We start from the raw sequence: 54,815 nt of genomic DNA on the forward strand, positions 1-54,815 counted from the left end.
CGGCGGGCAGCAGCTTGACCGGCTCGATCCCGAGCAGTTCGCGCAGCGCCGCCGCGTAGAAGCGGGCGGCGGGCTCGAAGTCGTCCACCAGCAGGCGCGGGTACAGCGCGTCCATGCGTCCCCCAAATCGTGGGTGTCCACCAATGATGGGTGGAACCCTACAATAACCGCATGGACGAGACCGCGGGACCGCTGCCGCCACGGCTGCTCGGCGTCACCACGTTCGCGCTGGCCCAGGTCGCGCGCGCGGGCCGGACGGCGATGGGCCGCATGATGGACGAGCACGGGCTCGGCCTCTGGCACTTCGCCGTCCTCGCCTCGCTGGACGACGCGGCCCCCGCCTCGCAGCGCGAGCTCGGCAGGCGGCTGCGCATCGACCCGAGCGACCTGGTCGAGGTCGTCGGGAGGCTGGCGGACGCGGGGCTCGTCCGGCGCGAGCGCGACCCGTCCGACCGCCGCCGCTACGTCGTGGAGCTGACCGCGGACGGCCGCGCCGAACTGGACGAGGTGACCCGCCGCGCCGCCGCGCTCGACGACCGCCTCCTCGAACCCCTGGGCGCGGACGACCGGGCGGCGTTCGAGCGGATCGTCCGCGTGCTGCTCGTCCACCACGACCCGCGGGCGCGCCCCGAGGACGCGCCGGAGCCGGACGGGACGCGGGCTACTCGAACAGGTCGGGCTGCTCGCGGGTGATCTGGTCGTAGAGGGGCTGGTAGTTGATCCAGCCGACCAGGTCGTTGCCGATCTGCTCGTGCGTCAGGACGGCGTTGTCGTGCTCGATCGGGACGACCGGCCCCGCGGCCTGGGCGAGGAGCTGCACCTGGCACGACCGCTCCATCGTGATGAACCACCAGGCGGCCGCGTCGACCGTGTCGCCGACGGTGAGCAGGCCGTGGTTGCGCAGGATGACCGCCTTGTGGCCGCCGAGCGCGGCGGCGATGCGCTTGCCCTCCTCCAGGTCGGTGACGACGCCCGTGTAGTCGTCGAAGAGGCCGTGGTCCTGGTAGAACGCGCAGACGTCCTGCGTGATCGGCTCCAGCCTCCGGCCGAGCGCGGACATCGCCCGCCCGTACGTGGAGTGGCTGTGCGCGGCGGCGACGACGCCCGGCCGCGCCTGGTGGATCTGCGAATGGATCGCGAACGCGGCCTCGTTGACCGGGTAGCGCCCCTCGACGACCTTGCCCTCGTGGTTCACCAGGATCAGGTCGCTGACCCTGATGTGCTTGAACGACATGCCGAACGGGTTGACCCAGAAGTGGTCCGTGCGCTCGGGGTCGCGGGCCGTGATGTGCCCGGCGACGCCCTCCTCGAACCCGAACCTGCCGAACAGGCGCAGCGCGGCGGTGAGGCGCTCCTTGCGGTGCCTGCGCTCGTCCGCGACGTCGTCGAACGACGGCGGCAGCCGGAAGATCAGGTCGGTCGGCAGCTTCTCCAGGAACTCGTCGTCATCGGACATGGCGTACTCCTCGGCTCGTCTACCGCCCACGGAACACCATGCCGGCGCGCCGCGGCTAGACCGGGGCGATCCAAGTGTCCCGTACCCGGTTGTCCAAGACGGACAAATCCGGGCGCACAATGGGGTGATGGAGCAGGTGACCGGCGACCGGTTCCTGCGGTTGCTGATCGAGAACGGCGCCGACGCGGCGCTGCTGGAGTCGGCCGTCCGCGCCGCCCGCGGCCGGTCGGACCTGGTCGCCGCGCTGCCCGAGGAGGAGACCAGGCGGCACACCCGCGCGCTGGTCCAGGGCGTGCTCGGCGCGCTGGCGGACGGCGGGCCGGGCCCGGACGTCCTCGCGGCGGCGGAGCGGCTCGGCTCGGACCGGGCCCGGCAGGGCGTCCCGGTCGCCGCGTTCCTGGACGGCTTCCAGGCGGGCCGCGCCCACCTCGTCCGGACGATCGTCGCCGAGGGCCGCCGCGCGGGCGTCCCGGACGGCGTCCTCCTCGACGGCGTCACCCGCATCGACGAGATCACCACGGCGCTCGTCCACCGGATGGTGCACGCGCACCGGGTCGCGGAGCTGGAGATGGCCCGGACGGTCCGGGAGGGGCGCGTGCAGATGCTGCGGCAGCTCCTGCACGGCGAGGCCGTCCCGGTGCGCGCGCCGCTGGAGGCGGCGGCGGCGTACCGGTGCGTGGTGTCCGACGTCAGCGACCCGGCGGTGGCGGCGCGGCTGGAGGCCGAGCTCACCGCGGCGGGTCCCGCGCTGGGCGGGCTGGTCGACGGGCGGTTCGCGGCCCTGGCCGCCCGCGTCCCCGACGCGCTCGGCGGCGAAGGCGAGGCGCTGCTGGTGGCCGCGCCGCCCGCCCGTCCCGCCGAGGTCGCGCCGCTGTACGAGCTGGCGCGGCGCTCGCTCCGGGCGGGCGCCGCAGCCGGGCTCACCGGCCCGCGCGACCTCACCGGCCTCGCGCTCCTCACCGTCACCGAGGCGGAGCCGGAACTCGGCCGCCTGCTCGCGGACGCGCTGCTCGCGGGCCTCGACCCGGACGACCCGTTCCACGTCGAGCTGGCCGCGACCGGGCTCGCCTACCTCGACCACGGCGGCCGGGTCGAGCCGACGGCGGCCGCGCTGCACGTCCACGGCAACACGGTCAAGTACCGGATCGGGCGGCTGCGGGAGCTGACCGGCCGCCCCCTGCCGGGCCCCGCGGGCGGGGCGGCGGTGGCGGAGGCCGCGACCCTGTGGTGGGCCCTGCGCCGGTGGCTGGCCGGGGCCGCGCCATGATCTGTCGGCCGTGATCGAACGGCCGTGATCCAACGGGGGCGTCCCGTCCGGGGGCGTCCGAGAACGAAGGGAAGGGGGACCGGTGACCGCACCGCGCATCGGCGCCGTGATCTGGCCCATGCAGTCCTGGCCGGAGGCGGGGGAGACGTGGCGGCGAGCCGAGGAGCTCGGTTTCCGGCACGCCTGGGTCTACGACCACATCGCCTGGCGGGGCACGACGCCCTGGTACGACGCCTACACGACGCTGGCCGCGGCGGCGGCGGCCACCTCCCGGATCCGCCTCGGCACGCTGGTGACCTCGCCGAACTTCCGGCATCCCGTCCCGACCGCGCACGCGGTGAAGACGATCGACCACGTCTGCGGCGGGCGGCTGGACCTCGGGATCGGGGCGGGCGGGACGCGGCGCGCGTCCGACGCCGGGATACTCGGCGGGGACGACTGGACCCCGCGCGAGCGCGCCGACCGCTTCGCCGACTGGGTCGGGCTGCTCGACCGGCTGCTGCGGCAGCCGGAGACGACGTTCGAGGGGACGCACTACACGGCGCGGGAGGTCGTCCAGGAGCCGGGATGCGTGCAGCGGCCCCGCGTCCCGTTCGTGATCGCCGGGGACGGCCCGCGCGGCATGCGGCTCGCCGCCCGGCACGGTGCGGGCTGGGTGACCAGCCCGCACGGCGACGGCCGGGAGGCGTGGGACACCGTCCGCGCCCGGATGGACGCCTTCGACGCCGCCTGCGCCGAGGAGGGCCGCGAGGTGGCCGAGCGCGTCCTGCTGACCGGGTTCAGCGAGGAGCCGTGGCTCGACTCGACCGCCGCGTTCGACGACCTCGCGGGACGCTACGCGGAACTCGGCGTCACCGAGATCGTGCTGCACTGGCCGCGTCCCGGGTCCGCGTTCGACGCCGACATGAAGGTGTTCGAGGCGGTCGCCGCCGAGCACGGCGAGCACACCAGGCGCACCGGGGGCCGCTGATGCCGTTCGTGCTGCTCGCGTTCGCGATCGCGTTCGAGGTCACGGCCACGCTCGCGATGCGCGGCTCGGAGGGGTTCACCAAGCTCGGGCCTTCGCTGATCGTCGTGGTGGGGTACCTGACCTCGTTCGTGTTCATGGCGAAGGCGCTGACGTCGCTGAACGTCGGCCCGGTGTACGCGATCTGGTCCGCGCTCGGGACGATCGGCGCCTTCGTCGGCGGCGTCCTGCTGTACGACGAGCAGGTGAAGCCGCTGACGATCATCGGCGCGGCGATCATCGTGCTGGGCGTGATCGTGATGAACCTCGGCGGCGGCGTCCACCAGGGCTGACCGCCCCGGGTTCAGCCGAGCGGCTCGGCGAGGCTGGTGGTGCGCTGCTGCTCGAGCTGCCCGCCGATCAGCTCGGACGGCGTGCACCCCGACAGCGCGCGGAACTCGCGGTTGAGGTGCGCCTGGTCGTAGTAGCCGCAGGCGGCCGCGGCCTCGGCGAACCCGGCGCCGCCGGCGAGCCGTCCGACCGCGCGCTGGAACCGCAGGACCCGCGCCATAACCTTCGGCGGCAGCCCGGCCTGCTCCCGGAACCGGTCGGTCAGGTGCCTCCGGCTCCAGCCGACGTCGGCGGCGATGCGGGCGACCGGCACGGCGGGGTCGGCGTCCAGCATCCGCCACGCGCGGCCGACCTCCGGGTCGGGGGCGGGGCCGACCTCCAGGCGGCGGAGCAGGAACTCGTCGAGGACATCGAACCGCGCGCCCCAGGACGGCGTGTCGCCGAGCCGCTCCACCAGCGTGCCCGCGGCGCGTCCGAGCAGGTCGGGCAGTTCGACCGCGGCGTTCGTCAGCCGGGCCATCGGCAGGCCGAGCAGGGTGTACGCGCCGAGCGGGGTCACGTCGAGCTGGATGCCGCGCTGCCCGCCGGGACTGAGGTACATGCCGTGCCCGTCGTGCATCCCGGCGACGAACGACGTGTACGCGCGGCCGGGGACGCCCGGGTCGGGCACCGCCAGGTACAGCGGCGGCCCCAGATTGATGATCATCACGGTGGTGCGGGTGGGCAGGGTCCGCATCCGCGTCGGGACGACGTCGGTCTCCCAGTAGCCGTCGTAGGAGCGCAGCAACGGGCGCAGCGCCGGATGCGGGCGGCTCCGCGCGCGCAGCCACCCTCCCCGGTCGCTGACCTCGACGTTCCGGTCGCTCATACGCCCAGTCCTACCACGCGGGCAGGACAGCGCCGCAGCGCGCGGGGATTACTCGTACACCTGGCCGCACACGGCGATGCGGGACAGGTCGTCCCAGGTCATGCTGGTGATCGTGCGGACGTAGGAGCGGGCGGGCGGCTCGCCGGGGCCGGTCGGCAGCGGGACGCGGGCGCCGTCCGCCGCGTCCCAGCCGCCGAGGCTGCCCGCGACCGCGCACTCCAGGTACGTCGCCGGGTCGAAGTTGTACCAGCGGGCCGGGGTGGCGCGGGCGCCGGAGCCGGGCGGGCGCGGGGCGTCCACGCCGAACCGGGCCTGCGGGCCCGGCGGGGCGGCGATGAAGTCCTCCAGGTCGGCGACCTGGGAGAGCAGGACGCGCTCCCAGTCGGCGTAGCCGTCCGGCTCGGCGCCGGGGAGGGCGAGGTCCTTGCCGCTCCACGCCGGGTCGAAGTCGGCGGGCGGGGTCGTGGACGCGGCGGCGAACATGGCCGCGACGTCGTCCGGCTCCAGCTTCGGCTGGTCGCTCAGCGGGGCGCTGACCTTCCACAGCGACCGCAGGAACGCCGACAGCGACCAGGACGCGGCCCGCGCCTCCTGCCCGAGCTGCAGGAACACGAGGTACAGGTCGCGGTTGGTGCGGACGGCGGGCCCGGGCGGCCCCTCCACCCAGTACGTCTGCTCGTGCCGGGGGCCGCTCTCGATGACCAGGACCTGGGCGAGCGCGGAGATCCGTGAATCGTGCGTGGACATGTGGAACTTGTTGCCGTTGTCGTCCTGGCGAATGACGTCCCAGGTCTGCATCCGGCTCCTCCACGGTCGGCAGTGCGGTCCACGGCCCCCCGCCCAGAAAGTGTCCCATTCCAACGGCCGACCACCAGTAGTGGCCATGTCACTTTCCGGCCTCGAACTCGTGACCCTCTGTACAGGGCCTTTATGATCATCTCCCGCCCGCCGCCTTGACGCGAGCCCGCGCGGGGAGATGATCGCCTCATGCGATCACGTATCCCTGCGGCGCTGGCGCTCACCCTCGCGCTCGCCGCGTCCGGCGGGGCCACGGCCGCCGCCGCGCCCCGGCTCCCGGCCCGGACGTCCCCGCAAGGCCCGTCCGCCGCGGGGTTAGCCGACCCGCGCGCCTGCCCGGGGCAGCCCGGGTTCACCTGCTCGTTCCTGACCGTCCCGCTCGACCACCGCCGTCCCGGCGGCGCGGACACCCTGCGCCTCCAGGTGGCGACGGCCGACAACGCGGACGCGCCGAAGGGCGTCCTGCTGTTCCTGACCGGCGGGCCGGGGCAGCCGGGCGTCCCGTTCATCGGCCGCATCTCCGGGCGGATGCCCGAGGTGGCGAAGCAGTACCGGATCGTCATGATCGACCAGCGGGGGACGGGCGCGTCCGGCGCCATCGACTGCCCGAAGCTCCAGGCCCAGGTGGACGGCAGCGACATCAAGCCGCCCGCGCCGGACGCCGTCTCCGAGTGCGCCGGGGTCCTCGGGAACCGGCGGCACTACTTCACGACCGAGCAGACCGTCGGCGACCTCGACCTGCTGCGAAAGGCGCTCGGCGTCCGGACGATGGCCGTCGACGGCGTCTCCTACGGCACCATGACCGGCGCCTCGTACGCCGCCCGGTATCCGCGGAACGTGAGCAGGCTCGTCCTCGACTCGGTGCTGCCGCACGTCGACCCGCAGCGCGACGACATGCTTTACCTGACCGGGCTGCGCGCCACCGCGCGGGTCCTGCGGGGCGCCTGCGCCACCGCGCCCGCGTGCGGCTTCGACCCGGCGGACGACCTCGCCTGGCTCGCCCGCCACCGCACGGACGCCGTCCTCGTCTGGGACGCGCTGGTCACCTACGAGTTCTTCGACCCGACCTACCGAGACCCGAACGCGCTCCCGGACGGCGCGGGCGACATCGTCTCGGCCATCCACCAGGCGCGGCACGGGGACCCGGCGCGGCTCGACCGGCAGCTGCGGCTCCTCGACTCCTCCGGCGGCGACGCCGCCGAGTACAGCTCGGGCCTGCACCTCGCCACGATCTGCGGCGACGGGTACTTCCCGTGGGGGACGTCCGAGACGCGGCCGTCCGTCCGCGCGGCGGCGCTGGAGCGCGTCCGGCGGCATCTGCCCGCGCGCGCCACCTGGCCGTTCACCGCGGACACGGCGGTCGGCGGCGGGTTCGTCCAGGGGTGCCTGTACTGGCCGTGGGCGCGGCACACCGCCGAGCCGCGGCACGCGAAGCTGTCCGTCCCGGTGCTGCTGCTGAACGGCGACCGCGACCTCTCGACGCCGCTGGAATGGGCGCGGGAGGAACTCGGCCGCGCGCCGCTCGGCGAACTCGTCGTCGTGAAGGGCGCCGCGCACTCGATCCAGAACCGCGAACGCGGCACGGCGGGACGCGCGGCCGTCACCGAGTTCCTCCTCGGGTGACGGCTCCGTGCCTCCTCAGCTCTTCGGCTTCACCAGGCAGACCAGCTTGTCGAAGCGGCGCTCGTCCTGGAACCCGGCCTCGCGCAGCAGCGCGCGGCCCCGGTGGTCGCGGCGGTACGCGCACGCCACGTCCACGCCGGTGCGGTCGAGCGCCGCGCGGACCTCGGCCGCGTCCGGCTTCGGCCCCCACCGGCGGCGGACGGCCTCGGTCAGCAGCCGCCGGTCCTCGATGAACCGCGGCGGGACCGGCAGCATGCCGAGGTAGTGGTCGTTCGGGTCGACCGCGTGCGTGCGGGTGGTGAGCAGCGGCACCACCCGCATGTACGTGGACGGCATCAGCACGAGCCCGCCGTCGCCCGCGAGCGCGATCGCACGCCGGGCGGGGCCGAGCGTCCCTTCCGGCACCTTCCAGGACGGGCGCGACTCCACGACGGAATGGCTCTCCTCCGACCACAGCGGGGCGCCGCCGACGATCAGCGCGGTCGCGAGCGCCGCCGCCGGGACGCCCGCCGCGAGGACGCGCGCGGACCCCGGCAGCCCGGCGGGCACGGCCGTCCCGGGCAGGCGCACCGACGCGAGCAGCCCGACCAGCGCGGGCGCGGGGACGAGCCACATCGTCCGCCACAGCACCTGCCCGGCGCCGGACGCGTCCGCCGCCGCCTCCAGCAGTCCGGGGACGATCAGCACCGACAGGCCCGCCGCCGTCCCGGCGCAGACCAGCGCGGGGACGCCGCGCCGGGCCGTCCAGGGCGACAGCCACAGCGCGCACCCGCCGAGCACGCCGAGCGTCGCCTCCAGCAGGACCCAGCGGAAGCTCTCGGGGGCGTCGTGGACCGCCCCGACGACGGTCGTCTCGCCGTGCAGGAACTTCACCGCCAGCCCGGACCCGATCGGGTACGCCAGCGCGACGCAGGCGGCGAGACCGGTCCGGACGCGCCCGGAGGCGACGAGCGGGACGGCCGCCGCGAGCACCACCAGCGGCGTGATGAACGCGGCCGACGAGGTGAGCCCGACCGCCGAGATCCCGGCGGCGGCGAGGAGCGCGAGGTCGCCGCGGGACCGCCGCTCGGCCCACCGGGTCAGGTAGCAGAACGTCAGCGGGATCAGCGCCGACACCAGCACGGCCTTGCCCTGCCACATGCGCAGCAGGTGGAACGACCCGAGCGACGCGGCGCTCGTCCCGCTCCAGAGCAGGTAGACGGCGCCGATCGCGAAGCAGAGGGTGGCGCGGCGCGGCGCCCACGTCCGGACGAGCCGCCACAGCGCCCACACCGCGCCGAACGTCACGACGGGCAGCAGCACGTACCACACGAACGACGAGGCGGGGACGCCGAGCAGCCGCGCGAGCGCCCCGGCGAGGACCTCGATCGACGCGACCGGCGGCTCGCCCGCGATCTCGTCCGCCGTGCCGGGGGTGAAGATGACGTCCCGGAGCGGGATCTCGCCGGTCGCGGCGGCGGCCACCGAGCGGGAGACGAAGTAGGCGTCGTCGCCGTCGGTGTTCACGATGAACAGGGACGCGATGGCGAACCCGGCGCCGGTGAGCAGCGCGAGCGGCGTCCCCCACCGGGTCTCGTCGGCCTCCGGCTCGTCGGCCTCCGGCTCGTCGCGGCCGCCCGCGTCGCCCGGGTTCGGCTGCCCGGGGCGGCGGAGGAGCAGGTAGGCGGCGGACGCGGCGGCGCTGACGAGCCCGGGTATCCACGCGCACCACCACGGGACGCCGGACGGGTGCAGGCCCGCGCACGTCCCCGCCGCGATCCCCGCCACCACGGCGACCGCGGCCAGCACGCGCGGGGGAGGGACGAACCGGGAGCGCCACGCGCGGGGGCGGTCCGGCCACAGGACGGCGGCCCACCAGCCGCGCCGCGTCCCGTACACCGCCGCGACGGCGGCCGCGGCCACCGCCCATACCAGGAGCAGCACCGACGTGGACGGCTTGAACAGCAGTCCGAGGTGGTAAACGACGGTCCACGCCGCGAACAGGAGCACCGCGGCGTCGACGGCGCCGTCCACGAACCGTGTGGTCCGCGTGTCCCCGGCCCGGCCGGGCCCGCTCCTGCCCGTGGTGCGCTCCAGCAACTGGATCACCTGGTCCCCCTGCGCGTGACTGTGCCCCGCGGTGAACGAGCACCGCATTCGTGTGCGCGCTGCCGACAACTCTGCCCGGCGGGGGAGACCGAGAGTGCTCGGACGGCGATTTGCCCTTATTGATCTTGTTATCTGTACGACGCCGGGACCTCGTCCCGAGTTGACATCTTCCCGCCACCTATGGAGTGGCGTGGCACGGGCCCCCGTTACCGGAAGATCGCCGATCGTCCGCGATCGCGACGGATTTGCTGCGGTTTGCCCGATGTGCATGTTCTGATTGAGGCGCCACGGAACCGCGCGCCCCCCGCGCGGCGGGCGTGCTCGATGGGATGTGATGCGCGGTGCGCCATGCGATCGGCTTCGTCCTCGGCGTCCTGCTGACACCCGGGATCCTGTACGGCGCGGCCTGGGGCTATGTCCAGGCGGGGCAGTCCTTCGACGGCACCGGGCAGGAGATCACCGACCGCACCCGGATCTACGGGGCGTTCGCCCTGCTCGCGGCGGTCGGCCTGGTGATGGGCGTGATCATCGTGGCGCGCTGGGCGTCGCCGCTGGTGTCGCTCGTCCCGGCGCTGGCCCTGCTCGGCCTCACCGCCTGGTTCCTGATCGACCCGGGCAACGCCCTCGACCTGCCGGGCCGGGTCCCGCCGTCCGGCGACATGGACTTCGGGCTCCGCATGCTGCTCGGCTCCGGCGTGTTCGGGATGATGGGGCTCGCGCTGCTCATGCCGGCGTGGGCGCCCCGCCGCTGGATTTCGGGACACGGCGAGGACGCCGCCGACATGAACTTCTACTCGGCGGCCGGCCGCTGACGGCGGGCCGCCGACCGTCCGGCTACTTCGCCCCGGCCGCGAACCGCGTCGTGTAGGTCCGGGACAGGTCGATCTCGTCCTTCTTCTCGCCCACCTCGGGGGAGAACTGCGCCAGCACCTTCAGGACGTTCTCCGCCGCCTCCGGCTTCATCACGCCGTCCCCGTTGAACATGCTGATCGAGTCGCCGACCGCCTTCTCGTACAGCTTCGGGTCGCCGCCCGCGTAGTCCGCGGGCATCTTCGCCGCGATCTCCGCGGGCTTGTGCTGCTTGATCCAGCGCAGCGTCTTCACGAAGGCGTTGGCGAGCTTCTGCACCGCCGCGCCGTGCGACTCCACGTAGGCGCAGTCCATGTAGAGGGAGCTGGACGGGTACAGCCCGCCGAGCGCCTTCCGCGTCCCCTCCTCGGTGCGCATCTCGACCAGGACCTTGGCCTTGCCGGTGCCGACCAGCTTCGCGATCGTCGGGTCGGTCGTCATCCCGGCGTCGATGCCGCCGTTGTCCATGGTGGAGATGAACGTCTGGCCCGCGCCCGCCTTGACCGTCGTGTAGTCGGACGTCTTCACCCCGTTCCGCACGGCGAGCGCCCGCGTCAGGAAGTCGGTGGACGATCCCGGGCTCGTGACGCCGAGCTTCTTCCCCTTGAACCCGGCGGGCGACGTCAGCGAACCCGCCTTCTTCTCGGCGACCATCTCGGCCTCGCCGGGGACGTCCGCCATCTGCACGACGCTCTGCACGCACTTGCCCTTGGTCTGCAGGTGGATGGCGTGGTCGTAGAACCCGACGACGCCCTGCACGTCCCCGGAGATGAGGACGTTCTCCGCCTGCGCCCCGGCGGGCTCGGTGAGCAACTGGACGTCGAGCCCCTGCTCCTCGAAGTACCCGAGCCGCTCGGTGAGCTTGGCGGGCAGGTAGATGACCTTGTCGATGCCGCCGACCATGATCTTGACGCGGCCGGACGTCCCGTCGCCCCCGCCGCCGGACCGGGAGTCCCGGCAGGACGCGAGCGGCAGCGCCAGGACGGTGACGGCGGCGAGCGCGGCGGCGCCCGCCCGGACGGAGGTTCTCGGCATGGCTGTGTTCCGCATTGGAGGTGCTCCTCGGGTGTCGGGCGTCAGATCTGGACGTCGTGGCCGGCCGCCGCGGGGCGCCAGCGCAGCAGCCGCCCCTCCAGCAGCGTGAGCAGCCATTCGGCGAGCAGCGCCAGCACCGTGATGATGATCATCCCGGCGTAGATCCCGGCCGCGTCGAAGGTGCCCTGGGAGTGGTTGATGAGCAGGCCGAGGCCCTTGTCGGCGCCGGTGTACTCGCCGACGATCGCGCCGATGATCGCGAACCCGAACGCCGAGTGCAGCGAGGCGAGGATCCAGGACGTGGCGGACGGCACGACGATCGTCCAGAGGACCTGGAGCCGTCCCGCGCCGAGGATCCGCGCGTTGTTCACGAGGTTCCGGTCCACCTCGCGGGCGCCCTGGAAGGCGTTGAAGAACACCGCGAAGAACACCAGCACGAACGCCGTCGCGATCTTGGACTGCATGCCGAGCCCGAACCAGATGATGAACAGCGACGCCAGGATGATGCGCGGGATCGCGTTGACGGCCTTGATGAACGGGGCGCACACGTCCGACAGGAAGCGGCCGCGGCCGAGCAGGACCCCGAGCACCACGCCGCCCGCCGCGCCGAGCGCGAACCCGGCGACCGCCTCCTGGAGGGTGTAGGAGATCTGCTCCCAGATCGAGCCCTGCGAGGTGCCGTCGGTGAACCACCCGGCCAGCCGGTCCCAGATCTTGGACGGCATCGAGTAGTAGAACGGGTCGATCCAGTGCCGGGCCGACACCTCCCACGACACGAGCCACGCCGCGACCAGCGCGGCCCGCACCCCGTGCACGCCGAGCGTCCGGCGCAGCGCGATGTCACGCCGCATCTCCGGCCCCCCTCTCGCGGGTGATCTGGACCTCGTCGCGCAGCGAGTCCCACACCTCGCGGTAGACGTCGAGGAACTCGCCGGTCAGCCGGATCTCCTCGGCGTCCCGCGGCCGGTCGAGCGGCACCGCGAACACGCTCTTGACCGTCGCGGGCCCGGCCGTCATCACCACGACCCGGTCGGCGAGGACGAGCGCCTCCTCCAGGTCGTGCGTCACGAACACGACGGCCGCGCCGGATCCGGACCACAGGCGGAGCAGCTCGTCCTGCATGAGGCCGCGGGTCTGGACGTCGAGCGCGGAGAACGGCTCGTCCATGAGCATCACGGACGGCTCGTTGACGAGCGTCTGCGCGAGCGCCGCGCGCTTGCGCATGCCGCCCGACAGCTGGTGCGGGTAGTAACTCTCGAACCCGGTGAGGCCGACCCGCGCGACCCAGCCGCGGGCGCGCTCGCGGGCGTCCCGCCGGGACGCGCCCCGGTAGCGGGGACCGGCGGCCACGTTGTCCAGGACGGTCCGCCACGGCATCACGGCGTCGTTCTGGAACATGTAGCCGACGCCGTCGGGGATGCCGTCCACCTCGCGGCCGTGGACGAGGACCCGCCCCTCGGACGCGGGCTCCAGGCCGGAGACGAGGGACAGCGTCGTCGACTTGCCGCAGCCGGTGGGCCCGACCAGGGCGACGAACTCGCCGGGCCCGACGCTCAGGTGCAGGTCCCGGACGGCGGTGTGGACGCCGCCCGCCGACCGGAAGCGCTTGGTGGCGCCGTCCAGCTCGATGACGGGCCCGGCGCCCGGTTCGGAGGGCGGCGGCTGGGATGGGGGTGATTGGGATGGGGGTGGCTTGGTCACGGCGGCACCGTACGAACGCGGCCCGGACGGCCGGAACCCTTGCCCGCGATGTGCTCGCAAGCCGCGAATCCCCACGTTGCGCGCGTTCTCCGGACTTCTGCGCGTTCTGCTCGCCGGGGGCTGGGCGACCGGGTCGCCATGGTTTACGGTGGCTCGTCATGGCGGTCCGGACCCGCATCCCGTTCGCCCGGCAAGTCCTGATCATGCAGGTGGGCGTGGTCGTCGTGGTGGCCTGCCTCGGCTACGGGCTGGTCGCGTGGATGCTCGACGGACGGCTCCGCGACCAGTACGGCCAGCGGGCGCTGACGGTCGCGCGCTCGGTGGCCGCCGACCCCGCCGTCGCCGACGCGGTCGCGGCGGGCGATCCGGAGGGCGCCGTCCAGCCGCGCGCCGAACGGGTCCGCGCCCGCACCGGGGCGCTGTTCGTCGTGGTGACCGACGACCGGGGCATCCGGCTCTCGCACCCGAACCCCGACCGGCTCGGACGGCGGGTGAGCACCGACCCGTCCGACGCGCTCGCGGGGCGGGAGGTCGTCCGGGTGGAGCGCGGCACCCTCGGGCTGTCCGCGCGCGGCAAGGTCCCGCTGTACGGGCGGGACGGCCGGATCCTCGGCGAGGTCAGCGTCGGGTTCGACGCCCGCGCGATCGACGCCGAACTCGGCCGCGTGCTGCGCGAGATGACGGTGTTCGTCGCCGGGGCCGTGCTGCTCGGCGTGCTGGCGTCGGTCGCGATCGGACGCCGGCTGAAGCGGCAGACGCTCGGCCTCGAACCGTACGAGCTGGTCGAGCTGGTCCACGAGCGGGAGGCGGTGCTGCACGGCGTCGGGGAGGGCGTCGTCGCCGTCGACACGCGGGGCCGGACCGCGGTGTGCAACGACGAGGCGTCCCGGCTGCTCGGCGTCGCGCCGGAGCGCGGCGCGCCGGCGGGCGACCTCGCCCCGGCGGGGACGCTCCGGGACGTCCTGACCGGCGCGCGGGAGGCGTCCAACCTGTTCGTCACGGCGGGCGAGCGGGTCCTCGTGGTGAACCGGCGCGAGGTCCGCCGGGACCGCCGCGACCTCGGCGCGGTCGTCACCCTGCGCGACCGCACCGACCTGGAGACGCTCGCCCGCGAGCTGGACTCGGTCAGGATCCTGTTCGACGCGCTCCGCGCGCAGCGCCACGAGTACGCCAACCGGCTGCACACCCTGTCCGGGCTCCTCCAGCTCGGGCACGGCGAGGAGGCCGCCGAGTACATCGGCGCCCTGATGGAGGACGCCTCGCGCCGCGCGCCCGCGCCGGAGAACCTCCCCGACCCGGTGTCGGACCCGTACCTGCGGGCGTTCCTGTCCGCGAAGGCGGCGGTCGCGGCGGAGAAGGGCGTCCGGCTGGACGTCGGGGCGGGCAGCTACGTCCCCGGCCGCGTCGCCGACCCGCTGGACGTGACGACCGTCGTCGGCAACCTCGTCGACAACGCGGTGGAGGCCGCGCGGCTCGGCCGCCGCAGGCCCGCCCGCGTCGAGGTCGAGCTGCTCGGCGACGGCCGCGACCTGCACGTCACCGTCGCGGACTCCGGCGACGGCCTCCCCGAGGACCTGCGCGACGCCGCCTTCGACGACGGCGTCTCCACCCGCGACGCCGCGCCCGGACGGCCCCGCGGCCTCGGGCTCGGCATCGCCCGCCGCACCGCCCGCGCCCGCGGCGGCGACGTCGCCTTCGTCGACGCGGACCGCCCCGCAGCAGGCGGCTGCGGCGCGGTCGCCGTGGCCCGGCTCCCCGATGTCCTCGGCGCGGAGGCGGCGCGATGACCGCGGCGAAGCGTGGATCTTCGGGCCCCCGACCCGGGGGTCCGGGGGACGTCCCCCGGAAAGGCAGGGCCCTGTGATCAGCGTGCTCGTGGTGGACGACGACTTCCGCGCGGCGCAGGTGCACGCCGGGTTCGTCGCGGGGCTGCGCGGATTCGCCGTCGCGGGGCTCGCGCACACCGCCGCGCAGGCCAGGGCGATGGCCGCCGGGCTGCGGCCCGCGCTCGTCCTGCTGGACGTCTACCTGCCGGACGAGTCCGGCCTCACCCTGCTGCCCGACCTCGACGCGGACGTGATCATGGCGACGGCGGCGGCCGACCCCGGCGCCGTCCGGGCCGCGCTGCGGGGCGGCGCCCTGCACTACCTGATCAAGCCGTTCACCGCCGCCGCGCTGGGCGAGCGGCTCGCCGCCTACGCCCGCTACCGGGACGCGCTGGGCGGCGAGGCCGAGGTGTCCCAGGCCGCGCTGGACGGCGCCGTCCGCGCCCTGTACGCGCCGCTGCGCGGCCAGCCGCCCCCGCCGAAGGGCCAGTCGCCGGTGACCGCCCGGCTCGTCGGCGACGCGCTGCGGCGCGCGGACGCGCCCCGCTCCGCCGCCGAGATCGCCGACCAGGTCGGCGTGTCCCGCGCCACCGCGCAGCGCTACCTCGCCGCGCTCGCCCAGGCCGGGCGCGTCGTCGTCACGCTCCGCTACGGCGCGACGGGACGCCCCGAGCACCAGTACTCGTGGTCGCCCCGGTAGAGCCCGGCGAGCACGTCCTCGATGCCGGGCTCGCGCAGCGAGAAGTCGCGGACGTCGTGGCCGCGCGCCAGCTCCGCGACGACCGCCGCCGCGTTCGCCGAGCGCGGCAGCCGCAGCCACTGCCGGGGGCCCTCCACCCGGACGTTCTCGATGCCATCCAGGGTGATCGGCGCGGCGGGGCTGGCCAACTCGACGACCAGGACCCGGTCGGCGGGGACGGTGCGGCGCAGCTCGTCCAGGCCGCCGTCGTAGGCGAGCCGGCCGCGATCGATGATCATGACGCGGCGGCAGAGCCGCTCGATGTCGCCGAGGTCGTGCGTGGTCAGCAGGATCGTGGTGCCGCGCTCGGCGTTGACGCGGGCCAGGAAGTCCCGGACGGTCGCCTTGCTGACCACGTCGAGGCCGATCGTCGGCTCGTCCAGGACGAGCAGCTCCGGGTCGTGCAGCAGCGCGGCGGCGAGGTCGCCGCGCATCCGCTGGCCGAGGCTGAGCTGCCGGACCGGCGTGTCGAGGAACGGCTCCAGCTCCAGCAGCGCGGTCAGCTCGGCGAGCCGGGCCCGGTGCGCGCCCGACTCGACCCGGTACAGCCGCCGGACGAGCGTCAGGCTGTCGCGCAGCGGCAGGTCCCACCACAGCGTGGTGCGCTGCCCGAACACCACGCCGATCCGGCGGGCGAGGGACGTCCGCCGCCGGGACGGGTCGAGCCCGCACACCCGCAGCGTCCCGGCCGTCGCGGTGAGGATCCCGGTCAGCATCTTGATCGTGGTCGACTTCCCAGCGCCGTTCGGGCCGAGGTAGCCGACGAACTCGCCCGGCTCGACGGCGAACGACACGCCGTCCACCGCGCGGAGCGGCGTGCGCGCCCGCCGCAGGAGGCCGGACCGCGTCCGGACGGTGAACGCCTTGACGACGTCCACGGCCTCGATCATCGCCACCGGCATCAGCTCCCCGTCGATCGGTAGTGCCGCAGCCCCGCCCGCCACGCCAGCGCCGCCGCCGCGCACAGCACGGCGGCGACCAGCGGGGACGCGAACCGCGCCGCGTCCGGCAGCCCGAGCGGGTCGGGCCGGTCCAGGACGTACAGCGCGGGCTGCCAGTTCACGAACGCGAGCGGCACGACGAACGTGACGCCGCGGACGAGGTCGCGCCCGAACACCGTCATCGGGTACTGGCTGAGGAACGCCCCGCCGTAGGTCAGCGACTTCGCGGCCCCGTGGAACTCCAGCAGGACGAACTGCACCGCCGCCGTCAGCACCCAGAGCCCTCCGAAGATCGCCGTTCCGGACAGCACCATGACGGGGATCATCGCGACGCGGCCCGGCGTCCACGGCGCGTCCACCCGCGTCAGCGCGAACGCCAGCACCAGCACCGCCGGGACGAGCTTGCCGAACCGGCGCGGCGAGAACTCCTCCGTCGCGAGCTGGACGAGCGGGCTCACCGGTCGCACCAGGATCGCGTCGAGGGACCCCTCCCGGACGTGGAACCCGAGCCGCTCCGTCGTGCCGAGGGCGACGTCGGAGATCCCGAACGACAGCGCGGACGTCCCGTACAGGAACAGCACCTCCGATGCGTCGAACCCGCCGATCCGCGGCGCGCGGGAGAACAGCAGCGCGATCGCGGCGGCGTCGAGCCCGGTGACGATGGCGGTGGCGAGGCTGAGCAGCACCATCGACACCGGGTACTGGGCGGCGGCGCGGACCCACGTCCAGACGAGCAGCCCGTACATCCGCAGGGCGTCGACGAGGGCGCGGGGCACCGAGGCGGCGCCCTGCGCGTGTACCGGCTCAGCCACCGTGCACCACCAGCTTCCGGCGCGCCGCCCGCGTCGCGAGCGCGCCCGCGCCGAGCAGCACCGCCGCCCACCCGGCCTGGAAGCCGAGCGCCCCGGCGAGGCCGAGGCCGGTGTGGCGGCCGAGGAACACGTCCGCTGGGACCTGGATCTGCGCCGCCCACGGCAGCGACCGCGCGACCGTGCCGAGCGCGCCGGGGAACACGACCAGCGGCAGGATCATCCCGGAGAAGAACAGCGACATGACCAGCGTGACGGCGTTCAGGCCCCGGTCGTCGTGCAGCCAGAACATGCCCATCGCCACGAGGTAGCGCATCCCGAAGCCGACCGCGACGGCAAGCGGCACGGCGACCGCGAACGCGGCGAGGTTCAGCGCCCCCGGCCAGCGGAACGGGAAGAACAGGGACCCGGCGATCAGCGGCGGGCCCGCGCGCAGCAGCAGCGACGCGGACGCGCGGCCGAGGTCCTCGGCGAGCCACCAGCCCTGCATCCCGACGGGGCGGTACAGGTCGATCGCCACGTCGCCGTTGCGGATGCGCTCGGCGAGGTCGAGGCCGCCGAAGATCTGCACGGGGCCGATCAGCGCCTGGGTGATGAAGCAGAAGGTGATCGCGTCGGCGACCGCGTACCCGCCGAGCGACGGGCGCACCTCCCACAGCGCGATCAACACGTACGCGCGCATGAACCCGAAGACGGTGTTGGTGCCCGCCTCGGTGAGGGAGCCCAGGGGATACGAGGAGTGACGGCGTAAGCCGTACCACCACACCCAGGGAAGGACGCCCACTTGCCGGGACCCTAAAGAACGGAGCCGTGATCCACCAGGTAATTTCACACATACGCGACACCGTCCCGGCGCGGCGCGCATTTCCCCGACACGGAAACGGGCCCCGGACGGTGTGTCCGGGACCCGATTCACTGTTGTGGCCAGGTGGCTGCCGCTAGGAGATCGCGGGCTTGATGGGGGAGTACAGCCAGTCCTTGAAGAACCCGCTGAGGTCCTGCCCGGAGACCTTCTGGGCCAGCGCCGTGAACTGCGCCGTCTCGGCGTTGCCGTACTTGTGCTGCGCGTACCAGGTGCGCAGGAGGGTGAGGAACTTCTCGTCCCCGATCCGCTCGCGCAGGAACTGGAGCGCCATGGCGCCGCCGCTGTAGACGCGGTCGTTGAACATGGTGTCGCGCTGCGGGTCGGCGGTCAGCACGGACCAGTACGGGCGTCCGGCCGCGTCCGGGAAGGGCCGGGCGGCGTAGGTGGCGCGGGCCGAGTCGGCGGCGGAGCGGCCGCCGTGGGTCTCGGTCCAGTACCAGGCGGCCCAGCTCGCGAAGCTCTCGTTCAGCCAGACGTCCTTCCACTGCTGCGGCGAGACGGCGTCGCCGAACCACTGGTGCGCCAGCTCGTGGACGATCGTCCCGGTGCTGCGCACCGCGGAGTACACCGGCTTGCTCTGCGTCTCCAGGGAGAAGCCGAGCGGCTGCCCGTTGAAGCGGGCGTCGTCGGCGATCGCCCCGGTGCTCGCGAACGCGTACTTGCCGAACGTCTTCGACCAGGTGTCGGTGACGTCGCTGGTGGTGTTGTAGAAGAAGTCCACCGCGTCCGGCTGGTTGGCGAGCAGGACGGGGTCGACGGCGGTGTAGTTGGGCACGCCGCCCGGCGTGCGGCCGCTCTTCACGTCCCACTTGCCGATGTCGATGGTGGTGAGGTAGCTGGCCATCGGGCTGTCCTCGTGCCACCGGAAGACCTCGGCGCCGATCTTCGCGGAGCGGCGGCTGAACGACGCGGTCGCGCCGCGGTGCTCGGAGAGCCGTCCGTTGGCCACCGCCGTCAGGCCCTTCGGGACCGTCAGCGTGTAGTCGTAGGTCGCCTTGTCGCTCGGGTGGTCGTTGACCGGGAACCACGTGCTGGCGCCGTTCGGCTCGCCGCCGACGAACGCGCCGTCCGGCGTGTGCAGGAACCCGTACGGGGAGCCGAACACGATGGGGGAGCCGACGATGGTCTGCGGCACGCCGCCGTACTTCACGACCGTCGTGAAGGTCGAGCCCTTCTTCAGGCCCTTGCGCGGCGTGATGATCAGTTCCTGGCCGCGGCGCGTGTAGTCGGCGCGGCGGTGGTCGACCGAGACGCGCTCGACGTCCATTCCGGAGAGGTCCAGGTCGAACCGCGACAGGTTCTGCGTCGCCCGCGCGGTGAGGGTCACCGTGCCGTCGAGCTGGTCGTAGTCCGGGTCGTACTGGAGGTCGAGCGAGTAGTGCCGGGCGTCGTAGCCGCCGTTGCCCTCCAGGGGGAAATAGGGGTCGCCGACACCGGCGGCGCCAGGGGTGAAGCGCCCGTTGTCCCCGTGCCCTGCGGCGGACGCGGGGACCGCGAGCGCGACGACGCTCACGGCGGCGACGGCGAGTGGCAGCATCCGGCCGGGGGTCGCCCGGGACCGAATGAACCGAGGGTGACGCGCCATCGGAGATCCTCTCCCTTGAAAGATCACTAGCGCGCTCACGATGCGCCCGCGCGTCTCATGCTGTCGAGATCACGGCCGGATGTGGCCGAAACCCGGGATCCGGACGTACCCGGGCGGCCCTACGGCGACGCCAGAAGGCCCCCGCGGGTGTAGGAACGCGGGGGCCCTCTGCGTCGGGACGAGCCGGGGGAGGTCGCTCAGCGGAGCGGGACCGGCCCTGACGGCTCAGGGAACTCGTGGATCAGTCGTAGCCTGCGGGTTAGTGGAACTGGCCCTCCTCGGTGGAGCCCTTCAGCGCCGTGGTGGACGAGTCCGGGCTGATCGCGGTGCTGACCAGGTCGAAGTAGCCGGTGCCGGCCTCGCGCTGGTGCTTGACCGCGGTGAAGCCCTTCTCGGCCGCCGCGAACTCGCGCTCCTGGAGGTCGACGTAGGCGGTCATGCCCTCGCGGGCGTAGCCGTGGGCCAGGTCGAACATGCCGTAGTTGAGCGCGTGGAACCCGGCCAGCGTGATGAACTGGAACTTGTAGCCCATGTGGCCGAGCTCGCGCTGGAACTTCGCGATGGTCGCGTCGTCCAGGTGCGCCTTCCAGTTGAAGGACGGCGAGCAGTTGTAGGCGAGCATCTGGTCCGGGTACTCGGCCTTGACCGCCTCGGCGAACTTGCGGGCCTGCTCCAGGTCCGGGGTGCCGGTCTCCATCCAGATGAGGTCGGAGTAGGGCGCGTACGCCTTGGCGCGGGCGATGCAGGGCTCGATGCCGTTCCGCACGTGGTAGAACCCCTCCGCGGTGCGCTCGCCGGTGGTGAACTCGCGGTCGCGCTCGTCGACGTCCGTCGTGATCAGGGTCGCGGCCTCGGCGTCGGTCCGCGCGATGATCAGGGACGGCACGCCGGCGACGTCGGCGGCGAGGCGCGCGGTGTTCAGCGTCTTGACGTGCTGCGAGGTCGGGATGAGGACCTTGCCGCCGAGGTGGCCGCACTTCTTCTCGGAGGCGAGCTGGTCCTCCCAGTGCACGCCCGCGGCGCCCGCGGCGATCATGCCCTTCATCAGCTCGAAGGCGTTCAGCACGCCGCCGAACCCGGCCTCGGCGTCGGCCACGATGGGGGCGAGGAAGTGCGTGTCGCCCTCGTCTCCCCGCCCGCCGGACTCGGCCCACTGCACCTGGTCGGCGCGCAGCAGCGCGTTGTTGATGCGGCGGACCACGGCCGGGACCGAGTTCGCCGGGTAGATGCTCTGGTCGGGATAGGTCTGGCCCGCGAGGTTGGCGTCCGCCGCGACCTGCCAGCCGGAGAGGTAGATGGCCTTGAGCCCGGCCTTCACCTGCTGGACGGCCTGGAGTCCGGTGAGCGCGCCGAGCGCGTGGACGTAGTCCTCCTCGTGCAGCAGCGTCCAGAGCCGCTCGGCGCCGAGGCGCGCGAGCGTGTGCTCCTCCTGGACGGACCCGCGGATCCGCACGACGTCCTCCGCCGTGTAGGTCCGCTCGATGCCGTTCCAGCGGGAGTCGGCCTCCCATTGCCGCCGCAGCTCGTCGGCTGCGCCCTTGAGGCGACTGTCAGTCATCGTGTTGCCCTTCCGTGTCGTCCCCTGGGTGCTTGGCCTCGACTATGCCCCGGACGCGACCCCCTGATGAACCAGTGAGTAACAGAAGAACTGCGAAATTTCCGCTACTATGAAGCCGTGACGACCTTGCGGACAGAAGAACCCCTCAACTTGACGAGTGACGTAGATCTCGTCACCTTCGGGCAGCGGCTTCGCCACCTCCGGCGCGGCCGCGGGCTGACGCTGTCGGAGCTCGGCGAGCGGGTCGGGCGGGCGCCGTCCCAGCTCTCCCTGCTGGAGAACGGGCGCCGCGAGCCGAAGCTGTCGCTGCTGCAGGCCCTCGCCACCGCGCTGGAGTGCCCGATCGAGGAGCTGCTGCGCCGGCAGCCGCCGAGCCGCCGCGCCCAGCTGGAGATCCAGTTGGAGGAGGCGCAGCGCGACCCGCTCTACCGGACGCTCGGTCTCTCCCATCTCAAGGTCGGCAAGCGGATGCCGAACGAGGTCATCGAGCACATCCTCGCCCTCTACGGCGAGCTGAAACGCAGCCGCACGAAGCCGACCGCGAGCCCCGAGGAGGCCCGCAAGGCGAACGCGGAGCTGCGCCGCCAGATGCACGAGCGCGGCAACCACTTCCCGGAGATCGAGCGGATCGCGTCCCAGACCCTCGACTCGGTCGGGTACCGGCGCGGCGCCGTCTCGCAGGGCCTGCTGATGACGCTCGTCGGGCACTTCGGGTTCAGCCTCCAGTACGTGCAGGACCTGCCGCGCTCCGTCCGGTCCGTGACGGACCTGCGCAACCGGCGGATCTACCTGGAGCGCGAGCAGCTCGGCATGCACACCCCGCGGACGATCCTGCTGCAGACCCTCGGGCACATCGCGCTCGACCACGACCAGCCCCGCGACTTCGCCGACTTCCTGCGGCAGCGCGTCGAGGCGAACTACTTCGGCGCCGCGATCCTGATGCCGGAGCGGAGCGTCGTCCCGTACCTGGAGGAGGCCAAGGCCGCGCGCGAGCTGTCCGTCGAGGACCTCGCGGACGTCTTCTCCGTCTCCTACGAGATGGCCGGGCACCGCTTCACCAACATGGCGACGCACCACCTCGGCCTGCAGCTCCACTTCACCAAGAACGACGAGAACGGCACCATCTACAAGGCGTACGCCAACGACGGCCTGAACTTCCCGCAGGACGAGGACGGCGCGATCGAGGGCCAGCGGATGTGCCGCGAGTGGGCCGGGCGCCACGTCTTCGGCGCCGCCGACCGCTTCTCCGTCTACTACCAGTACACCGACACCCCGAAGGGGACGTACTGGTGCCTCTCCCACATCGACCCCAGCCACGAGCGCGACTTTGCGATCACGCTGGGCGTCCGGTTCGAGGACTCGCGCTGGTTCCGCGGCCGGGAGACGACCCGGCGGCGCCGGTCGTCCTGCCCGGACGGCGACTGCTGCCAGCGCCCGCCGAAGGAGCTGTCGGACCGCTGGGAGGGCATGGCCTGGCCGTCCGCCCGCGCGCACTCGCACGTGCTGTCCGTCCTGCCGCCGGGGGCGTTCCCGGGCGTGGACGAGTCGGACGTCTACGAGTTCCTCGACCGGCACGCCGCCGAGTGACCGGACCCGCCGGGCCGCCGCGCGGGACGCCCGGCCGTGGGTGAATGATCTGGGAGTGTCCGGCGTTCCAGTACAAAGGGCCCGCCGGGACATCCGGCCCGGACGCCCGCCCGGAAGCTCGCAGGGAAGCTCGCACGGAGGGAGAGCGCGTGCTGCCTGAGGTCGCCGCATGGTCGGCCCGCCGCACCAGCACGGCGGAGGACTGGCCGCCGCGGCCGCTGCTCGCCGCCAAGGGCGACGCCCGGATCAGCGTCGTCCTGCCCGCGCGGGACGAGGAGGCCACGGTCGGCGCGATCGTCGCCGCGATCCGGACCGACCTGGTCGAGCGGATCCCGCTGGTCGACGAGATCGTCGTGGTCGACTCCCGCTCCGCCGACCGGACCGCCGCCGTGGCCGCCGCCGCGGGCGCCGACGTGGTCGCGCAGGACTCCGTCCTGCCCGGCCGGGGCCGCATGTCCGGCAAGGGCGAGGCGCTGTGGAAGTCGCTCGCCGCGACGTCCGGCGACCTGATCGTCTTCATCGACGCCGACCTGCGCGAGTTCAGCTCGTCCTACGTGACGGGGCTGCTCGGGCCGCTGCTGACCGACCCGTCCGTCGGGTACGTCAAGGGCTGCTACGACCGTCCGCTGGTGGACGGCGAACGGCGCGTCGAGGGCGGCGGCGGGCGCGTCACCGAGCTCGTCGCCCGCCCCCTGATCAACCTGCACTGGCCGCGGCTCGCCGGGGTGATGCAGCCGCTCGGCGGCGAGTACGCCGGGCGCCGCGCCCTGCTGGAGCGGCTCCCGTTCGTCACCGGCTACGGCGTCGAGCTCGGCCTGCTGCTGGACGTCTACCAGGACTCCGGCCTCGACGCGATCGCGCAGGTCGACCTCGGCCGCCGCGTCCACGCGCACCAGTCGACGGAGGCGCTCGGCGCGATGTCCGGGCAGATCATGCTGACCGCCTGGTCGCGGCTGGAGCGGCACGGCCGGATGATGCCGCTCGAAGCCCCCGCCACGGCGCTCACCCGCTTCCGCCGCGGCCCGGACGGGTATGACGCCGCGACGACCGACGTCGCCGTGGGGGAGCGCCCGCCGATGATCGAGGTCCCGGAGTACGCCGCCGCGCGCTCGATCTCGCCCGGCCGCCGCTGACGCCGCCGTGCGCCCACTGTGTCACCACTCGTGACCGCGATCGGTGCTACCGTTGGTAACACGGATATTGGAGGAAGGGTCGAATAGCCATGACGAGCGCCGAACCGACGCCGTTCTCGCTTGAGCCGAGCGAGGACGTCCGCGAGGTCAGGGACTGGGTCCACGAGTTCGCCAGGGACGTCATCCGCCCCGCCGCGCAGGAGTGGGACGAACGCGAGGAGACCCCCTGGCCGCTGATCCAGGAGGCGTCCAAGGTCGGCATCTACTCCCTCGACTTCTTCGCCACCCAGTGGCTGGAGCCGACCGGGCTCGGCATCCCCGTCGCGTTCGAGGAGCTGTTCTGGGGCGACGCCGGGATCGGGCTGTCCATCGTCGGGACCGGTCTCGCCGCCGCGTCCGTCGCCGCCGTCGGGACCGACGAGCAGATCGCCGAGTGGGTGCCGCAGATGTTCGGCACCCCCGACGACGTCCGCCTCGGCGCGTTCTGCGCCTCCGAACCCGACGCGGGCAGCGACGTCGGCGCGATCCGCACCCGCGCCGTCTACGACGAGGCCAAGGACGAGTGGGTCCTGAACGGCACCAAGACGTGGGCGACGAACGGCGGGATCGCGTCCGTTCACATCGTCGTAGCGTCCGTCCACCCTGACCTCGGGAGCCGCGGGCAGGGGAGCTTCATCGTCCCGCCGAACACCCCGGGCCTGCGGCAGGGGCAGAAGTTCAAGAAGCACGGGATCCGCGCGTCCCACACGGCCGAGGTCGTCCTGGACGACGTGCGCGTCCCCGGCGGCAACATCATCGGCGGCAAGGACAGGTTCGACGAGCGGATCGCGCGGGCCCGGGAGGGCAAGAGCTCCAAGGGCCAGGCCGCCCTGAAGACGTTCGAGGCGACCCGCCCGTCCGTCGGCGCGATGGCCCTCGGCATCGGCCGCGCCGCCTACGACTACGCCCTCCGGTACGCCCGCGAGCGCGAGCAGTTCGGCCGCAAGATCGGCGACTTCCAGGCCGTCGCGTTCAAGCTCGCGGACATGAAGTGCCGCCTGGACGCCGCCCGCCTCATGGTCTGGCGCGCCGCCTGGATGGCCCGCACCGGCAAGGACTTCGCCAACGCCGAAGGCTCCATGGCCAAGCTCATGGCGAGCGAGATGGCCGTCAACGTCACCGAAGAGGCCATCCAGATCCTCGGCGGCAACGGCTACACCCGCGACTACCCGGTGGAACGCATGCACCGCGACGCCAAGATCTTCACCATCTTCGAGGGCACCTCAGAAATCCAACGCCTGGTCATCGCCCGAACCCTGACCGGCCTCCCCGTCCGATAGCAGGCGACCAGGGCGAATACCGGATCGGTCGGTCGAGCATCCGGCGGCGTCACGGGCGCAGGAGCCTCCCTCCCGGGCATCCGGGCGCCGATTCCTCGCCTATTGGGAGCCGATTGGGAGCCGATCATGGACGGTTCTCAGGCTGCTCGCGCGGTGAGCAACTCGCCCAGAATCCGCACCGGAGACCGCGGCGAGAGGGCGAGCCGCTGGCGCATCAGCGGGGAGCCGTGGGCGTAGGTGCCGCCGATGCCGGGCATGGAGTGGCCGAGCCGGTCATGGGTCAGCACGGCTGGGGTGCCGAGATCGTCCAGCCACACCCGGTCGGAGTGGCGGAGCTCGTGCGGGGTGAGGCCGTTTCGGATCAGCAGCCACGACGCCAACTGGCCGCGCACGGTCGGGGGCGCCGTTGGAGCGGCCCGGCCGCGGTTGCCCAGCCGGGACCAGCGCGGTGACGGCCTGCGGCCAGGGGTGTCCCTCGGCGTAGGTGGCATGCAGATGGTAGGCGCCGCGTTCGTTGAGGAACACGAACCTGTCACCGCCGCAGCGACCGCTCTGGCATCGACACGGTGCCAAAGCACCGGGAAGAGCGCCGTCGTCATCAACGCTAAGGCGAAGAGGACCGGCGAGCTTGATGACGCAGGCGACCAGGTCATCTGGTCGGGCGGAGGCGGCACCGAGACGATCACCGTCAGCGAGAGCGGCGACACCATCGACATCGACGGCAAGCAGTACCCCGCAATGGACGAGAAGGAAGCCATGGACGGGTACAAGCACATGTGCGGTCAGAATTGAAGAGGCATCGCCCATGCAGGCAGAGTCGCCCGAGCTGCTCCGATTCCAAGATCATCGGCTGCCTGCCTCGGATGACGGGCTTCGACGGCACGACCTTTCGTGCCTTTCCTCCTTGTCTGGACATTGTTTGCAAAACCCCAGGTCAGCGGGCGTGTGCGCATGGAACGCATCGAATGGGGCACATGGTCGCCCGTGCGCAGTGGAAAAGGAGCGGAACATGGGGCTGCTGCAGCGTTTCCGGCGACGGCGAACGGGACAGCGGGCCGCGACGCGGCCAGTACGAGCGCGGCGCCGTGTGCCGACCTTCCGTGAGATGCAGGCGAAGATGCGGACCGAGCGCGCCGAAGCCAGGCTCATGGCGACCGAGGCGAAGATCCATCATGAGGCGGAGCAGCACCGACGCGGCGGTCGCCATATCCAATGAGGGACGCGCCCAAGGCGAACAAGAGCGGGCCAGCGTTTCGGGCTTGTCGGCTACGAAGCCGCGGATGCCAGGCAGAAGGAGGAGAGCGCATGGGTCTGTTGAAGAAGCTGAAGAACAGTACGCAACGTGCCAAGGGGCGCGCCAAGGAGAGGGCGGGCCGCGAGTCACGCGATCCGTATTTGGAGGCCGAGGGCCGCAAGGATCGTGTCGCGGGCGGGGTCAAGCAGGTCGGCGAGAAGGCCAAGGACACGGCCCGAGAGATCCGGCGCACCGGCGAGCGGTAACGTTCGTCATTGGGCGTCGGTGGGGGAATTCCCTCGTCCCCCGCTAAGGGATAGCGATGTCGCGGCGTCGGAAGCCGACCAGCCCGATCGCGATCGGTAGCACGTGGAGTTCACCAGCCAGGAGTTGGGGTAGGCGGCCGAAGGGAGAGGTCGGCCGTCCTGCCCGGCTATTGGAGCAGTCCGCCCAGCATGCCGACGGCGAGGACGTACACGAGCACCGCCCAGGCGAGCGAGATGGCCCTGGGCGAGCCGGTAGAGGGCGATCACCAGAGCCGCGACGATCCACATGGCCGGAATGTAGACCAAGGCTGCGCCCGAGCGGAGCCGCTGGACGCAAGCGCCCGACCTGGACATCGACCACATGGTCCCGCTGGCGCAGGCGTGGCGGTCGGGGGCCGACACCTGGACGACCGCGCGCCGCAGCCAGTTCGCCAACCGTCCCGCTGCATGTACGCAAGGCCGTGGATCGACGTGAAATACCGCTACGGCCTGACCGCCGACGCCACGGAGAAGACAGTGCGTTCACCGTTTCAGCTACGCGCTTGCGGAGCCAGGGCCTCGATCATGTCGCGGATGATGCCGCGATGGTCGCCGGGGCGCCAGGCGAGGGCGAGTTCGGTCGGGGAGAGGTCCGTGACCGGGATGGTCATGATGCCCGGGCGGCGGTAGATCTCGGCGTTTCCGGCGGCGAGCAGGACGATGGCGTCGCCGCTCTCAAGCGCCGCGAAGGTCTCTTCGGAATTGGTCACGGTCGCGCAGACCACCGGCGGACGGCCGCCGCGCTCGTCGATCGCGAGCCAGTGGTCGCGGAGCGGGCCCGCGCTTTCGGGGAGCGCCAGGAACGACTCGTCCAGGAGTTCGGCGAAGCGGACCTCGTCGCGTCCGGCCAGCCAGTGGTCGTGCCGGAACGCGACCCAGCGGGGCTCCCGTGCCACGACCCGGACGTTGAGGTCGTCCTGGCCGGGGAACGGCAGCCAGACGAACGCCACGTCGACCTCGCCGTCGGCCAGGCCCGCCGTGGGGTCGGTCCAGTTGACCTGGCGCAGCCGCAGGTCGCAGCCCGGGCGGCGCTCGGCGAACCGGTCCCGCAGCGTGCCGAGGAGGCCGCGTCCGACGCTGGTCGACATTCCCACGGTCAGCAGTGAGGACTCGGCGGCCGCCGCGTCGGCGACGGCGCGTTGGGCCTCGTCCCACCGCTGGAGCAGTTCGCGGGCGACCGGCAGCAGAGCCTCGCCCGGCGCGGTGAGGCGCACCGCGCGTCGGTCGCGGTCGAACAGCCTCACCCGCATCAGCTCTTCGAGTTGGCGTATCTGCTTGCTGAGCGCGGGCTGCGAGATGAACAGGCGTTCGGCCGCGCGGGTGAAGCCGAGATCCTCCGCCACGGCCACGAAATATCTCAGGTCACGTAGATGAGCGTCCATAACCGTTGGCTATTACAGCAGGTATTGGACGCCCCCGGAAGATCACCGCCACGATGGGGGCATGACCGACATGGAGGATCGTCTCGCGATCATCGAGGCCTGCACGCGCATGGCATGGCACGCCGACCAGCGCGAATGGGACCGTCTCGCCGAGGTGTTCGCAGACTCGGTGACCCTGGACTACACCAGCCTGAACGGCGGCGAACCGGCCGTGCTGACGCCGGAACAGATCGTCGAGGCGTGGTCGGGCCTGCTCGGCGCGTTCGACGCCACGCAGCACCTGATCACGAACCACCTGGTCACCGTCGACGGGGACACCGCGGTCTGCACGGCCGCGTTCCAGGCCACGCACCGCCTCACCGACCCGTTCGGCTCGTCGCTGTGGACGCTCGGCGGCAACTACCGCTTCGTACTCGTTCGGACGGGCGGGGCATGGAAGATCGCCGCCGTGGTGATGACCGCCACCTGGGGCGACGGCAACAGGAACCTGATGTCCCTGGCGGCGGGACAGCGATGATCGCGCTCGTGACCGGCGGCAACCGGGGGATCGGCCGGGAGGTCTGCCGCGCGCTGGCGGGGCTCGGCCACACCGTCCTGCTCACCGCCCGATCGCCGGAGGCGGCAGGGAGCGCGGCCAAGGAGATCGGCGGCGACGTCGTCCCGCTCCGCCTCGACGTGACCTCCGAGGAGGACGTCGCGGGCGCGGCCGCCGCCGTCGCCGAGCGGTACGGACGGCTGGACGTCCTGGTCAACAATGCCGCCATCGCCTACGACACCTGGCAGCGCGCCGCGACCGCCGACCTGGACGTCGTCCGCGAGGCCGCGGAGACCAACCTGTACGGTCCCTGGCGGCTGGTCCAGGCGCTGCTGCCGCTGCTGCGCGAGAGCGCGCATCCCCGGATCGTGAACGTGTCGAGCGAGGCGGCGTCGCTGACCAATATGGGCGGCGGTACCCCGGCGTACAACACCACCAAAGTGGCCCTCAACGCCCTGACCCGCATGCTGGCGGCCGAGCTCCGCGGCGACGGCGTCCTGGTGAACGCGATCTGCCCGGGCTGGGTCGCGACGGACATGGGAGGCCCGGGCGGGCGTCCCGTCTCCGAAGGCGCGGCCGGCATCGTCTGGGCGGCCACGCTGCCCGACGACGGCCCGACCGGCGGGTTCTTCCGCGACAGCCGTCCGCTTCCCTGGTGACCTCCCCATAAGGACCAATGAAATGATTTTAGTGACGGGTGCGACGGGCAACGTCGGCTCCGAAGTGGTCCGGGCCCTGGCCGCGGCCGGTGAACCCGTCCGGGCGCTGGTGCGGAAGCCGGACGCGACGCCGCTGCCGGACGGCGTCCACCCCGTGACGGGCGACCTCAACCGGCCGGAGAGCATGACCGGGGCGCTCGACGGGGCCCGCGCGGTGTTCCTGATCCCCGGGTACGAGAACATGCCGGGTTTGCTCGCCGAGGCGCGACGGGCGGGAGTGGAACACGTCGTGCTGCTGTCGGGCGGCTCGGCAGGGAACAACGACATGACCAACGCGGTGACCCGTTACATGACCGCGTCCGAGTCCGCCGTGCGGGAGTCCGGGCTGCCGTGGACGTTCCTGCGGCCGAGCGCGTTCATGTCCAACGCGCTGCGCTGGCTGCCGCAGCTCAGGGCCGGCGACCAGGTCCGGGTCCCGTTCCCGGACGCTCGCACGGCGAGCGTCGACCCGTACGACCTCGGCGCCGTCGCCGCCCGAGCGCTGCTGACCGACGAGTACCGCAGCGAGATCCTCTGGCCGACCGGCCCGGTCGCGATGCCGCCCGCCGAGCAGGTCGCCGTGCTCGCCGAGGTCCTCGGCCGCGATCTGGAGTTCGTGGGCCTGACCAACGAAGAGGCCCGTGCCGAAATGCTCGCCGACATGCCCGCCAAGTACGTGGACGCGTTCTTCGACTTCTACGTGAACGGCTCGCTCGACGAGTCGATCGTCCGCCCGACCGTCCGCGAGGTCACCGGGCGCGAGCCCCGCACCTTCGAGCAATGGGCACGGGTCCACGCGGACGAATTCCGCTGAACCCCCTCGCCTCCTAATTCCACAAAGGCTTCCGATGAACCAGAGACTGCGGCGCTTTCTCGCCGCGAGCTCCGCCGCCGCATGCGCGATCGTGCCGGTGGCGGGCTGTTCCAGCGACGGTGAACGCACGGCGCCGCCTGCTAAGAAGGCAGAGCCGGGACGCTTCGCATCGTCCAACCCAGGGTCGGTCAACACCTACTGGATTCGGGCGCCGGAGGGTCTGATCCTCGTCGATACCCTGCGCACGCCGGCCGACGCCCGCACAGCGTTAGCGCAGATCAAGAAGACCGGCGAGCCGGTCGCCGCAATCCTGCTCACCCATTCCCATCCAGACCATGTCGGCGGTGCGGGCGCCTTACACCAAGCTTTTCCCAAGGCCCCGGTCTACGCGTCCAAGGCGACCGACACCACAATGCGGGAGGACAAACTGGGCCTCTATCGGCTCGCCCGCTCAGCGAACCCGAACTTCCCCGCCGAACTCACCTACGCCGACCGTGCTTTCGAGGACGGCGTGCCGTTGCGGGTCGCCGGTCTCCGTTTGGAGACCGCCGGATTCGCCCACGGCGAGTCCGACACCGCGACCGTCTATCGCCGTTCCGACACCGGCGACCTCTTCTCCGGCGACCTGGCGACCGGGAAGGTCACGCCCGCGCTGATCGAGGGGACCAGCTGCGGCTGGCTCCAGGACCTCGACCGGCTCGGCGAGCGCTTCCCGAACGCCAGGACGATGTACCCGGGACACGGCGCCGCGGGCCCGGCGCGCGCACTGATCGACGAGCAGCGACGCTATCTGCGGACGTTCCGCGGCCTGGTCCGCCCGGCCGTCGCCCCGGACTCGCCTGGCGGCAGGACGGTCGCCCCCGGCGAGCAGAAATCGATCACCGCGGAGCTGGACCGCGCCTACCCCGGCCGGCCCCCGGTCGCGGACCTGCCGACCATCGTGCAGGAGAACATCAAGGCCGTCGCGCGGGAACTGTCCGCCGAGGATCCCGCCAAGACGCCCGCCGCCTGCGCCGCCCCGCGATCCGCGACTGGGCCCAGGCCGAGGTCATCGGCGGCCGCCTGACCGTCATCAGGGTCGCCGAGAACCGGCCCGGCCACCAGCGCCTCCTGGTGCGCTTCGCCGCCGGCGGCCAGGGAGGCTTCGATGCCTACTACGCCTTCACCGTGGACGGGCCGTCCATCACCAGAGCCGTACTGACCTACGCGAACTGATTGAAGGAGCCAACATCATGGCCTCTCAAGAGAAGGTGGAGTTCTCCGGCGGCGATTCGGCGCTGACGGGGAACCTGTTCCTGCCCGGCGGCACCGGCCCGGCGCCGGGCATCGTGGTGGCGGGCACCTGGACGAGCGTCAAGGAGCAGATGGCCGACCGGTACGCCGAGCGGCTCGCCGATCGAGGTTTCGCCGCCCTGTCGTTCGACTTCACCGGCTACGGCGAATCCGAGGGCGAGCCTCGCGACTACGAGGCGCCGGAACTGAAAGTCCGCGACATCCACCACGCGGTGACCTTCCTCGCCGGACACTCGGCGGTGGACGCCACCCGCCTCGGCGCCCTCGGCGTCTGCGCGGCCGCGATGTACATGAGCGGGAACGCCGTCGACGATCCGCGCGTGCGGTCGCTGGCGCTCGTCGCGCCCTGGCTGCACGACCCCGAGATCTGCCGGGAGGTGTACGGCGGCGAAGAAGGCGTCGCGGGCAAGCTCGCCGAAGCCGCACGAGCGCGCACGGAGTACGAGGCGACCGGTGTGGTCGAGTACGTGCCGGTCGTCAGCGGTTCCCACCTTCGCGCCGCCATGCCGTTCGACATCGACTTCTACCTCAACCCTGGACGCGGCGGCCTGGCCCAATGGCCCAACCGCTTCGCGGTGATGGAATGGCGGGAGTGGCTCGAATATGACTCGATCTCCCTGGCTCCCCGCCTCACCCAGCCGGTCCTGCTCGTCCACAGCGAAGACGCCGCCATTCCGGACGGCGCCCGCCGCTTTTACGCCGCACTGCCCGGCCCCAAAGAGTTCCTCTGGATCGAAGGCGACCAGTTCGCCTTCTACGACCAGGACCCCCAGGTCACGACAGCGGTGAACGCCGCCGCAGCTCACTTCACCCGCACACTGCCCCCCGAGTAACCGCACATGGCGATTCGCTTCCTCACGAAGCGGTCGAAGGCTGCCTTGTCTCGGCCCGCAGACATCGTCGCTGGCAGGGTGCGAACCCGCGACCATCAGATCAGAAGTGAGCTTTCGGAGGCCAAGTGGGGCAAGGCGTGCTCGACGTCGAGTCGCGTTGTCAGGCGGAATTCGCCTCGCGGAGGATCGTGATCGCGGCATGGGGGTCCGGCACGGTGATCGTCACGCTTCGGCCGGTACGCATGGTCAACCGCAGGGCGGGTCCGGTTCGGACCGTGAAGTAGGTGTGGCGAGGGGTCCACCAGAAGCCGAGGGACATTCGCCACGGCGACGGCGCCAGGTCGATCACCTCGGCGCGCTCGATCTCCTCCAGGCGGTAGGTGCGGCGGGGCCATCCGACCGCCCCGCATTGGACCGAGACCCCGTTGGGTCCCGCCGCCGTCTTGACGCTCAGCCCGGTCAGCATGGTGATGAGCGCGACCATGGCGCCTACCAGCAGTGGGATGGCCGGCCCGGCCGGGTCGAGCCAACTGCCGTGCGACAGGCTTCCCAGGAGCAGCAGCGGCGCCAGCAGAGCGGCGTGAACAGCCACCGCCAGCGGCCAGTTCGTCACTCGGCCGGTATAGATCGAGTACCGGCCTGGATCGGGTAGTGCGGATGCCGTCACCGGGCATCATCCTCTCGATGTGTCATGTCAACCTCTCGATGAGGCGAAGCAGGTCATGGCTCCCCACGCCGTGCCGACGGGCAACGGCTACGAGCGCCTGGGCCGCCTCAACGACCGGAGCCGGCTCCGTGACGGCTGACGCGACCCGTGCCCCACGGCCCCGACGGAACTCCAGCACGCCCTCGTCGCGCAGCCGCCGATAGGCGGCCAACACCGTGTTGCGGTCGACTGACAACGCCTCCGCCAGCTGGGCGGCCGGCGGCAGCTGCTCGCCGACGGCAAGCTCGCCCGAAGCCACGCCTCGGCGTACACACGCCACGATCTGGAGTGGCAGCGCCTCCCGCGATGAATGATCAATCGCCCATCTCATAGTACTAGCATTATTAGCACCATCTCGCTGTGGTGGTCAACCGCGCTAGGTTGCGGCCGGGCCTCGGAGGCGTGCTCATCATTCCGGGGAGCCGGTACGCGCGCTCTTCTCCGGCATGAGCGGACGTTCATCAGCGGACCCGGTAGCCCGGGTGCCGAGTGTCGGCCTCTGATGGTGGCAGGTCGGCTTGCTGAGTGCAGAGAAGCCCCGGACGTGCTGGTCTCGCCATGGTCCTGCTCGCCGTCGTGTTCCAAGGCCGGGCTGGAACTCATCGTCCGGGCGAATCCGGAGTTGGCGTCGAAGACGGCTCCGCCGCCGGCGGACTACCTCCTCGTTTCGGTCACCGTCGCCGGGCTGCTCGCCGTCGCGCTGATCCTCGCGCTGACCATCCCCAGCCTGAACCACTGGACGCTGCTCCCGCTGTTCCTGTCCTCCAGCATCGAGAAGGCCTGGCGCCGATACCGCCGCTGAACCATCCGGACGGGGCTGCGGAAGGCCCGTGAACGCCCTGGACGGCGGGGGAGTCCTCGTGCTGGACTGCGGAAAAATAAACCTACGTGGTAGTATGTTGCCACCATGCAGAAATGAGTTCACATGCGCGAAGTCGTCATCGTCGATGCGGTCCGGTCCCCGGTCGGCAAGCGCAACGGCGGGCTGGCCCGGAAGCACTCGAACGAACTGCTCGGCGACGTCCTCACCGGGCTCCTCGGACGATGCGGCCTCACCGGGGCCGAGGTAGACCACGTCGTCGGGGGATGCGTCCTGCAACTCGGCATGCAGGCGGCGAACGTCACGCGCAACGCGTGGCTCGCCGCCGGCCTCCCGCCGGAGGTGCCCGCGGTGACGGTGAACGCGCAGTGCGGCTCCTCGCAGGAGGCCCACCTGGTGGCGCAGGCGATGATCGCGGGCGGTCTCGCCGACGTCGCGATCGCCTGCGGGGTCGAGGCCATGAGCCGGATCCCGCTCGGAAGCAACATGCCGCCGGGCGGGCCGTACGGCGACCCGCGCGGCGGCAGGTACGCCGACGTCCACGAGCCCACGGTCCAGTTCGAGGCGGCCGACCGGATCGCCGAGCGCTGGGCGCTGAGCCGCGAGGAGCTCGACGCGTTCGCGAAGACCTCGCAGGACCGGGCCGCGCGCGCCTGGGAGCTCGATCGGTTCGGCGGCCAGATCGTCCCGATCGAGGCGCCGGTCGCGGACGGGAACGGTGAGATCGTCGGGACGAAGACGATCACGCGCGACGAGGGCGTCCGGCCGACGACGCTCGACGGCCTCGCCGGGCTGCGGCCCAACCAGCCGGACCGGGTGCCGCCGAGCTTCCACACCGCCGGGAACTCGTCCCAGATCTCCGACGGGGCCGGCGCGGTGCTCCTGATGAGCCGGGAGCGGGCCGACCGGCTCGGGCTGAGGTCGCGGGCCCGCGTCGTCGACTCGGTGCTGGTCGGGTCCGACCCCGTCCTCATGCTCACCGGACCGATCCCGGCGACCGCGAAGATCCTGGCCCGGACCGGCCTGGCGCTCTCCGACATCGACGTCGTCGAGATCAACGAGGCGTTCGCGTCGGTCGCCTGCGCGTGGGCGAAGGAGTACGACGCGGACCCGGACCGGGTGAACGTCAACGGCGGCGCGATCGCCCTCGGCCATCCGCTCGGCGCGACCGGGGCCGTCCTGATCGCCAAGGCGCTCTATGAACTGGAACGCTCCGGCGGCCGGTACGCGCTGGTCACGATGTGCTGCGGCGGCGGGCTCGGCACGGGGACGATCCTCGAACGGCTTCCCGAGGAGCGCCCGTGAGCGGCACCACGTCCCGGCCCTGGATGACCGGCGACGCCGCCGACCTCTTCGCGATGGCCGCCGACTTCTTCGACCGCGAGATCCCGGCGAACAGGGAGCGGTGGGAGGCGCAACGCCAGGTCGACCGCGACTTCTGGCTCAAGTGCGGCGAACTCGGGCTGCTCTGCGCGAGCATCCCCGCCGAGTACGGCGGGGGCGGCGGCACCTTCCTGCACCAGGCAACGATCCAGGAGGCGTACGCGCGGCACGGCGACCGGTCCTGGGGCAACTCGATGCACAGCGGAGTCGTCGCCGACTACGTCCATCGGTACGCGACGGAGGAGCGGCGGCGGCGCTGGCTTCCGAGGATGGCCACCGGCGAGCTCATCGGGGCGCTCGCCATGACCGAGCCGTCCGCCGGTTCGGACCTCAAGGCGATCCGCACCAGGGCAGTGCGCACAGACCGCGGGTGGCTCATCAACGGGTCCAAGATCTTCATTACCAACGGCGGCAGCGCCGACCTCGTCGTCGTCGCGTGCTCCACCGACCCGGCGAAGGGCGCGAAGGGCATCTCGCTGATCGCCGTCGAGACCGCGGACGCCGAAGGGTTCAGCCGCGGACGGCCCCTCGACAAGCTCGGCCAGCACGGCGCGGACACGAACGAGCTCTTCTTCGACGACGTCCTCGTCCCGGTGGAGAACCTCCTCGGCGAGGAGGGCGACGGCTTCGCGATGATGATGCGCAACCTGCCGCAGGAGCGTCTGATAATCGGCATCACGGCGGTCACCGCGACCGAACTGGCGCTCTCGGTCACCACCGACCACGTGAAGCAGCGCGAAGCCTTCGGCGGCCCGCTGATGGAGAAGCAGCACGTCCGTTTCGAGCTGGCCGAATGCGCCACCCTCGCCAAAGTCGCCCGCACTTTCCTCAACGAGTGCATGGCCACCCATCTTGCGACCGGACTGGACCTGCCCACGTCGGCCATGTGCAAATGGTGGCTCACCAACGTCCAGTGCCAGGTGATCGACAAATGCCTGCAACTGCACGGCGGGTACGGCTACATGACCGAGTACACGATCGCCCGGCTCTACGCCGACGCCCGCGCTCAGCGCATCTACGGCGGCGCCGACGAGATCCAGAAAGAACTGATCGCCCGTTCCCTCTGACCCGGCGGGAGGGGCCCCGGGTACAGGACGACGACACCGGCTTCGATCGGAAGGGCTTTGGCATGACCGCGTCCGCGAAAGGCGTCCCCCGCCGTTTCAGCGGTATCGACGCATTCCGCGCCTGCGTCGGCGAGGAGATCGGCGTCGGCGAATGGTTCGAGATCGACCAGGAGCGCATCGACGCGTTCGCGGAGATCACGGGGGATCGGCAGTGGATCCACGTCGATCCCGTGCGAGCGGCGTCGGGCCCCTACGGCGCGACGATCGCGCACGGCTACCTGACGCTGTCGCTGATTCCCGTGCTGGGCCGCGGGATCTACACCGTCGACGGCGTCCGGATGACGATCAACTACGGGCTCGACAGGGTGCGCTTTCCGCGGGCGGTGCCGGTCGGCTCTCGGATCCGGTCCCGCGCGACCCTCGTCAGCGCCGACGACGCCGACTCGGGCGTCCGGGCCGTCGTCCGCCACACGATCGAGATCGAGGGGCAGGACAGGCCCGCCTGCGTCGCCGAGACCGTCCGGCTCTTGGTGCCGTGAAGGACATGCCGTGAACAGCGCAGACGTGAACAGCGCGGACGTGAACAACGCAGACAACGACCAGGAGGTCCAGTTGGGTCGCTACGACGGGCGGGTCGCCGTCATCACCGGAGGCGGACGCGGCATCGGGTTCGGGATCGCAGCCCGCCTCGCAGAGGAGGGCGCGTCGGTCGCCCTGGTCGACCTCGACGAGGCCGCGGTCACCGAGGCGGCCGGGAGGGTGCCGGTGCGGGACGGTGCGAAGGCCGTCGGGATCGCCGCCGACATCAGCGCGGCCGAGGCGGTCGAGCGGGCGGTCGGCCGGGTCGTCGAGGAACTCGGCGGCGTCCACGTGCTGGTGAACAACGCCGGGATCACCCGCGACAACCTGCTGCACAAGATGTCCGAGGACGACTGGGATCTGGTGATGGGCGTCCATCTGAAAGGGGCGTTCCTGATGGCCAGGGAGGCGCAGCGGCATTTCGTTAAGCAGCGGTACGGGAAGATCCTGACACTGTCGAGCACCGCCGCGCTCAGCAGTCGCGGCCAGGTCAACTACTCGACCGCGAAGATGGGCGTGCAGGGCTTCACCCGCACGCTCGGCGTCGAGCTCGGACCGTTCGGCGTGAACGTCAACGCGATCGCGCCCGGCTTCATCACCACCGAGATGACCGACGGCGCCGCGCGCCGTCTCGGCCGGGACGTCGAGGAGTTCCGCCGGGCCAGGGCCGAGGTGACACCGGTCAGGCGGGTCGGGTCCCCGGCGGACGTCGCGGCGGCGGCGGCGTTTCTGTGCAGCGACGAGGCGTCGTACATCACCGGGCAGACGCTGTACGTCGACGGCGGGGCGAGGCTGTGAGCGGCCCCCGGTCACGTCATATCCATGAAGCGGTCCAGGGAGGCCGGAATGCATTTCGCTCTTTCTGAGGACCAGCGCATCCTCCAGCGGACGACCGACGAGGTCTGCGCGGAACTCCTCGCGGAGTCGCCGGCGGCCGACGCGCGGGCGGACGGCGGCGCGCTGCGCGCCCGGCTGTGGTCGAAGCTGGTCGAGCTCGACCTCGTCGGGCTGCTGGTCCCCGAGCACCAGGGCGGCGCGGGCGGGTCGCTGACCGACGCCTGCGTCGTGGCCGAGGCGCTCGGCCGCCACATCGCGCCGGTGCCCTACGTCGGAACCGCCATCGCGGCGGCGGCCCTGCTCCGCTACGCCGACGGCCCGGAGGAGCCGCTCGCCCGGCTCTGCGGCGGCGACGCATACTCGGTCCTGCTCGACGAACGGCTCGGCCATCCGGTCGACACGGCGACGGTCGCGTTCGACTGGGTCGACGGTGCCCGGGGCGTCGCGCTCTCCCCGGACGGGCGCGCCACGGTGCACGAACTCGCCGACGCCGACCCGATCATCGACGTCGATCCGCTGCACCGGCTGTGCCGGGTCCGGGCCGTCCCGTCCGGCGCGGCCTTCGGCGAGGGGGCGCGCAGGGCGCGGGCGGTCGCGTGGACCGGGGCTGCGGCGCTGCTGACCGGGCTCGCCGACGGGGCACTGCGCCAGGCCGTCGACTACGCGCGGCAGCGCGAGCAGTATGACCGTCCGATCGGCTCGTTCCAGGCCGTGCAGCACCTCTGCGCGGACATGCTCGTCGACGTCGAGACGTCCCGCTCCATCACCTACGGCGCCTCCTGGGCGGCGGAGCACGCCCCGATCGACGAGGCGGAACGGGTGGCGGCGGGCGCGAAGGCCCACGCCGGGGCGGCGGCGGTCAGGGTCTGCGAGACCGGAATCCAGGTTCTCGGTGGGATCGGCGTGACGCAGGAGCACGACGCCCACCTCCGCCTGCGCGGTGCGCACCTGCACCACGCGGCGTTCGGCAACTCGGACGCGCCGCTGATGCTTCTCGCCGGGCGCGTCCTCGAAAAGGTTTGAGGCGGACACACGTGGACCTTCGTGATTCCCCGGAAGAAGCCGGTTTCCGAGGACGGCTGTGCGCCTGGCTCAAGGAGAACGTGCCGGCCGATCCGGAGCCGGCGGTGCTCGCCGAGCGCTGGCCGTACATGCGCGCGTTCCAGCAGCACCTGTACCGCGGCGGCTGGGTCGCGCTGTCGTATCCGGAGCAGGTCGGCGGCCAGGGCCTCGGGCCGATGGAGGAGGCGATCCTCAGCGAGGAGCTCGGCCGGGCCGGCGCTCCGACCCTGCTTCCGCTCGGCCACCTCGGACGGCCGCTGCTCAGCCACGGCACCGACGAGCAGCGGCGCCGCTACCTGCCGCCGCTGCTCGCGTCCGAGGAGATCTGGTGCCAGGGGTTCTCGGAGCCGCAGGCCGGCTCCGACCTCGCCGCGCTGCGCACGCGCGCCGTCCGCGCGGACGGCGTATGGGTGCTCGACGGCCACAAGACCTGGACGAGCTACGGCGCGTTCGCCGACTTCTGCCTGCTGCTCGCCCGCACGGACCCGGATGCCGTCCGGCACCGCGGGATCTCGGCGTTCATCGTCCCGCTGGACGCGCCGGGGGTGACCGTCCGGCCGATCGTGCTCGCCAACGGGGACGAGGAGTTCGCCGAGATCTTCTTGGACGACGTGCGGATCCCGGCGGCGAACATCCTCGGCCGGCCGAACGACGGCTGGCGGATCGCCATGGACGTGGTCAACTACGAAAGGGGCGCCGTCGAGACCGGGTACCTGCCGAAGTTCGAACGCTACCTTTCCGAGATCGCCGCGTTCGTCAAGGCGCAGCCGGCGGCGCCGGACCGGGCGACGCTCCGCGCGCTCGGTGAGGCGGCGGCCGCGCTGGAAGTGCTGCGGATGCACTGCCTGCGCACGCTGAGCGATCGCGTCTCGGGCGCGCCTCCCGGTCCGGAGAGCTCGATCGACAAGCTGCTCATGACCGCGGTGGAGCAGAGGCTGACGGCCCTCAGCCTGAGCCTGCTGACCGACACGGATGCGCCGGGAAACGCCGCGTCCGGCCGGGCCGAGTGGTTCGACCGGTACCTGTACGGCCGGGCCGGGAGCATCTACGGTGGGTCGGCGCAGATCCAGCGCAACATCCTCGCCGAGCGGCTGCTGGGGCTGCCGCGAAGCGCCGGGTAGTCCGGGCTGCGCGGCGGGGCCGGGTTCAGGCGAGGACGCCGCGGACGGCGTACTCGGCGAGCCTCGCCGCGGTCCGCTCGCGCTCGGCCGCCGAGTCGCGCGGACCGCCCGGACGGAACCAGGCGTGCATCCAGTTCACGGTGCCGAGCACGGCCTTGACGAGGGTGTTCACGTCGGTGTCGCGGAAGACGCCGGCCTCGATCCCCTCCTTGACGACGGCCGTGAAGTACGCCTCGAACTGGCGGCGCATCTTCATGATGCGGGCCATCTGCTCTTCCTTGTTGCGGCCCTCGCCCGCGAGGTTCATCTCGATCTGGTACTGCGCGGGGCCCATGTAGTCGGCCCTGTTCATGAGGTGCATCGCGTGGTGGTGCACCATCTCGCGCAGCTTCTCCTCCGGGCCGAGGTCGTCCCGCTCCGCGGTCGGCCCGACGGCCTCCAGCGCCCACTCCAGGGCCTGCTGGTGGATCCCGATGAACAGGTCGCCCTTGGTCCGGAAGTAGTGGTAGATCCGGCCCTTGGTGCAGCCGAGCACGTCGGCGACGTCGTCGATGGAGGTGGCCGCGTACCCTCGCTCGGAGAACGCCGTCGCCGCCGCGTCGAGGATCTCCCGCGCGCTCGCCTGGCGCTTCGAGGTCAGCTTCTCCGTACGTCCGTTGGCGAAGGCTTGTCGCATGTCGACATACTACTCGGCCGGATGTATCGCCCGCCCGGATCCGAGGCGGGGCCTCCATCTTCCACCCGCGGTGGCGGAGCCGCCCGGCTCCGCCACCGGACAGAAAAAACCTACGTGGTAGTATGTCGAGTGTGTCCAAAGTGAGCAGCCCGTGACCGCGGCCAGTCGGATCGACCGTCCGGGCGGGGTCGGCGCGCTGCTCGAACTCGACCGGCTCGGACCGCTGACCTTCCGCGGCAGGGCTCACGAGGGTGAGCGGGTCAGGCTGTACGGCGGCGAGGTCGCGGCGCAGGCCGTGGCGGCCGCCGCCCGGACGGTGCCGCCGGGCCGTCCGCCCAACTCGCTCGGCGCGTACTTCCTCCTCCCCGGCGACTCCACCGTCCCCGTCGTCTACACGGTCGGGACCGCGCGCGACGGCGGCGCCTTCAGCACCAGGACGGTCGAGGCGCGCCAGCCGGGCGGTGCGATCCTGCTGGCGACGGCCTCGTTCCAGCGTCCGGAGCGCGGGCTGAGCCATCAGGTGCGTCCCGCCCCGGTGCCGCCGCCGGAGGAGTCGCCTCCGGTGGAGCGGGCCTTCGCGGACGATCCGCGGACGCTCGCCTTCCTCTCCGAAGTGACCGCCTGGCTCCCGGTCGAGATCCGCTTCCCGGACGGGTCGCTGGACGTGCCGAGCCGGAGCGGGCACATCGCCGCGCTGCGGTTCTGGATGCGGGCCGGGCATCGGCTCCCGGACGCGCCCGAGACCCAGGCCGCGGGCGTCGTCTACCTCTCCGACCTGCTCATGCTCGCGGCGAGCGTCCAGCCGCACCCGCACCGCATCACCGACGGGACCGTGTGGTTCGCCACGATCGGCCACTCGGTCGTCCTGCACGCGCCGGCCCGCGCCGACGACTGGCTGCTGTACGAGATCGAGAGCGACTGGGCGGGAGCCGGGCGCTGCCTGACCCGCGGCCGGCTGTTCGACCGGACCGGACGGCTGTGCGGCAGCACGACCCAGGAGGCCGTCCTCCGCGTCGCCGAGCCCGGCTGAGCTAGGCCGGCCGAAGAGGGGCCGGACCCGCCCCGACCTGCGGCGCTTCGAGGCATCCGGCCGGGATCGGCCGTTGACGCGCAAACAACCTACTGAGTAGCATGTTTTTTGCCGGGGTGACGCACACCACTCCGCCGAAGTGCAGAGTCGCGCCGAGGCCAGGGCCCGCATCCCCGTCCGGACCAGCCGCCCGAGCGGAGCGTCCCCACCCCACCTCCATCGCACGTTCCGGGCGGACACCGCTCGACGAGCCGAAGAGAGAAGACATGCAGACAAGGCTCAGTACCCCAGTCGCGGCGCTCGCCGCCGGCGCGCTCTGCCTGACGCTGGCCGCCTGCGGCGGCGACAAGAGCGCCGAGGCGGACGGCGGCGGCACCTCCGCCGCCGCGAAGGCCGTGATCGCCGACGCCGAGGCGGCGTACGCGAAGTACACCCGCCCGCAGCCCGCGGCCCCGGTCCCGGCGCTGCCCGCGCCCGCGCCGCGCGGCAAGCGGCTCGCGGTCGTCACGTGCTCGATCCCGGTGTGCGTCACCCTGTCCGACGGCGCCGAGGAGGCGGCCCGCAAGCTGGGCTGGACGGTCACGACCCTCCAGTCCAACAGCACGCCGCAGGGCTTCGTCTCGGTGATGGACCAGGTCGCCGCGAACCCGCCCGACGCCGTCGCCTACATCCCGGCCGTGCCGGACTCCTCGATCCGCCCGCAGCTCGCGAAGCTCCAGGCCGCCGGTACGAAGATCACCGAGATCTCGCCGCTGACCGCTGCCCTGACGCCGGACGGGCCGGTCCAGGCCGTCGTGTTCGGGCAGAACGACGCAGCGCTGACCGGGACGCTGATGGGCCAGGCGGTGGTGGCCGACGCCGACGGCCCCGCGAAGTCGGTGTTCGTCTGGGACCCGTCCTTCACCGGCTCCTGGGGTCCGATCAAGGACGCCTACCAGAAGGTGCTGAAGGGCGCCGGGCGTCCGGCGGGCGTCCTGGAGGTCTCGAACGCCAACATCGGCAAGACCGTCCCGAGCCAGATCGTCAGCTACCTCCAGGCCCATCCCGACACCAGGTACGTCGCGCTCGCGGTCGTCGACTACAACGCCGGGCTCGACGCCGCGCTGCGCGCCGCCGGGCTGGCCGGGAAGGTCAAGGTCCTCAGCCGGGCGGCCGACGCGGCGTCCCTCAAGGCGATCCGGGCCGGGACGCAGTGGGCCTCGATCGGGCTGGAGCTCGGCGCCGCCGGCTACCGCGCGATCGACCAGCTCATCCGGCTGATGACGGGCGTGCCGCTCGGCGACCGGGCCGACGCCGCCGGGTGGCAGCAGATCTACGTCAAGGGCAACGTGACCCAGACCAGCGACAAGCCCGAGCCGCCGGACTACGCGCGGACGTACCTCACGGCCTGGCGGGTGGGATGAGCGCGGTCGGGGCCGATGCGGCGCGCGTCGTGCTGAGCCTCGGCTCGCTCTCCAAGACGTTCCCGGCCCAGAAGGCGCTGGACGGCGTCGACCTGGAGATGCGGGCGGGCGAGGTGCACTGCCTGCTCGGCCAGAACGGCTCGGGCAAGTCGACGCTGATCAAGATCCTCGCGGGCTACCACGCGCCGGACCCCGGCGCGACGGCCGTCCTGAACGGCGCTCCGCTGGCGCTCGGCAGGTCCGCCGCGCGGGAGCGGTCGGTGGCCTTCATCCACCAGGACCTCGGGCTCGTCGCCGAGCTGGACGCCGTGGACAACCTGGCGCTCGGCAACCGGTACGCCGGGCGGTGGTGGCTGTCGGGCCGCCGCGAGCGCAGCGCGGCGGCCCGGCTGCTGGCGGAGTTCGAGGTGGACCTCGAACCGGGCCGTCCGCTGGCCGCGGCCACGCCCGGACAGCGGACGATGGTCGCGATCGTGCGGGCGGTCGCGGCGACCGGCGGGGCGCCCGCCCTGCTCGTCCTGGACGAGCCGACCGCGTCCCTTCCGCAGCACCAGGTGGAGCAGCTGTTCGACCTGCTGCGCAAGCTCCGCGAGCGCGGTGCCGCGATCCTCTACGTGACGCACCGCCTGCGCGAGGTGTTCCAGGTCGGCGACCGGGTCACCGTCCTGCGGGACGGGCGCCGCGTCACCACCCGGCCGGTCGGCTCCGTCGACGGCGCGGACGAGCTCGTCCGGCTGATCATCGGCCGGGCCCCGGCGGAGTTCGCGCCGCCGCTCCCGCCGCCGGACTCGGAGGTGCTGCTCAGCGCGTCCGGCGTGGCCGGCGAGCAGGTGGCCGACTTCTCGCTGGACGTCAGGGCCGGTGAGATCGTCGGCGTCACCGGGCTGATCGGCTCCGGGTACGACCAGGCGCTCGGGCTGGCGTTCGGCGCCCGCCGCCGCGAGGGCGGCGAGGTGCGGATCGGCGGGCGGGCCGTCCCGGCGGGCCGTCCCGACCGGGCGATCGCCGCCGGGCTGGCCTACGCGTCGGCCGACCGGAAGCGGCTCTCCACCATTCCCGCGTGGACCGCGCGGGAGAACGTCACCCTGCCGCGGCTGCCGACCGCCGGGCCCGCGCGCTGGCTCGGCGGGCGGCTGGAACGGCGCGAGGTCCGCCCGTGGATCGAGCGGCTGGACGTGGTGCCCGCCGATCCCGACCGTCCGCTGGCCCTGCTGAGCGGCGGCAACCAGCAGAAGCTGGTGCTGGCGCGCTGGCTGCGTCTCGACGCCCGGGTGCTGCTCCTGGACGAGCCCACCAGCGGCGTCGACGCGGGCGCGAAGGCGTCCATCTACGACGTGCTGGCCGGCGTCGCCGCGCGGGGGCGCGCGGTGGTGCTGTCGTCCTCCGACGCCGAGGAGCTGTGCGCCGTGTGCGACCGGGTGCTCGTCATGCGGCACGGCGCGGTCCGCGCCGAGCTGTCGAAGGGCGAGCTGTCGGTCGCGCGAATCGTGAGCGAGACGATCCGCGACTCCGCCGACGATACCGAGGAGCACTCATGACCCTTCCATCCCAGTCCGTCGCCACCGAGCCCGGACCCGCGCCGGAGGGCGGCGCCGGGGCGCCGCGCGGCATCCGCCTCCTGCGGCAGGTCGCGGCGCGGATCCAGGCGGCCAGGTACAGCGGGCTGCTGCTGTGCGCGGCGCTGGTCGTCTTCTTCACCCTCCAGTTGCCGGAGACGTTCCCGACGCGGGCGACGTTCACCGGCATCGCGGGCGACCAGTCGGTCACGATGATCCTCGCGCTGGGCCTGCTGGTGACCCTGGCCGTCGGCCAGTTCGACCTGTCGGCGGCGCAGAACCTCGGCATGAGCGCCATGGTCTGCAGCGTCCTGATGGTGCACCACCACGTGAGCCCCGCCGTCGCCGTGCTGGTGACGCTGCTGATCGGACTCCTCGTCGGCCTGGTCAACGCGGTCTTCGTGGCGGTGATCGGCATCGACAGCCTGATCGCCACGCTCGGCATGAGCTCGGTGCTGCTCGCGGTCACCGGGCAGGTGTCGGACTACCAGTTCGTCGGCCCGGTGCCCGCCGGGTTCCAGGAGGTCGCGAACCACGAGGTCCTCGGGGTGCCGAGCGTCGCGCTGTACGCGGTCGTGCTGAGCGTCGTCGCGTGGTACGTCCTGGAGCACACGCCCGTCGGACGCCGCGCGTTCGCGGTCGGGGCGAACCCGGACGCGTCCCGGCTGGCGGGCGTCCGGACCGTCCGGTACGTCGCGGGCTCGTTCGTGGTGACGTCGCTGTTCGCCGCGGCCGCCGGGGTGCTCGTCACCGCGAAGATCGGCAACGTGGCGCCCACGCTCGGCCCCGCCTACCTGCTGCCGAGCTTCGCCGCGTGCTTCCTCGGCACCACCCAGCTCAAGCCGGGGCGGTTCAACGTCGGCGGCACCGTCATCGCGCTGCTGCTGCTCGCCGTCGGCGTCAAGGGCCTCCAGCTCAACGGCAACCAGCTCTGGGTGACGGACCTGTTCAACGGCGTCGCGCTGCTCGCCGCGGTGAGCGCCGCGCTGCTCAGCGGCAGGATCCGGCCGAAGCTCAGGCCGCGGCGGCGGGCGGTCCGGGCCGAGGCCGCGACGGCGCGCTGACCGGCCGCCCGGCCCGGACCGGTCACCCGCCGGACCGGGCCGGGCCGGTGAGCAGCGGCCACAGCCCGCCCGCGCCCGCCGCCGCGACCCGCCGTCCGAGCGCTGCGGACCACGCGTCCTCGTTGCCGGACTCGTCCCGCCAGGCCCACATCCGGGTGGTGCTGTGCCGCAACGCGTGCTCCTCGGTGAACCCGATCGCGCCGTGGACCTGGTGCGCCAGCGAGGCGACCACGCCGACCGCCTCCCCGGCGACGACCTTGGCCGCCGCGACCGCGAGCTCCGTGTCGCCGCCGGTGTCGTAGGCGAGCGCCGCGGCCTCGACGGCCGTCTTCGCGAGCAGCACCTCACCGGCCATCGCGGCCAGATGCTGCTGGACGGCCTGGAACCGCGCGATCGGCCTGCCGAACTGCTCGCGCTCGCCCGCGTAGGCGACGGCCAGCGCCAGCGCCCGGCGAGCGGCGCCGGTCATCAGCGCGGCGCGGCCGAGCGCCGCCCGCGCGTGGAACGCGTCCGCCGTGACCGCGCTCGCGGCGTGGACCCGGGAGGCGGGGACGACGGCGTCGACGTCCAGGTCGTCGCGCGGCTCGCCCGCCAGGTTCGTCCCGTGTGCCGGGCGGACGTCGGCGCGCTCCAGCACGATCACGCGGGCGCCGTCGAGGAGGGCGATCTGGTGCGCGTGCCGCGCCCAGGGCACGCGGGCGATCCTCCCCTGTACGGAGAGCCCGCCGCCCACCGGACGCGTCCGCAACCCCGGCCCCGCGACCGCCGCCGTCATCGGACCGGACGGCACCGCGCCACCGCAGCCGGCGATGAGCCACCCCGCGAGCAGCGCCGCCTCCGCGAGCGGGACGCTCGCCGCGAACTCGCCCAGCACTTCCAGCACGGCCACGGCGTGGGCGACGTCGCCGCCGGAGCCGCCGTACTCCTCCGGCACCCCCACGGCGGTGACGCCGATCTGCTCCAGCGCCGTCCACAGCCCGGCGTTCCAGCCGCCGTCCGCGCAGGCCGCCACGGCACCGGCATCGCTCAGCTCCGAGCACGCCTCCCGCACCGTGGCCACAAGCGTCGCCGTCATCTCGTTCATCGAGCCCTGCCTTTCTGGGGACGACCCCCAGACCACCGGAGGGGCCCCGGTGATCCTCGCTCCGCTCCGGTCATCGGGTTCCCAATTCCTTCGCGACGACCCCGCGCAAGATCTCGTTGGTGCCGCCGCGGAGGGTGAATCCGGGGCTGTGCAGGATCGCCTCGGCCAGCAGCCGGGGCAGTGGCCGGTCGGATCCGGGGTCGGGGACGGCCCGGGTCAGCAACCGGACGGTGTCGGTGACCACGCTCTCGAAACGGGTGCCGAGATCCTTGATCGCCGCGGCCTGCACGGCGGGCGCGGCGCCCGCCTCCAGCCGTCCGGCGACGGCGAGGGACGCCTGCCGGAGCGCCCACATCCGCGCGACCACCGCGCCCACCCGCGATGCCTCGTGGTCCCGGAGTCGTTCCACGGCGAGGGACAGCAGCGGGAACGTCGACAGGAACCGCTCCGGGCCGCTGCGTTCCATCGCCAGCTCGCCGGTCACCTGATGCCAGCCCGATCCGGGCTCGCCGAGCACCCGGGCGTCCGGGACGAACACCTCGTCCAGCACCACCTCGTTGAAATGGTGCTCGCCGGTGAGCAGCCGGATCGGCCTGACGTGCACGTCCGGATGAGGAAGCTCGACGATGAACTGGGACAGCCCGGCGTGCCGGTCGGCGGTCCGCGGCTCGGTCCGGACAAGGACGATCATGGCGTGCGCGCGGTGCGCGCCGCTCGTCCAGACCTTCGTCCCGGCGAGCCGCCAGCCGCCGTCGACCCGCGTGCCGCGGGCGCGCACGGACGCGAGGTCGGAGCCGGTGTCGGGCTCGCTCATCCCCGCCGCGAAGAAGCACTCGCCCCGGGCGATCCGCGGGAGGAACGCGTGTTTCTGCTCCTCCGTCCCGAACCTGAGCAGGCTCGGCCCGGACTGCCGGTCGGCGATCCAGTGCGCCGCGACCGGCGCCCCCGCCGCGAGCAGCTCCTCGGTGACGACGAACCGGGCCAGCGCCCCCGCGGCCGTTCCGCCGTACCGCTCGGGGAAGGCCATGCCGAGCCAGCCGCGCTCGCCCAGCCGCCCGCTGAACCCGCCGTCCCAGCCGCCGAGCCACTGGTCGCAGCGCGACTCGATCCGTCCCGCGGACAGTTCGTCGCGCAGGAACGCGCGCACGTCCGCGCGCAGGACGTCGAGCTCGGCCGGAAGCGCGACGGGTTCGAGGTTCCAGAAGTCCATGTGCTGCCGTCCTCTCTCCTCGGCCGGTGATCAGCGGAGCGCCCAGCGGCCGGTGTAGGCCGGGGGAGCCGTCTTGCCGAGGAAGGCGCGGAACGCGGCGGGCGCGTCCTCGGTGGCGAGGTTCACCGCCTGCGCGTTCGCCTCGTTGCCGATGGCCTCGCGCAGCGTCCCGCCCGCGCCCTGGTGGAGCAGGGCCTTCGTCTGGGCGAGCGCGACCGGCGGGAGCGCCGCGAGGCGCCGGGCCAGCTCGGCGGTGAAACCCGCCAGCTCGTCCGCCGGTTTGATCCAGGTCACGAGCCCTAGGTCGCGGGCCTCCGCGGCGCCGATCGTCTCGGCGAGCAGCGCCAGTCGCTTGGCCTGCTGGAGGCCGACGAGCCGCGGCAGGAACCAGGACCCGCCGAAGTCGAGCGACAGCCCGCGCCGGGCGAAGATCTGGGAGAACCGGGCGGACTCCGCCGCGACGACGAGATCGCAGGCCAGCGCGAGGTTCCAGCCCGCTCCGGCGGCGATGCCCTCGACCTTGGCGATCACCGGCTTCGGCAGTTCGGCGAGGACGGCGGCGATGGCGCCGACCCGGCGCATCCGCGCGACCGGATGCTCCGTGCGGGACGCGCCGCCGAGGTCGGCGCCCGCGCAGAAGTCGCCGCCCGCCCCGGTCACGACGACGGCCCGGACCGTGTCGTCGGCGGCGAGGTCGTCCAGCGCGGCGCGGAGCAGCCGCCAGCCCCGCTCGTCGAGGGCGTTCTTGCGGGACGGCCGGTTCAGCGTGAGCGTGGCCGTTGCGCCGTCCCGGGTGACGAGCACCGATTCGGATGCGGTCATCTCCGTGGTCATGTCGTGCTCTCCTTTGGTCAGCGTCCCTCGAACACGGGTGCGCGGCGGTCGCGGAACGCGGCCATCGCCTCGGCGGAGTCCCGGGTGCCGTGCACGACGGCCATGTGCGAGGAGATCAGGTCGAGCGCGGTCCGGACGTCGGCGCGCGCCGACTGGTGCGCCGCCCTTTTGATCATCCGCACGTTGACCGGCGGCTGCTCCGCGAGCCTGCGGGCGTACCGGCGCCACGCGTCCGGGAACTCCTCGTCGGGGTGGACGTGGTCGGCGATGCCGATGCGGCGGGCCTCGTCGGCGTCCACGAAGTCGCCGGTCCAGAGGAGTTCGAGCGCCTTCGCCATCCCGACCAGCCGCGGCAGGTAGTAGCAGCCGCCGTCACCGGGCACGAGCCCGATCCTGATGTAGCCCTCCGACAGCCGCGCAGACCGCGCGAGCAGCCGGACGTCGCACATCAGCGCCATGTCCATCCCCGCGCCGACGGCGATCCCGTTCACGGCCGCGATCAGCGGCTTGTCCAGCTCCTCGACCGCGTGCGCGACCCGGTGGATGCGGTCGGTGAGCAGCGACTTGACGGCGAGCGGCCCGGTCGCCTCCGCGTCGAACGTGTCGAGGTCGATGCCGGAGCAGAACGCGTCCCCGGCGCCGGTGACGACGACGACCCGCACGTCCGGGTCCGTCCGCGCGGAGGTGAGCGCCTCGGCCCACCGGTCGATCATCCCGAGCGTGAACGCGTTCTTCAGGTGCGGGCGGTTCAGCAGGATCGTGCCGATCCCGTCCCGCACCGTGTACTCCAGGTCTGCCATCAGTGGATCTCCTCAAGCGCTGGACCGCGGCGGCGGCCGGGCGGGCGGGTTCGGCGGGGGCCCGCATTGAATACATACTACCACGTAGGTTATTTTCTCTGGGACGATCCCGTCGCGCCGTGCGGCGGACGTCGAGCACGGAGGAGGTCGCGGATGGACTACTCGGGGCTGGCGCCCGGCCTGCTGGTCGAGGCGGACGGGCCGCTGCGGATCGTCACGATGAACCGTCCGGACGAGCTCAACTCGTTCGACGACGCCCTGCACGTGGGCATGCGGCGGGTGTGGGACCTGCTGGTCGACGACGAGGACGCCCGCGCCGTGGTGCTCACCGGCGCGGGCAGGGTGTTCAGCGCGGGCGGGCACGTGCCGAACTTCGTCCGCAACCACCACGACCAGGCGGCGCGGCGGCGCGACATCCGGGAGGGCGAGCGGCTCGCCCGCGCGATGCTGGCGTGCGAGCTGCCGGTGGTCGCGGCGGTGAACGGCCCGGCGGTCGGGCTCGGATGCAGCCTCGCCACCATGTCCGACTTCGTGGTCATGTCGGAGGACGCCTTCATGAGCGACCCGCACGTCGCCATCGGGCTCGTCGCGGGCGACGGCGGCGCGGTCACCTGGCCGTGGCTGACCAGCATGCTCACCGCCAAGGAGTTCCTGCTGCTCGGCGACCGGATCCCGGCCGCCGAGGCCATGCGGGCCGGGCTGTGCAACCGGGTGGTGCCCGCCGGCGAGGTGCTCCGGACCGCGAAGGAGTTCGCGCACCGGTTCGCCGCGCTTCCGGCCCAGTCGGTGCGCGACACCAAGCGGGCCCTCAACATGCACCTGCTCGACTCGGCGAACAGCGTCCTGAACTTCGCCCTCGCCGCCGAGTTCGAGTCGTTCGGCACGGAGGACATCAAGACGCGCGTCGCGCAGTTCCTCGCCAAGGACAAGGACGGAGCCAAGGACAAGGCCGCCAAGTCAGAGAGGTCTGGAAGCTGATGGACACCGCGGTCACGGACCGGCTGCTCTCCACGACCCGCGCCGTCCGCCGCCGGCTCGACCTCGGGCGGCCGGTCGAGCGCGAGGTGATCCTCGACTGCCTCCGCCTCGCGGTGCAGGCGCCCACGGGCGGCAACAAGCAGGCGTGGCGCTGGCTCGTCGTGGACGACCCGGAGGTGCGCGCGGCCGTCGCCGGCGTCTACGCGCGCCGCACCCTCGCGATCATCGACCGGCGGTACCCGCACATCCAGGACGCGCAGACCAGGCGCGTCTACGACGGCGCCCGGTATCTCGCGACGGTGCTGGCGCAGGTCCCGGTGCTGATCGTGCCGTGCGTGGAGGGACGTCCCGACGCGCCGGGCGCGGCGCATCCCAGCGCGTTCTACGGCTCGATCTTCCCGGCGGTCTGGAGTCTCCAGCTCGCGCTGCGGTCCCGCCGGATGGGCTCGGTTCTGACGACGCCGTTCGTGGAGGAGGACGAGCGCCTCTACACCGAGGCGCTGCGGCTGCCCGACACGATGACGCCCATCGCGCTGCTTCCCGTCGCCTACACGATCGGCGACGAGTTCAAGCCAGCCGACCGTCCGCCGGTCGAGACCATCACCCGCTGGAACCGGTGGACGGACTGACGGTGACGGCAGCGGAAGACCTGCGGCTCCTGCTGGACGAGCGGGAGATCACCCGGCTCGTCTTGCGGTACGCCCACGGCGCCGACCGCGGAGACGTCGACATGGTCGAGTCCTGCTACCACCCGGGCGCCTACGACGACCACGGCTTCGCCAGCGGGACGGTCGAGGAGTTCACGGCGCGGATGCGCCGGGGGCCGTCCGGGCCGGGCGTCCGGCACCACCTCATCGGGAACGTGCTCATCGAGGTGCGGGACGCGGCCGCCGTCTGCGAGTCGTACTTCCTCTGCTACATGGAGGACCTCGACGGCGCCGGGACGGTCGCGCCCGCCGGCCTGTTCGCGGGCCGGTACGTCGACAGGCTGGAGAGGCGCGACGGCGGCTGGCGGATCCTGCACAGAATCTGTGTGCTGGACTGGAGCCGCAGGTCGGACGAGGCGCCGCCCGCCCCGCGCGCGGACACCTTCGGCCACGGCCGCCGCGACGACCGCGACCCGGCCGCCGCGGCCTTCCGCGAACTCGCCGCGAGCCGCCCGTAGCGCGGTCCGGCTCCGCTCCACTCTTCCAAAATGAGCTACGCAGTAGTATGTTTTTTCCTCAAGCCCGCAGGTGGGAGCCGGTACAGCTTAACCGGACCGTGCCGCATCGACGATCCGCGGTCCATCCGGAGAAAGGATCCGCCTTGACAGAACGGAGGGCTCTCGATGGCGTCGTCGTGCTCGACCTCAGCCAGGTGTACAACGGCCCGTACTGCACCCTGCTGCTGGCGCAGCTCGGCGCGGAGGTCATCAAGATCGAGCCGTTCGGCGGCGAGCCCGTCCGCTGGCGCGTCGTGGGCGAGCAGCAGACGACCGCGTTCGACCTGCTCAACGGCGGGAAGAAGAGCCTGCGGCTGAACCTGAAGGAGCCGCGCGGACGGGACCTGTTCCTGCGGCTGGTCGCGCGGGCGGACGTGGTCGTGGAGAACTTCGCCCCCGGCACCCTGGACCGGCTGGCCCTCGGCTACGCGGTCCTCGCGGAGGCCAACGAGCGGATCATCCTCGCGTCCGGACGGGGCTACGCCGCCACCACGCCGCAGGCCGGGCAGCGCGCCATGGATCTGACCATCCAGGCCGTGACCGGCGTGATGGCGACGACCGGGCAGCCCGACCAGCCGCCGACCAAGGCGGGCCCGGCGGTCGCCGACTTCTTCGGCGGCACCCACCTGATGGGCGCGGTCGCCGCGGCGCTCTACCAGCGCACGGTCACCGGGCGGGGCCAGCACGTCGAGGTCGCGATGCAGGACGCCGTCGTCCCGTCGCTCGCCTCCAGCATCGCCGGTTACCTCGACAGCGGCGGGACGCTCCCGGAGCGGACCGGCAACCGGCACGGCGGCCTCGCCGTGTGCCCCTACAACGTGTACCCGGCGGCGGACGGCTGGGTCGCCGTCCTGTGCATGACAGACGGGCACTGGCGGACGCTGTGCCACCTGATGGAGCGCGCGGACCTCGCGGACGATCCCGCGTTCGCGTCGCCGCCCGCCCGCGTCGCGCAGATGGACAAGCTCGACGAGATCGTCGCGGCGTGGACGGCGGGCCGCACCCGCGACGACGTGGTCGACCGGCTGCAGGGCGCCGGGGTGCCCTGCGCGGCCGTGCGCGGCCTGGCCGACGTCATGTCCGGTCCGCTCGTCGGCGCCGACCGCATGATCCGGCCGGTGCGCGGCGCGGACGGCCGTCCGTCGTACGCCTTCGGCAGCCCGCTGCGCCTCGCGGACTCGGCGCCGCCGCCCGCCGAGGGAGCGGCCGCGCTCGGCGAGCACACCGAGGACGTCCTGGCGGAGCGGCTCGGCCTGGACGCCGCCGCGATCCGGGAACTGCGCGACGAGAACGTCGTCTAGGAGAAATTCATGCCCGTTGACGAGACGCTGCTCGACTCGATCCGGACCAATGCCGGCTCGGAGACCGTCCATTCGCTCGGACCGGTCACCGCATTGACGATCCGGCGCTACGCCCGCGCGATCGGAGAATCGAACCCCCTTTACCTCGACACGGAATTCGCCCGCGCCCGCGGGTACGCGGAGATCGTCGCGCCGCCCAACCTGGTCACCGCGATCACCTGCTGGGACGAGGGCCCGGCGGCCGAGGGCCTCCGCGAGGACGGCACCCCGCTGGTGATGCAACTGGAGGGCCTGCCGACCAGCGGCGTCCGGGTGATGGGCGGCGGCGAGGACATGGAGTTCCACGCGCCCATCACCGCCGGGACGACCGTGGTGGAGCGCTCCACGATGCTCGACGCCGAACTGCGGCAGGGACGGACGGGGCCGTTCATCGTCGTCCGCTACCGGCACGAGTTCGTCGACGGCGACGGAGTCCTCTTGGTGACCTCGACACGGAAGGTGCTGGTCCGATGATGAGCGGTTCGACCACCAGTACCGGCACTGCCACCGGGCGCGAACCGAGGTTCGGCGACGTCCGCGCCGGCGACCGGCTGCCGGAGATGCGCCACGTTCCGACCAGGCTGCAACTCTTCAGATACAGCGCGGTGACGTGGAACACCCACCGCATCCACTTCGACCCCGACTACGCCGCGCAGGAGGGCTATCCGGACGTCCTCGTCCAGTCCCATCTGCACGGCGCCTTCCTGGTGACGCTGTGCACGGAGTGGATGGGCGCGTCCGGGCGGCTGACCAGGCTCGGGGTCTCGGTCCGCCGCTACGCGGTGCCCGGCGACGTCCTCGTCTGCGCGGGCGTGGTCACGGGCGTCGAGCAGGTGGACGAGGGCCACGGGCTGGTCCATCTCGACGTCACCGAGACCCGCGAGTCCGACGGCGCGGTATGCGCCACCGCGACCGCGACGATCGTGCTGCCGCTGTGAGCGGGGAACGGGAAACGGGGAAAATGCCGGCGACACGCGACGTCCTCCGGATCGGAAACTGCTCGGGATACTACGGAGACCGTTTCGCCGCGGCCCGGGAAATGGTCGAGGGAGGCCCGCTCGACGTCCTGACCGGCGACTACCTCGCCGAGCTGACCATGCTGATCCTCTGGAAGGCGCGGCGGCGCGACCCGTCCGGCGGCTACGCGACGACGTTCCTCGCGCAGATGGAGCAGGTGCTCGGCACCTGCCTCGATCGCGGCATCAAGGTCGTCACCAACGCGGGCGGGCTCAACCCGGGCGGTCTCGCGGCAGAACTCGGGCGCCTGGCGGAACGGCTCGGGCTGCGGCCCGGCATCGCCCATATCGAAGGCGACGACCTTCTCGACCGCATTCCCGAGCTTCAGCGCGACGGCCATTCCCTGGCGCACCTCGGTTCGGGAAGGAGCCTGGCCGAGGCCGGTGTCGAGCCCGTGACCGCGAACGCCTACCTGGGCGGCTGGGGCATCGCCGAGGCGCTGCGCTCCGGCGCCGACATCGTGGTGTGCCCGCGGGTGACCGACGCCTCGCTCGTCGTCGGCCCGGCCGCCTGGGCGTTCGACTGGCGGCCGGACGACTGGGACCGGCTCGCCGGGGCCGTCGTCGCCGGGCACGTCCTCGAATGCGGCCCGCAGGCCACCGGCGG

The 54,815-nt window shown here is 72.5% G+C and carries 59 protein-coding genes (2 of these 59 cut by a window edge); 37 read left to right on the top strand and 22 right to left on the bottom strand.

Features of this window, described 5'->3' with window-relative positions:
• On the bottom strand, positions 1-115 hold the 5' portion of the coding sequence (locus FXF65_RS40005; protein WP_148355694.1) for a VOC family protein. Its footprint begins 278 nt before the window's first position; only the first 115 of its 393 coding nucleotides appear in the window; it begins with the start codon at positions 113-115; its stop codon lies off the left edge, out of view.
• A gap of 56 nt (positions 116-171) precedes the next feature.
• On the opposite strand from FXF65_RS40005, the gene FXF65_RS40010 reads away from it, so the two are divergent.
• The gene (locus FXF65_RS40010) at positions 172-693 is read left to right on the top strand and encodes a MarR family winged helix-turn-helix transcriptional regulator (RefSeq protein ID WP_148355695.1); all 522 of its coding nucleotides are present in this window, start codon (positions 172-174) and stop codon (positions 691-693) included.
• Here the strand turns inward: FXF65_RS40010 and FXF65_RS40015 are convergent.
• Positions 662-1,456, bottom strand: coding sequence for a class II aldolase/adducin family protein (locus FXF65_RS40015; protein ID WP_148355696.1), 795 nt, complete (start codon positions 1,454-1,456; stop codon positions 662-664). The genes FXF65_RS40010 and FXF65_RS40015 overlap by 32 nt on opposite strands.
• A gap of 127 nt (positions 1,457-1,583) precedes the next feature.
• On the opposite strand from FXF65_RS40015, the gene FXF65_RS40020 reads away from it, so the two are divergent.
• The 3 genes from FXF65_RS40020 (at position 1,584) to FXF65_RS40030 (ending at position 4,022) form a co-directional block, all read left to right on the top strand.
• Positions 1,584-2,723 carry an RsbRD N-terminal domain-containing protein gene (locus tag FXF65_RS40020; protein ID WP_246199420.1) on the top strand — a complete coding sequence of 380 codons (1,140 nt, stop codon included), beginning with the start codon at positions 1,584-1,586 and terminating at the stop codon, positions 2,721-2,723.
• A gap of 82 nt (positions 2,724-2,805) precedes the next feature.
• Complete coding sequence (locus FXF65_RS40025) at positions 2,806-3,693, top strand: LLM class flavin-dependent oxidoreductase (RefSeq protein ID WP_222868993.1); 888 nt, start codon at positions 2,806-2,808, stop codon at positions 3,691-3,693.
• Positions 3,693-4,022: a DMT family transporter gene (locus FXF65_RS40030; RefSeq protein ID WP_148355697.1), complete on the top strand. Its 330-nt coding sequence runs from the start codon at positions 3,693-3,695 to the stop codon at positions 4,020-4,022. The genes FXF65_RS40025 and FXF65_RS40030 overlap by 1 nt, the downstream gene beginning before the upstream one ends.
• A gap of 11 nt (positions 4,023-4,033) precedes the next feature.
• On the opposite strand, the gene FXF65_RS40035 is transcribed toward FXF65_RS40030, so the two are convergent.
• Together FXF65_RS40035 and FXF65_RS40040 are read right to left on the bottom strand one after the other, a co-directional pair.
• A complete protein-coding gene (locus FXF65_RS40035) occupies positions 4,034-4,888 on the bottom strand; it encodes a helix-turn-helix domain-containing protein (protein WP_148355698.1) in 855 nt (284 codons plus the stop codon).
• Between the two features lie 48 nt (positions 4,889-4,936).
• Positions 4,937-5,686, bottom strand: a complete 750-nt coding sequence (locus FXF65_RS40040) for a hypothetical protein (RefSeq protein WP_148355699.1) — start codon at positions 5,684-5,686, stop codon at positions 4,937-4,939.
• 189 nt (positions 5,687-5,875) lie between these two features.
• Between FXF65_RS40040 and FXF65_RS40045 the strand changes: the two genes are divergently transcribed.
• The gene (locus FXF65_RS40045) at positions 5,876-7,309 is read left to right on the top strand and encodes an alpha/beta fold hydrolase (RefSeq protein WP_148355700.1); all 1,434 of its coding nucleotides are present in this window, start codon (positions 5,876-5,878) and stop codon (positions 7,307-7,309) included.
• Positions 7,310-7,324: 15 nt separating this feature from the next.
• Here the strand turns inward: FXF65_RS40045 and FXF65_RS40050 are convergent, their stop codons facing one another.
• Positions 7,325-9,397, bottom strand: coding sequence for a DUF6077 domain-containing protein (locus FXF65_RS40050; RefSeq protein ID WP_148355701.1), 2,073 nt, complete (start codon positions 9,395-9,397; stop codon positions 7,325-7,327).
• 341 nt (positions 9,398-9,738) lie between these two features.
• Here FXF65_RS40050 and FXF65_RS40055 point away from each other — a divergent pair, with 341 nt between their 5' ends.
• Positions 9,739-10,209 (top strand): hypothetical protein, encoded by a 471-nt coding sequence (locus FXF65_RS40055; protein ID WP_148355702.1) that lies wholly within the window; start codon positions 9,739-9,741, stop codon positions 10,207-10,209.
• 22 nt (positions 10,210-10,231) lie between these two features.
• On the opposite strand, the gene FXF65_RS40060 is transcribed toward FXF65_RS40055, so the two are convergent.
• The 3 genes from FXF65_RS40060 to FXF65_RS40070 are packed head-to-tail and all read right to left on the bottom strand — an operon-like array spanning position 10,232 to position 12,982.
• Positions 10,232-11,296, bottom strand: a complete 1,065-nt coding sequence (locus tag FXF65_RS40060; protein ID WP_222868994.1) for an ABC transporter substrate-binding protein — start codon at positions 11,294-11,296, stop codon at positions 10,232-10,234.
• Positions 11,297-11,322: 26 nt separating this feature from the next.
• On the bottom strand, positions 11,323-12,132 hold the full coding sequence (locus tag FXF65_RS40065) for an ABC transporter permease (RefSeq protein ID WP_148355703.1): 810 nt from the start codon (positions 12,130-12,132) through the stop codon (positions 11,323-11,325).
• Positions 12,122-12,982, bottom strand: a complete 861-nt coding sequence (locus tag FXF65_RS40070) for an ABC transporter ATP-binding protein (RefSeq protein WP_148355704.1) — start codon at positions 12,980-12,982, stop codon at positions 12,122-12,124. Before FXF65_RS40070 ends, FXF65_RS40065 begins: the two co-directional genes overlap by 11 nt.
• 158 nt (positions 12,983-13,140) lie before the next feature.
• On the opposite strand from FXF65_RS40070, the gene FXF65_RS40075 reads away from it, so the two are divergent.
• Together FXF65_RS40075 and FXF65_RS40080 are read left to right on the top strand one after the other, a co-directional pair.
• Positions 13,141-14,769 carry a sensor histidine kinase gene (locus FXF65_RS40075; protein WP_222868995.1) on the top strand — a complete coding sequence of 543 codons (1,629 nt, stop codon included), beginning with the start codon at positions 13,141-13,143 and terminating at the stop codon, positions 14,767-14,769.
• 73 nt (positions 14,770-14,842) lie between these two features.
• The gene (locus FXF65_RS40080) at positions 14,843-15,508 is read left to right on the top strand and encodes a response regulator (protein WP_148355705.1); all 666 of its coding nucleotides are present in this window, start codon (positions 14,843-14,845) and stop codon (positions 15,506-15,508) included.
• On the opposite strand, the gene FXF65_RS40085 is transcribed toward FXF65_RS40080, so the two are convergent.
• The 5 genes from FXF65_RS40085 to aceA all read right to left on the bottom strand — a co-directional run bounded on the left by FXF65_RS40085 (position 15,457) and on the right by aceA (position 21,305).
• Positions 15,457-16,437, bottom strand: a complete 981-nt coding sequence (locus FXF65_RS40085; protein ID WP_148355769.1) for an ABC transporter ATP-binding protein — start codon at positions 16,435-16,437, stop codon at positions 15,457-15,459. The genes FXF65_RS40080 and FXF65_RS40085 overlap by 52 nt on opposite strands.
• An 11-nt stretch (positions 16,438-16,448) precedes the next feature.
• Positions 16,449-17,234, bottom strand: coding sequence for an ABC transporter permease (locus FXF65_RS40090; protein WP_148355771.1), 786 nt, complete (start codon positions 17,232-17,234; stop codon positions 16,449-16,451).
• Positions 17,235-17,292: 58 nt separating this feature from the next.
• Complete coding sequence (locus FXF65_RS40095; RefSeq protein WP_148355706.1) at positions 17,293-18,081, bottom strand: ABC transporter permease; 789 nt, start codon at positions 18,079-18,081, stop codon at positions 17,293-17,295.
• A gap of 154 nt (positions 18,082-18,235) precedes the next feature.
• Positions 18,236-19,699, bottom strand: coding sequence for a M1 family metallopeptidase (locus FXF65_RS40100; protein WP_148355707.1), 1,464 nt, complete (start codon positions 19,697-19,699; stop codon positions 18,236-18,238).
• A 307-nt stretch (positions 19,700-20,006) separates the two neighbouring features.
• A complete protein-coding gene (aceA, locus tag FXF65_RS40105) occupies positions 20,007-21,305 on the bottom strand; it encodes an isocitrate lyase (protein ID WP_148355708.1) in 1,299 nt (432 codons plus the stop codon).
• Between the two features lie 150 nt (positions 21,306-21,455).
• On the opposite strand from aceA, the gene FXF65_RS40110 reads away from it, so the two are divergent.
• The 3 genes from FXF65_RS40110 to FXF65_RS40120 all read left to right on the top strand — a co-directional run bounded on the left by FXF65_RS40110 (position 21,456) and on the right by FXF65_RS40120 (position 25,344).
• The gene (locus FXF65_RS40110; protein WP_148355709.1) at positions 21,456-22,892 is read left to right on the top strand and encodes an XRE family transcriptional regulator; all 1,437 of its coding nucleotides are present in this window, start codon (positions 21,456-21,458) and stop codon (positions 22,890-22,892) included.
• Between the two features lie 149 nt (positions 22,893-23,041).
• Positions 23,042-24,025, top strand: coding sequence for a glucosyl-3-phosphoglycerate synthase (locus FXF65_RS40115; protein WP_222868996.1), 984 nt, complete (start codon positions 23,042-23,044; stop codon positions 24,023-24,025).
• 89 nt (positions 24,026-24,114) lie between these two features.
• On the top strand, positions 24,115-25,344 hold the full coding sequence (locus FXF65_RS40120) for an acyl-CoA dehydrogenase family protein (protein WP_148355711.1): 1,230 nt from the start codon (positions 24,115-24,117) through the stop codon (positions 25,342-25,344).
• 137 nt (positions 25,345-25,481) lie between these two features.
• On the opposite strand, the gene FXF65_RS40125 is transcribed toward FXF65_RS40120, so the two are convergent.
• Positions 25,482-25,736, bottom strand: coding sequence for a hypothetical protein (locus tag FXF65_RS40125; RefSeq protein WP_148355712.1), 255 nt, complete (start codon positions 25,734-25,736; stop codon positions 25,482-25,484).
• Between the two features lie 97 nt (positions 25,737-25,833).
• On the opposite strand from FXF65_RS40125, the gene FXF65_RS40130 reads away from it, so the two are divergent.
• From FXF65_RS40130 to FXF65_RS40140, 3 genes are all read left to right on the top strand, one after another.
• Positions 25,834-26,136 (top strand): hypothetical protein, encoded by a 303-nt coding sequence (locus FXF65_RS40130; protein ID WP_148355713.1) that lies wholly within the window; start codon positions 25,834-25,836, stop codon positions 26,134-26,136.
• Positions 26,137-26,353: 217 nt separating this feature from the next.
• Entirely contained in the window at positions 26,354-26,560 is a 207-nt protein-coding gene (locus FXF65_RS40135; RefSeq protein WP_148355714.1) for a hypothetical protein, read from the top strand.
• Between the two features lie 89 nt (positions 26,561-26,649).
• On the top strand, positions 26,650-26,844 hold the full coding sequence (locus FXF65_RS40140) for a CsbD family protein (protein WP_148349686.1): 195 nt from the start codon (positions 26,650-26,652) through the stop codon (positions 26,842-26,844).
• Between the two features lie 530 nt (positions 26,845-27,374).
• Here the strand turns inward: FXF65_RS40140 and FXF65_RS40145 are convergent.
• A complete protein-coding gene (locus FXF65_RS40145) occupies positions 27,375-28,265 on the bottom strand; it encodes a LysR family transcriptional regulator (protein WP_148355715.1) in 891 nt (296 codons plus the stop codon).
• A gap of 61 nt (positions 28,266-28,326) precedes the next feature.
• On the opposite strand from FXF65_RS40145, the gene FXF65_RS40150 reads away from it, so the two are divergent.
• The 5 genes from FXF65_RS40150 (at position 28,327) to FXF65_RS40170 (ending at position 32,438) form a co-directional block, all read left to right on the top strand.
• The gene (locus FXF65_RS40150) at positions 28,327-28,782 is read left to right on the top strand and encodes a nuclear transport factor 2 family protein (RefSeq protein WP_222868998.1); all 456 of its coding nucleotides are present in this window, start codon (positions 28,327-28,329) and stop codon (positions 28,780-28,782) included.
• A complete protein-coding gene (locus tag FXF65_RS40155) occupies positions 28,779-29,459 on the top strand; it encodes an SDR family oxidoreductase (protein ID WP_148355716.1) in 681 nt (226 codons plus the stop codon). Before FXF65_RS40150 ends, FXF65_RS40155 begins: the two co-directional genes overlap by 4 nt.
• 22 nt (positions 29,460-29,481) lie before the next feature.
• Positions 29,482-30,312 carry an NAD(P)H-binding protein gene (locus FXF65_RS40160; protein ID WP_148355717.1) on the top strand — a complete coding sequence of 277 codons (831 nt, stop codon included), beginning with the start codon at positions 29,482-29,484 and terminating at the stop codon, positions 30,310-30,312.
• A gap of 34 nt (positions 30,313-30,346) precedes the next feature.
• The gene (locus tag FXF65_RS40165) at positions 30,347-31,378 is read left to right on the top strand and encodes an MBL fold metallo-hydrolase (protein WP_148355718.1); all 1,032 of its coding nucleotides are present in this window, start codon (positions 30,347-30,349) and stop codon (positions 31,376-31,378) included.
• Between the two features lie 166 nt (positions 31,379-31,544).
• Positions 31,545-32,438 (top strand): alpha/beta hydrolase, encoded by an 894-nt coding sequence (locus FXF65_RS40170; protein ID WP_148355719.1) that lies wholly within the window; start codon positions 31,545-31,547, stop codon positions 32,436-32,438.
• A gap of 160 nt (positions 32,439-32,598) precedes the next feature.
• On the opposite strand, the gene FXF65_RS40175 is transcribed toward FXF65_RS40170, so the two are convergent.
• Both FXF65_RS40175 and FXF65_RS40180 read right to left on the bottom strand, forming a co-directional pair.
• Positions 32,599-33,051, bottom strand: coding sequence for a hypothetical protein (locus FXF65_RS40175; RefSeq protein ID WP_222869000.1), 453 nt, complete (start codon positions 33,049-33,051; stop codon positions 32,599-32,601).
• A 76-nt stretch (positions 33,052-33,127) separates the two neighbouring features.
• Positions 33,128-33,475, bottom strand: a complete 348-nt coding sequence (locus tag FXF65_RS40180) for a GntR family transcriptional regulator (RefSeq protein ID WP_148355721.1) — start codon at positions 33,473-33,475, stop codon at positions 33,128-33,130.
• Positions 33,476-33,688: 213 nt separating this feature from the next.
• Between FXF65_RS40180 and FXF65_RS40185 the strand changes: the two genes are divergently transcribed.
• The 7 genes from FXF65_RS40185 (at position 33,689) to FXF65_RS40215 (ending at position 40,013) form a co-directional block, all read left to right on the top strand.
• Positions 33,689-33,946 carry a hypothetical protein gene (locus FXF65_RS40185; protein WP_148355722.1) on the top strand — a complete coding sequence of 86 codons (258 nt, stop codon included), beginning with the start codon at positions 33,689-33,691 and terminating at the stop codon, positions 33,944-33,946.
• A 123-nt stretch (positions 33,947-34,069) separates the two neighbouring features.
• Complete coding sequence (locus FXF65_RS40190; RefSeq protein WP_148355723.1) at positions 34,070-35,269, top strand: acetyl-CoA C-acyltransferase; 1,200 nt, start codon at positions 34,070-34,072, stop codon at positions 35,267-35,269.
• The gene (locus FXF65_RS40195) at positions 35,266-36,414 is read left to right on the top strand and encodes an acyl-CoA dehydrogenase family protein (protein WP_246199422.1); all 1,149 of its coding nucleotides are present in this window, start codon (positions 35,266-35,268) and stop codon (positions 36,412-36,414) included. Before FXF65_RS40190 ends, FXF65_RS40195 begins: the two co-directional genes overlap by 4 nt.
• A 62-nt stretch (positions 36,415-36,476) precedes the next feature.
• Positions 36,477-36,953 carry a MaoC family dehydratase gene (locus tag FXF65_RS40200; protein ID WP_148355724.1) on the top strand — a complete coding sequence of 159 codons (477 nt, stop codon included), beginning with the start codon at positions 36,477-36,479 and terminating at the stop codon, positions 36,951-36,953.
• Between the two features lie 73 nt (positions 36,954-37,026).
• Positions 37,027-37,791 carry an SDR family NAD(P)-dependent oxidoreductase gene (locus tag FXF65_RS40205; RefSeq protein ID WP_148355774.1) on the top strand — a complete coding sequence of 255 codons (765 nt, stop codon included), beginning with the start codon at positions 37,027-37,029 and terminating at the stop codon, positions 37,789-37,791.
• 48 nt (positions 37,792-37,839) lie between these two features.
• Positions 37,840-38,853 carry an acyl-CoA dehydrogenase family protein gene (locus FXF65_RS40210; protein ID WP_187412782.1) on the top strand — a complete coding sequence of 338 codons (1,014 nt, stop codon included), beginning with the start codon at positions 37,840-37,842 and terminating at the stop codon, positions 38,851-38,853.
• A gap of 11 nt (positions 38,854-38,864) precedes the next feature.
• On the top strand, positions 38,865-40,013 hold the full coding sequence (locus FXF65_RS40215) for an acyl-CoA dehydrogenase family protein (RefSeq protein ID WP_148355726.1): 1,149 nt from the start codon (positions 38,865-38,867) through the stop codon (positions 40,011-40,013).
• 25 nt (positions 40,014-40,038) lie between these two features.
• Here FXF65_RS40215 and FXF65_RS40220 read toward each other — a convergent pair whose 3' ends face one another.
• Complete coding sequence (locus tag FXF65_RS40220) at positions 40,039-40,689, bottom strand: TetR/AcrR family transcriptional regulator (protein ID WP_148355727.1); 651 nt, start codon at positions 40,687-40,689, stop codon at positions 40,039-40,041.
• A 151-nt stretch (positions 40,690-40,840) separates the two neighbouring features.
• Between FXF65_RS40220 and FXF65_RS40225 the strand changes: the two genes are divergently transcribed.
• From FXF65_RS40225 to FXF65_RS40240, 4 genes are all read left to right on the top strand, one after another.
• Positions 40,841-41,719 carry an acyl-CoA thioesterase gene (locus FXF65_RS40225; RefSeq protein WP_148355728.1) on the top strand — a complete coding sequence of 293 codons (879 nt, stop codon included), beginning with the start codon at positions 40,841-40,843 and terminating at the stop codon, positions 41,717-41,719.
• A gap of 266 nt (positions 41,720-41,985) precedes the next feature.
• Complete coding sequence (locus FXF65_RS40230; protein ID WP_148355729.1) at positions 41,986-43,122, top strand: sugar ABC transporter substrate-binding protein; 1,137 nt, start codon at positions 41,986-41,988, stop codon at positions 43,120-43,122.
• Positions 43,119-44,660 (top strand): sugar ABC transporter ATP-binding protein, encoded by a 1,542-nt coding sequence (locus FXF65_RS40235; protein ID WP_148355730.1) that lies wholly within the window; start codon positions 43,119-43,121, stop codon positions 44,658-44,660. Before FXF65_RS40230 ends, FXF65_RS40235 begins: the two co-directional genes overlap by 4 nt.
• Positions 44,657-45,742 carry an ABC transporter permease gene (locus FXF65_RS40240; protein ID WP_148355731.1) on the top strand — a complete coding sequence of 362 codons (1,086 nt, stop codon included), beginning with the start codon at positions 44,657-44,659 and terminating at the stop codon, positions 45,740-45,742. Before FXF65_RS40235 ends, FXF65_RS40240 begins: the two co-directional genes overlap by 4 nt.
• 22 nt (positions 45,743-45,764) lie before the next feature.
• On the opposite strand, the gene FXF65_RS40245 is transcribed toward FXF65_RS40240, so the two are convergent.
• From FXF65_RS40245 to FXF65_RS40260, 4 genes are all read right to left on the bottom strand, one after another.
• Positions 45,765-46,826, bottom strand: a complete 1,062-nt coding sequence (locus FXF65_RS40245) for an acyl-CoA dehydrogenase family protein (RefSeq protein ID WP_148355732.1) — start codon at positions 46,824-46,826, stop codon at positions 45,765-45,767.
• 70 nt (positions 46,827-46,896) lie between these two features.
• Positions 46,897-48,036 (bottom strand): acyl-CoA dehydrogenase family protein, encoded by a 1,140-nt coding sequence (locus FXF65_RS40250; RefSeq protein ID WP_148355733.1) that lies wholly within the window; start codon positions 48,034-48,036, stop codon positions 46,897-46,899.
• Between the two features lie 30 nt (positions 48,037-48,066).
• Positions 48,067-48,870 (bottom strand): enoyl-CoA hydratase/isomerase family protein, encoded by an 804-nt coding sequence (locus tag FXF65_RS40255; protein ID WP_222869001.1) that lies wholly within the window; start codon positions 48,868-48,870, stop codon positions 48,067-48,069.
• 17 nt (positions 48,871-48,887) lie between these two features.
• Positions 48,888-49,670: an enoyl-CoA hydratase/isomerase family protein gene (locus FXF65_RS40260; protein ID WP_148355734.1), complete on the bottom strand. Its 783-nt coding sequence runs from the start codon at positions 49,668-49,670 to the stop codon at positions 48,888-48,890.
• A 153-nt stretch (positions 49,671-49,823) separates the two neighbouring features.
• Here FXF65_RS40260 and FXF65_RS40265 point away from each other — a divergent pair, with 153 nt between their 5' ends.
• The 7 genes from FXF65_RS40265 to FXF65_RS40295 all read left to right on the top strand — a co-directional run.
• Positions 49,824-50,648: an enoyl-CoA hydratase/isomerase family protein gene (locus tag FXF65_RS40265; protein ID WP_148355735.1), complete on the top strand. Its 825-nt coding sequence runs from the start codon at positions 49,824-49,826 to the stop codon at positions 50,646-50,648.
• Entirely contained in the window at positions 50,648-51,277 is a 630-nt protein-coding gene (locus tag FXF65_RS40270; RefSeq protein ID WP_148355736.1) for a nitroreductase family protein, read from the top strand. The genes FXF65_RS40265 and FXF65_RS40270 overlap by 1 nt, the downstream gene beginning before the upstream one ends.
• Before the next feature lie 2 nt (positions 51,278-51,279).
• Positions 51,280-51,813, top strand: a complete 534-nt coding sequence (locus tag FXF65_RS44270; RefSeq protein ID WP_187412783.1) for a nuclear transport factor 2 family protein — start codon at positions 51,280-51,282, stop codon at positions 51,811-51,813.
• A gap of 143 nt (positions 51,814-51,956) precedes the next feature.
• Positions 51,957-53,153 carry a CaiB/BaiF CoA transferase family protein gene (locus FXF65_RS40280; protein ID WP_222869002.1) on the top strand — a complete coding sequence of 399 codons (1,197 nt, stop codon included), beginning with the start codon at positions 51,957-51,959 and terminating at the stop codon, positions 53,151-53,153.
• A 9-nt stretch (positions 53,154-53,162) separates the two neighbouring features.
• Positions 53,163-53,666 (top strand): FAS1-like dehydratase domain-containing protein, encoded by a 504-nt coding sequence (locus FXF65_RS40285; protein ID WP_148355739.1) that lies wholly within the window; start codon positions 53,163-53,165, stop codon positions 53,664-53,666.
• The gene (locus FXF65_RS40290) at positions 53,663-54,130 is read left to right on the top strand and encodes a MaoC/PaaZ C-terminal domain-containing protein (RefSeq protein WP_222869003.1); all 468 of its coding nucleotides are present in this window, start codon (positions 53,663-53,665) and stop codon (positions 54,128-54,130) included. The genes FXF65_RS40285 and FXF65_RS40290 overlap by 4 nt, the downstream gene beginning before the upstream one ends.
• A gap of 101 nt (positions 54,131-54,231) precedes the next feature.
• Positions 54,232-54,815 carry the 5' portion of an acyclic terpene utilization AtuA family protein gene (locus FXF65_RS40295; RefSeq protein WP_246199424.1) on the top strand. Its footprint extends 1,126 nt past the window's final position, so 584 of the gene's 1,710 nt are visible here — the first part of the coding sequence; its start codon is at positions 54,232-54,234; its stop codon lies off the right edge, out of view.

This window comes from Actinomadura syzygii, assembly GCF_008085905.1.
Lineage (GTDB): Bacteria > Actinomycetota > Actinomycetes > Streptosporangiales > Streptosporangiaceae > Spirillospora > Spirillospora syzygii.

Excerpts from the sequence above, each read along its gene's own strand:
- FXF65_RS40010 (WP_148355695.1), top strand. The coding sequence starts at position 172 with ATGGACGAGACCGCGGGACCGCTGCCGCCACGGCTGCTCGGCGTCACC.
- FXF65_RS40015 (WP_148355696.1), bottom strand. The coding sequence starts at position 1,456 with ATGTCCGATGACGACGAGTTCCTGGAGAAGCTGCCGACCGACCTGATC.
- FXF65_RS40020 (WP_246199420.1), top strand. The coding sequence starts at position 1,584 with ATGGAGCAGGTGACCGGCGACCGGTTCCTGCGGTTGCTGATCGAGAAC.
- FXF65_RS40030 (WP_148355697.1), top strand. The coding sequence starts at position 3,693 with ATGCCGTTCGTGCTGCTCGCGTTCGCGATCGCGTTCGAGGTCACGGCC.
- FXF65_RS40035 (WP_148355698.1), bottom strand. The coding sequence starts at position 4,888 with ATGAGCGACCGGAACGTCGAGGTCAGCGACCGGGGAGGGTGGCTGCGC.
- FXF65_RS40040 (WP_148355699.1), bottom strand. The coding sequence starts at position 5,686 with ATGCAGACCTGGGACGTCATTCGCCAGGACGACAACGGCAACAAGTTC.
- FXF65_RS40045 (WP_148355700.1), top strand. The coding sequence starts at position 5,876 with ATGCGATCACGTATCCCTGCGGCGCTGGCGCTCACCCTCGCGCTCGCC.
- FXF65_RS40060 (WP_222868994.1), bottom strand. The coding sequence starts at position 11,296 with ATGCGGAACACAGCCATGCCGAGAACCTCCGTCCGGGCGGGCGCCGCC.
- FXF65_RS40065 (WP_148355703.1), bottom strand. The coding sequence starts at position 12,132 with ATGCGGCGTGACATCGCGCTGCGCCGGACGCTCGGCGTGCACGGGGTG.
- FXF65_RS40075 (WP_222868995.1), top strand. The coding sequence starts at position 13,141 with ATGGCGGTCCGGACCCGCATCCCGTTCGCCCGGCAAGTCCTGATCATG.
- FXF65_RS40085 (WP_148355769.1), bottom strand. The coding sequence starts at position 16,437 with ATGATCGAGGCCGTGGACGTCGTCAAGGCGTTCACCGTCCGGACGCGG.
- FXF65_RS40090 (WP_148355771.1), bottom strand. The coding sequence starts at position 17,234 with ATGTACGGGCTGCTCGTCTGGACGTGGGTCCGCGCCGCCGCCCAGTAC.
- FXF65_RS40100 (WP_148355707.1), bottom strand. The coding sequence starts at position 19,699 with ATGCTGCCACTCGCCGTCGCCGCCGTGAGCGTCGTCGCGCTCGCGGTC.
- aceA (WP_148355708.1), bottom strand. The coding sequence starts at position 21,305 with ATGACTGACAGTCGCCTCAAGGGCGCAGCCGACGAGCTGCGGCGGCAA.
- FXF65_RS40120 (WP_148355711.1), top strand. The coding sequence starts at position 24,115 with ATGACGAGCGCCGAACCGACGCCGTTCTCGCTTGAGCCGAGCGAGGAC.
- FXF65_RS40130 (WP_148355713.1), top strand. The coding sequence starts at position 25,834 with ATGCAGATGGTAGGCGCCGCGTTCGTTGAGGAACACGAACCTGTCACC.
- FXF65_RS40135 (WP_148355714.1), top strand. The coding sequence starts at position 26,354 with ATGGGGCTGCTGCAGCGTTTCCGGCGACGGCGAACGGGACAGCGGGCC.
- FXF65_RS40140 (WP_148349686.1), top strand. The coding sequence starts at position 26,650 with ATGGGTCTGTTGAAGAAGCTGAAGAACAGTACGCAACGTGCCAAGGGG.
- FXF65_RS40145 (WP_148355715.1), bottom strand. The coding sequence starts at position 28,265 with ATGGACGCTCATCTACGTGACCTGAGATATTTCGTGGCCGTGGCGGAG.
- FXF65_RS40150 (WP_222868998.1), top strand. The coding sequence starts at position 28,327 with ATGACCGACATGGAGGATCGTCTCGCGATCATCGAGGCCTGCACGCGC.
- FXF65_RS40155 (WP_148355716.1), top strand. The coding sequence starts at position 28,779 with ATGATCGCGCTCGTGACCGGCGGCAACCGGGGGATCGGCCGGGAGGTC.
- FXF65_RS40160 (WP_148355717.1), top strand. The coding sequence starts at position 29,482 with ATGATTTTAGTGACGGGTGCGACGGGCAACGTCGGCTCCGAAGTGGTC.
- FXF65_RS40165 (WP_148355718.1), top strand. The coding sequence starts at position 30,347 with ATGAACCAGAGACTGCGGCGCTTTCTCGCCGCGAGCTCCGCCGCCGCA.
- FXF65_RS40170 (WP_148355719.1), top strand. The coding sequence starts at position 31,545 with ATGGCCTCTCAAGAGAAGGTGGAGTTCTCCGGCGGCGATTCGGCGCTG.
- FXF65_RS40180 (WP_148355721.1), bottom strand. The coding sequence starts at position 33,475 with ATGAGATGGGCGATTGATCATTCATCGCGGGAGGCGCTGCCACTCCAG.
- FXF65_RS40190 (WP_148355723.1), top strand. The coding sequence starts at position 34,070 with ATGCGCGAAGTCGTCATCGTCGATGCGGTCCGGTCCCCGGTCGGCAAG.
- FXF65_RS40200 (WP_148355724.1), top strand. The coding sequence starts at position 36,477 with ATGACCGCGTCCGCGAAAGGCGTCCCCCGCCGTTTCAGCGGTATCGAC.
- FXF65_RS40210 (WP_187412782.1), top strand. The coding sequence starts at position 37,840 with ATGCATTTCGCTCTTTCTGAGGACCAGCGCATCCTCCAGCGGACGACC.
- FXF65_RS40220 (WP_148355727.1), bottom strand. The coding sequence starts at position 40,689 with ATGCGACAAGCCTTCGCCAACGGACGTACGGAGAAGCTGACCTCGAAG.
- FXF65_RS40230 (WP_148355729.1), top strand. The coding sequence starts at position 41,986 with ATGCAGACAAGGCTCAGTACCCCAGTCGCGGCGCTCGCCGCCGGCGCG.
- FXF65_RS40235 (WP_148355730.1), top strand. The coding sequence starts at position 43,119 with ATGAGCGCGGTCGGGGCCGATGCGGCGCGCGTCGTGCTGAGCCTCGGC.
- FXF65_RS40240 (WP_148355731.1), top strand. The coding sequence starts at position 44,657 with ATGACCCTTCCATCCCAGTCCGTCGCCACCGAGCCCGGACCCGCGCCG.
- FXF65_RS40245 (WP_148355732.1), bottom strand. The coding sequence starts at position 46,826 with ATGAACGAGATGACGGCGACGCTTGTGGCCACGGTGCGGGAGGCGTGC.
- FXF65_RS40250 (WP_148355733.1), bottom strand. The coding sequence starts at position 48,036 with ATGGACTTCTGGAACCTCGAACCCGTCGCGCTTCCGGCCGAGCTCGAC.
- FXF65_RS40255 (WP_222869001.1), bottom strand. The coding sequence starts at position 48,870 with ATGACCACGGAGATGACCGCATCCGAATCGGTGCTCGTCACCCGGGAC.
- FXF65_RS40260 (WP_148355734.1), bottom strand. The coding sequence starts at position 49,670 with ATGGCAGACCTGGAGTACACGGTGCGGGACGGGATCGGCACGATCCTG.
- FXF65_RS40265 (WP_148355735.1), top strand. The coding sequence starts at position 49,824 with ATGGACTACTCGGGGCTGGCGCCCGGCCTGCTGGTCGAGGCGGACGGG.
- FXF65_RS40270 (WP_148355736.1), top strand. The coding sequence starts at position 50,648 with ATGGACACCGCGGTCACGGACCGGCTGCTCTCCACGACCCGCGCCGTC.
- FXF65_RS40285 (WP_148355739.1), top strand. The coding sequence starts at position 53,163 with ATGCCCGTTGACGAGACGCTGCTCGACTCGATCCGGACCAATGCCGGC.
- FXF65_RS40290 (WP_222869003.1), top strand. The coding sequence starts at position 53,663 with ATGATGAGCGGTTCGACCACCAGTACCGGCACTGCCACCGGGCGCGAA.